43 protein-coding genes and 3 pseudogenes (1 of these 46 only partly in view) are annotated in these 46,142 nt (G+C 69.9%); 28 read left to right on the forward strand and 18 right to left on the reverse strand.

Going from position 1 to position 46,142, the window contains the following annotated elements:
- Positions 1–335 carry the start of a helix-turn-helix transcriptional regulator gene (locus ACBJ32_RS55725; protein ID WP_375133735.1) on the reverse strand. It extends 562 nt beyond the left edge of the window, so the window shows 335 of its 897 coding nt (coding positions 1–335); the start codon lies at positions 333–335; the stop codon falls past the left edge of the window.
- A gap of 114 nt (positions 336–449) precedes the next feature.
- Here ACBJ32_RS55725 and ACBJ32_RS55730 point away from each other — a divergent pair, with 114 nt between their 5' ends.
- Positions 450–1,001 carry a cyclophilin-like fold protein gene (locus ACBJ32_RS55730; protein ID WP_375133736.1) on the forward strand — a complete coding sequence of 184 codons (552 nt, stop codon included), beginning with the start codon at positions 450–452 and terminating at the stop codon, positions 999–1,001.
- Positions 1,002–1,224: 223 nt separating this feature from the next.
- Here the strand turns inward: ACBJ32_RS55730 and ACBJ32_RS55735 are convergent, their stop codons facing one another.
- Together ACBJ32_RS55735 and ACBJ32_RS55740 are read right to left on the reverse strand one after the other, a co-directional pair.
- Positions 1,225–1,581 carry an SDR family oxidoreductase gene (locus ACBJ32_RS55735; protein WP_375133737.1) on the reverse strand — a complete coding sequence of 119 codons (357 nt, stop codon included), beginning with the start codon at positions 1,579–1,581 and terminating at the stop codon, positions 1,225–1,227.
- 320 nt (positions 1,582–1,901) lie between these two features.
- On the reverse strand, positions 1,902–2,669 hold the full coding sequence (locus ACBJ32_RS55740; RefSeq protein WP_375133738.1) for an SDR family NAD(P)-dependent oxidoreductase: 768 nt from the start codon (positions 2,667–2,669) through the stop codon (positions 1,902–1,904).
- Positions 2,670–2,674: 5 nt separating this feature from the next.
- Between ACBJ32_RS55740 and ACBJ32_RS55745 the strand changes: the two genes are divergently transcribed.
- Complete coding sequence (locus ACBJ32_RS55745; RefSeq protein ID WP_375133739.1) at positions 2,675–3,049, forward strand: hypothetical protein; 375 nt, start codon at positions 2,675–2,677, stop codon at positions 3,047–3,049.
- A gap of 41 nt (positions 3,050–3,090) precedes the next feature.
- Here the strand turns inward: ACBJ32_RS55745 and ACBJ32_RS55750 are convergent, their stop codons facing one another.
- Positions 3,091–4,113 carry a zinc-dependent alcohol dehydrogenase family protein gene (locus ACBJ32_RS55750; protein WP_375133740.1) on the reverse strand — a complete coding sequence of 341 codons (1,023 nt, stop codon included), beginning with the start codon at positions 4,111–4,113 and terminating at the stop codon, positions 3,091–3,093.
- 228 nt (positions 4,114–4,341) lie between these two features.
- Positions 4,342–4,668, reverse strand: a complete 327-nt coding sequence (locus tag ACBJ32_RS55755; RefSeq protein ID WP_375133741.1) for a carboxymuconolactone decarboxylase family protein — start codon at positions 4,666–4,668, stop codon at positions 4,342–4,344.
- 225 nt (positions 4,669–4,893) lie between these two features.
- Here ACBJ32_RS55755 and ACBJ32_RS55760 point away from each other — a divergent pair, with 225 nt between their 5' ends.
- On the forward strand, positions 4,894–5,817 hold the full coding sequence (locus tag ACBJ32_RS55760; protein WP_375133742.1) for a helix-turn-helix transcriptional regulator: 924 nt from the start codon (positions 4,894–4,896) through the stop codon (positions 5,815–5,817).
- A 182-nt stretch (positions 5,818–5,999) separates the two neighbouring features.
- Positions 6,000–6,575, forward strand: coding sequence for a cyclophilin-like fold protein (locus tag ACBJ32_RS55765; protein ID WP_375133743.1), 576 nt, complete (start codon positions 6,000–6,002; stop codon positions 6,573–6,575).
- A gap of 232 nt (positions 6,576–6,807) precedes the next feature.
- On the opposite strand, the gene ACBJ32_RS55770 is transcribed toward ACBJ32_RS55765, so the two are convergent.
- The gene (locus ACBJ32_RS55770; protein ID WP_375133744.1) at positions 6,808–8,007 is read right to left on the reverse strand and encodes an MFS transporter; all 1,200 of its coding nucleotides are present in this window, start codon (positions 8,005–8,007) and stop codon (positions 6,808–6,810) included.
- A gap of 72 nt (positions 8,008–8,079) precedes the next feature.
- On the opposite strand from ACBJ32_RS55770, the gene ACBJ32_RS55775 reads away from it, so the two are divergent.
- The 3 genes from ACBJ32_RS55775 (at position 8,080) to ACBJ32_RS55785 (ending at position 10,246) form a co-directional block, all read left to right on the forward strand.
- Positions 8,080–8,922 carry a LysR family transcriptional regulator gene (locus ACBJ32_RS55775; RefSeq protein WP_357895517.1) on the forward strand — a complete coding sequence of 281 codons (843 nt, stop codon included), beginning with the start codon at positions 8,080–8,082 and terminating at the stop codon, positions 8,920–8,922.
- Between the two features lie 57 nt (positions 8,923–8,979).
- Entirely contained in the window at positions 8,980–9,267 is a 288-nt protein-coding gene (locus ACBJ32_RS55780; protein ID WP_375133745.1) for a hypothetical protein, read from the forward strand.
- A 454-nt stretch (positions 9,268–9,721) separates the two neighbouring features.
- On the forward strand, positions 9,722–10,246 hold the full coding sequence (locus ACBJ32_RS55785; RefSeq protein WP_375133746.1) for a TlpA family protein disulfide reductase: 525 nt from the start codon (positions 9,722–9,724) through the stop codon (positions 10,244–10,246).
- Between the two features lie 603 nt (positions 10,247–10,849).
- Here ACBJ32_RS55785 and ACBJ32_RS55790 read toward each other — a convergent pair.
- The gene (locus ACBJ32_RS55790) at positions 10,850–11,029 is read right to left on the reverse strand and encodes a hypothetical protein (protein ID WP_375133747.1); all 180 of its coding nucleotides are present in this window, start codon (positions 11,027–11,029) and stop codon (positions 10,850–10,852) included.
- A 197-nt stretch (positions 11,030–11,226) separates the two neighbouring features.
- Between ACBJ32_RS55790 and ACBJ32_RS55795 the strand changes: the two genes are divergently transcribed.
- Positions 11,227–11,679, forward strand: coding sequence for a hypothetical protein (locus tag ACBJ32_RS55795; protein ID WP_375133748.1), 453 nt, complete (start codon positions 11,227–11,229; stop codon positions 11,677–11,679).
- Positions 11,680–11,751: 72 nt separating this feature from the next.
- Here ACBJ32_RS55795 and ACBJ32_RS55800 read toward each other — a convergent pair whose 3' ends face one another.
- Positions 11,752–11,874 carry a hypothetical protein gene (locus ACBJ32_RS55800; protein ID WP_375133749.1) on the reverse strand — a complete coding sequence of 41 codons (123 nt, stop codon included), beginning with the start codon at positions 11,872–11,874 and terminating at the stop codon, positions 11,752–11,754.
- A gap of 694 nt (positions 11,875–12,568) precedes the next feature.
- Here ACBJ32_RS55800 and ACBJ32_RS55805 point away from each other — a divergent pair.
- Positions 12,569–13,734 (forward strand): IS3 family transposase gene (locus ACBJ32_RS55805; RefSeq protein WP_375133750.1). Its coding sequence is split into 2 segments (ribosomal slippage): positions 12,569–12,830 and positions 12,830–13,734, totalling 1,167 coding nucleotides; the frame shifts between segments, so codons are not numbered across the junction.
- Positions 13,735–13,809: 75 nt separating this feature from the next.
- Entirely contained in the window at positions 13,810–14,127 is a 318-nt protein-coding gene (locus tag ACBJ32_RS55810; protein WP_375133751.1) for a hypothetical protein, read from the forward strand.
- Positions 14,128–14,797: 670 nt separating this feature from the next.
- On the opposite strand, the gene ACBJ32_RS55815 is transcribed toward ACBJ32_RS55810, so the two are convergent.
- The 4 genes from ACBJ32_RS55815 to ACBJ32_RS55830 all read right to left on the reverse strand — a co-directional run bounded on the left by ACBJ32_RS55815 (position 14,798) and on the right by ACBJ32_RS55830 (position 17,907).
- The gene (locus ACBJ32_RS55815) at positions 14,798–15,883 is read right to left on the reverse strand and encodes an FAD-dependent oxidoreductase (RefSeq protein WP_375133752.1); all 1,086 of its coding nucleotides are present in this window, start codon (positions 15,881–15,883) and stop codon (positions 14,798–14,800) included.
- Between the two features lie 93 nt (positions 15,884–15,976).
- Positions 15,977–16,417 carry a MarR family winged helix-turn-helix transcriptional regulator gene (locus tag ACBJ32_RS55820; protein WP_375133753.1) on the reverse strand — a complete coding sequence of 147 codons (441 nt, stop codon included), beginning with the start codon at positions 16,415–16,417 and terminating at the stop codon, positions 15,977–15,979.
- 25 nt (positions 16,418–16,442) lie between these two features.
- Complete coding sequence (locus tag ACBJ32_RS55825) at positions 16,443–16,937, reverse strand: NUDIX domain-containing protein (RefSeq protein WP_375133754.1); 495 nt, start codon at positions 16,935–16,937, stop codon at positions 16,443–16,445.
- A gap of 538 nt (positions 16,938–17,475) precedes the next feature.
- Positions 17,476–17,907 (reverse strand): hypothetical protein, encoded by a 432-nt coding sequence (locus ACBJ32_RS55830; RefSeq protein ID WP_375133755.1) that lies wholly within the window; start codon positions 17,905–17,907, stop codon positions 17,476–17,478.
- On the opposite strand from ACBJ32_RS55830, the gene ACBJ32_RS55835 reads away from it, so the two are divergent.
- Together ACBJ32_RS55835 and ACBJ32_RS55840 are read left to right on the forward strand one after the other, a co-directional pair.
- Complete coding sequence (locus ACBJ32_RS55835) at positions 17,893–18,126, forward strand: hypothetical protein (protein WP_375133756.1); 234 nt, start codon at positions 17,893–17,895, stop codon at positions 18,124–18,126. The two genes, ACBJ32_RS55830 and ACBJ32_RS55835, sit on opposite strands and share 15 nt — an antisense overlap.
- A gap of 119 nt (positions 18,127–18,245) precedes the next feature.
- Complete coding sequence (locus ACBJ32_RS55840) at positions 18,246–19,346, forward strand: hypothetical protein (protein ID WP_375133757.1); 1,101 nt, start codon at positions 18,246–18,248, stop codon at positions 19,344–19,346.
- A gap of 323 nt (positions 19,347–19,669) precedes the next feature.
- On the opposite strand, the gene ACBJ32_RS55845 is transcribed toward ACBJ32_RS55840, so the two are convergent.
- A complete protein-coding gene (locus ACBJ32_RS55845) occupies positions 19,670–20,389 on the reverse strand; it encodes a TetR/AcrR family transcriptional regulator (protein WP_375133779.1) in 720 nt (239 codons plus the stop codon).
- 12 nt (positions 20,390–20,401) lie between these two features.
- Here ACBJ32_RS55845 and ACBJ32_RS55850 point away from each other — a divergent pair, with 12 nt between their 5' ends.
- Positions 20,402–21,202, forward strand: coding sequence for an enoyl-CoA hydratase/isomerase family protein (locus tag ACBJ32_RS55850; protein ID WP_375133758.1), 801 nt, complete (start codon positions 20,402–20,404; stop codon positions 21,200–21,202).
- Positions 21,203–21,669: 467 nt separating this feature from the next.
- On the opposite strand, the gene ACBJ32_RS55855 is transcribed toward ACBJ32_RS55850, so the two are convergent.
- Positions 21,670–22,278: a hypothetical protein gene (locus tag ACBJ32_RS55855; protein ID WP_375133759.1), complete on the reverse strand. Its 609-nt coding sequence runs from the start codon at positions 22,276–22,278 to the stop codon at positions 21,670–21,672.
- A gap of 380 nt (positions 22,279–22,658) precedes the next feature.
- Here ACBJ32_RS55855 and ACBJ32_RS55860 point away from each other — a divergent pair, with 380 nt between their 5' ends.
- Positions 22,659–23,858, forward strand: coding sequence for a hypothetical protein (locus ACBJ32_RS55860; protein ID WP_375133760.1), 1,200 nt, complete (start codon positions 22,659–22,661; stop codon positions 23,856–23,858).
- A 306-nt stretch (positions 23,859–24,164) separates the two neighbouring features.
- Positions 24,165–24,911, forward strand: a complete 747-nt coding sequence (locus ACBJ32_RS55865) for a class I SAM-dependent methyltransferase (protein WP_375133761.1) — start codon at positions 24,165–24,167, stop codon at positions 24,909–24,911.
- 759 nt (positions 24,912–25,670) lie between these two features.
- Here the strand turns inward: ACBJ32_RS55865 and ACBJ32_RS55870 are convergent.
- A pseudogene (locus ACBJ32_RS55870) lies at positions 25,671–25,764 on the reverse strand (hypothetical protein); the annotation flags it as partial.
- Between the two features lie 133 nt (positions 25,765–25,897).
- On the opposite strand from ACBJ32_RS55870, the gene ACBJ32_RS55875 reads away from it, so the two are divergent.
- From ACBJ32_RS55875 to ACBJ32_RS55895, 5 genes are all read left to right on the forward strand, one after another.
- Complete coding sequence (locus tag ACBJ32_RS55875; protein WP_375133762.1) at positions 25,898–26,119, forward strand: hypothetical protein; 222 nt, start codon at positions 25,898–25,900, stop codon at positions 26,117–26,119.
- 292 nt (positions 26,120–26,411) lie between these two features.
- The gene (locus ACBJ32_RS55880; RefSeq protein ID WP_375133763.1) at positions 26,412–27,224 is read left to right on the forward strand and encodes a papain-like cysteine protease family protein; all 813 of its coding nucleotides are present in this window, start codon (positions 26,412–26,414) and stop codon (positions 27,222–27,224) included.
- Between the two features lie 12 nt (positions 27,225–27,236).
- Positions 27,237–27,839 carry a hypothetical protein gene (locus tag ACBJ32_RS55885; protein WP_375133764.1) on the forward strand — a complete coding sequence of 201 codons (603 nt, stop codon included), beginning with the start codon at positions 27,237–27,239 and terminating at the stop codon, positions 27,837–27,839.
- A 623-nt stretch (positions 27,840–28,462) separates the two neighbouring features.
- Positions 28,463–28,957: a CAP domain-containing protein gene (locus ACBJ32_RS55890; RefSeq protein WP_375133765.1), complete on the forward strand. Its 495-nt coding sequence runs from the start codon at positions 28,463–28,465 to the stop codon at positions 28,955–28,957.
- A gap of 439 nt (positions 28,958–29,396) precedes the next feature.
- On the forward strand, positions 29,397–31,259 hold the full coding sequence (locus ACBJ32_RS55895) for a beta-propeller fold lactonase family protein (protein ID WP_375133766.1): 1,863 nt from the start codon (positions 29,397–29,399) through the stop codon (positions 31,257–31,259).
- 487 nt (positions 31,260–31,746) lie between these two features.
- Here ACBJ32_RS55895 and ACBJ32_RS55900 read toward each other — a convergent pair whose 3' ends face one another.
- The gene (locus tag ACBJ32_RS55900; protein ID WP_375133767.1) at positions 31,747–32,640 is read right to left on the reverse strand and encodes a LysR family transcriptional regulator; all 894 of its coding nucleotides are present in this window, start codon (positions 32,638–32,640) and stop codon (positions 31,747–31,749) included.
- A gap of 118 nt (positions 32,641–32,758) precedes the next feature.
- On the opposite strand from ACBJ32_RS55900, the gene ACBJ32_RS55905 reads away from it, so the two are divergent.
- From ACBJ32_RS55905 to ACBJ32_RS55920, 4 genes are all read left to right on the forward strand, one after another.
- Positions 32,759–33,865 carry an FAD-dependent oxidoreductase gene (locus ACBJ32_RS55905; protein ID WP_375133768.1) on the forward strand — a complete coding sequence of 369 codons (1,107 nt, stop codon included), beginning with the start codon at positions 32,759–32,761 and terminating at the stop codon, positions 33,863–33,865.
- Positions 33,866–34,043: 178 nt separating this feature from the next.
- Positions 34,044–35,267 (forward strand): serine hydrolase domain-containing protein, encoded by a 1,224-nt coding sequence (locus ACBJ32_RS55910; protein WP_375133769.1) that lies wholly within the window; start codon positions 34,044–34,046, stop codon positions 35,265–35,267.
- A gap of 63 nt (positions 35,268–35,330) precedes the next feature.
- Positions 35,331–35,738: a hypothetical protein gene (locus ACBJ32_RS55915; protein WP_375133770.1), complete on the forward strand. Its 408-nt coding sequence runs from the start codon at positions 35,331–35,333 to the stop codon at positions 35,736–35,738.
- Between the two features lie 56 nt (positions 35,739–35,794).
- On the forward strand, positions 35,795–37,660 hold the full coding sequence (locus tag ACBJ32_RS55920; protein ID WP_375133771.1) for a CocE/NonD family hydrolase: 1,866 nt from the start codon (positions 35,795–35,797) through the stop codon (positions 37,658–37,660).
- Here ACBJ32_RS55920 and ACBJ32_RS55925 read toward each other — a convergent pair.
- Positions 37,616–37,900: a DUF4158 domain-containing protein gene (locus tag ACBJ32_RS55925; protein ID WP_375133772.1), complete on the reverse strand. Its 285-nt coding sequence runs from the start codon at positions 37,898–37,900 to the stop codon at positions 37,616–37,618. The genes ACBJ32_RS55920 and ACBJ32_RS55925 overlap by 45 nt on opposite strands.
- Before the next feature lie 271 nt (positions 37,901–38,171).
- On the opposite strand from ACBJ32_RS55925, the pseudogene ACBJ32_RS55930 reads away from it, so the two are divergent.
- Positions 38,172–38,645 (forward strand): annotated as a pseudogene (locus ACBJ32_RS55930) (helix-turn-helix domain-containing protein); the annotation flags it as partial.
- Positions 38,646–39,792: 1,147 nt separating this feature from the next.
- Positions 39,793–40,035: pseudogene (locus ACBJ32_RS55935) on the forward strand (transposase); the annotation flags it as partial.
- A 130-nt stretch (positions 40,036–40,165) separates the two neighbouring features.
- On the opposite strand, the gene ACBJ32_RS55940 reads toward ACBJ32_RS55935, so the two are convergent.
- Entirely contained in the window at positions 40,166–41,680 is a 1,515-nt protein-coding gene (locus ACBJ32_RS55940; protein WP_375133773.1) for an MFS transporter, read from the reverse strand.
- 151 nt (positions 41,681–41,831) lie between these two features.
- Between ACBJ32_RS55940 and ACBJ32_RS55945 the strand changes: the two genes are divergently transcribed.
- Positions 41,832–42,914: a hypothetical protein gene (locus ACBJ32_RS55945; RefSeq protein ID WP_375133774.1), complete on the forward strand. Its 1,083-nt coding sequence runs from the start codon at positions 41,832–41,834 to the stop codon at positions 42,912–42,914.
- An 80-nt stretch (positions 42,915–42,994) separates the two neighbouring features.
- Positions 42,995–45,727: an AAA family ATPase gene (locus ACBJ32_RS55950; RefSeq protein ID WP_375133775.1), complete on the forward strand. Its 2,733-nt coding sequence runs from the start codon at positions 42,995–42,997 to the stop codon at positions 45,725–45,727.
- Positions 45,728–46,142: the final 415 nt, after the last annotated feature.

Below are 46,142 nucleotides of genomic sequence, written 5' to 3' on the forward strand. Positions count from 1 at the left end.
CCGGGCCGGGCGGTCGGCGGGTTGAGGCGGCGCCGGCGCAGGATGGCGTTGCTGCCGTCGGCCTCGTGCGCGAGGCGCAGCAGGTGGGCGCGTTCGGCGTCGTCCAGCTGCAGGGCGCGGGCGATCGCGTCGAGCATGCCGGCCGAGACACCGGCCAGAACGCCGCGTTCGAGCTTGGCGTAGTACTCCACGCTCATCCCGGCCAGGGCCGCGACCTCGCTGCGCCGTAGCCCGGGGACGCGGCGCAGCCCGGCGACGGGCAGGCCCGCCTGCTCGGGGGTGATCTTGGCGCGTCGTGAGGTGAGGAATGCGCGTACTTCGGACCGGTTGTCCATGCCACGACGGTACGCCAAGCTCCCCGGCATGTGGGATGTACTGGTAGTACACCCATCAGCAGAGACTTCCTCCCGCGGGCCGGCCCGGATGTGCTGGATGCCATGACCGAGGTTGTGATCGTGACCGCCACCGCTTGGACCCGCCGCCTGGCCGCCTGCCTGCTGACCGCCGCGCTGGCCGGCCTGCTGGCCGGGTGCTCACTGCCGGCAGACCCGCAGGGCGCCGGGCCCGTGACACGGCTGGTGTCATCTCCGGTGTCATCTCCGGGCGCGGTGAGCGCCGCATCGGGGATGCCGGTGGTGCTGCGGTTCGGCGATCATGCCGTCGCCGCGACGTTGACCGACACGATGATGTCGCGGCAGTTCACCGCGATGCTGCCGTTGACCGTGCGGCTGACGGACGCGTGGGGGCAGGCGAAGGCGGGGCCGATACCGCGCCTGCTCACCGCCGAGGGCGGCACGCCGGTCCACGACCCCGCCGCGGGCGGCATCTATGTCTGGCCCGTGAACGGGATGATCGCCGTCTACTACGACGACCTCGGCCAGACCGTGCCCGAACCGGGCCTGATCCGCCTCGGCGCGGTCGAGGCCGGACTGGACAGGCTCGCGGATGTGGGCAAGCGGGTCACGGTCCGGATCGAGTTGGCCGCCGCAACCAGTTCCTGACCGGCCTCCGCGTCACCTTCAACTCCGATTCTGCTCATGCGTGTTGCTGTCATGACCGCCGCCGGACAGGTCCGCGGGCTGAGCCATCCGGACGGCTCCGCCTGAGATCTCTCCGCCCAGGGGCACGCTGTGACGGGCGGCGGCGCGGCCGCACAGCGTTGAGGCGGCCACCTCGAAGGGGGAGTAGTGGCTGTCGTCGGCCCGTCCGGCTGTACGGGCCGGGTCAGGTGGTCTGGCCGCCGTCCATGACCGGAGCGTGGCCGATGGTGAAGGCGGCAGGCTCTGAGCACAGCCACAGCACGGCGGAGGCCTCGAGGTGGCCGAACTCGCCGATCAGCGCGTCCAGGGCCGCCCGCACGTCCTGGTCGCTGGTGACGTCGCAGGTGACGGCCAGCGCGCGTCCGTCCTGCTCGCGGATCAGCTGGGCGGTCTGCTCGTTCTGGCCGGCCGTCACGTCGGCGGCCACCACGGCCGCGCCTTCCCGGGCGAACGCCGGCGCGGTGGCGCGGCCGATCCCGCCAGCCGCGCCGGTCACCAGCGCGGTCTTGCCCTCGAAGCGGCGGTGCACAGGCTCGGTCATCGATGGCCCTTGGCTCTTTTCTCGCCTGCCCTTGCCGGGCAGGAGCTGTTCGGTGGTCGCGGGGTGTTCCCCGTTCGCGAGCGGCGGCATGCCGCCGCTGGTTATGGGACCGTCCAGGAATCCGGTCCTCATCGGTCGACGACGTCGTCGGTACGTCCGCGTCCTGGCGGCGAATGAGCTGTTCGAGCGGCGCGTTCGCCGGTGCCGATGTGGTGATCTGATCGCAGTGGCCGACCCGGCGGTGTCGCAGGACCCGGAGAACTCCTCGACGGCGAGGGCCGGCATCGCATGGCTTCGGGATCTTCGAGGCCGTCAGGGTGTCAGCGGGCGACGTAACCGCCGTCGACGGGCAGGGCGACTCCCACGACGAAGCTCGCTCCGGGGCTGCACAGCCACAGGACCGCCGAGGCGATCTCATCGGCGGTCCCGAGACGGTTGATGGGCTGGTCGGCCATGGCCTGGCCGCGGTCGAGCTCACCCTTGGCGATCATGTCGCTGACCATGGGGGTGTCGATGGTTCCGGGGCAGACGGTGTTGACGCGGATGCCGCGCGGCGCGTATTCGAGGGCGGCGCTCTTGGTGAGGCCGATGACGCCGTGCTTGGTGGCGTGGTAGGAGGCGCGGCCGGGGATGCCGACCAGGCCGCCCAGGGACGAGCAGTTGACGATGGCGCCGCTGCCTTGGGCCCGCATGTGCCGGAGTTCGTGCTTCATGCACGCCCACACGCCGCGCAGGTTGATGGCGTTGACGCGGTCGAAGACCTCGATGGACTCGTCGGCGGCGTCACAGGGCGGAATCTGGATGCCGGCGTTGTTGAAGGCCATGTCCAGACGGCCGAAGGTCTCGACCGTGCGGTCGACGGCGGCGGCGACCTCGTCCTCGTCGCTGACGTCGCAGGTGAGGGCCAGAACCTGGTGGCCGGCGCCGGTGAGGTCCTTGGCGGCGGCGTCCAGGGCCTCGGTGTTGATGTCGGTGAGCGCGACGGCGGCCCCGGACTCGGCGAACGCGCGGGCAGTGGCCAGTCCCATCCCGGAACCGGCTCCGGTGACGAAGGCGACCTGGCCGGTGAAGTCGTAGGCAGGGTTCATCTCGTGTGCTCTCCTGGCTGGTGGTGTTCTTTGTTCGGGTGCCGACCGGTCTGCGCGTGGAGCGCCGTCCCGGGTCCGTGCCGGTCGGGCGGCGGCTACTCGATCACCTCGACGGTGACCTGGCCTTGTTCGAGACGGTCGAGCTGTCGCACGCCCAACTCGACGTTGCCGATCGTGATGACGCCGTCGTCGTGGCCGTCGTCGTCCGGTCGTCGATCGTCACCTGGTGGCGGCGCCCGTTCACCGTCACCGACAGCGTGCTGCTGTGCTCGTCGCCTGCCCCGGCCAGCCCGGCCGCCGGTTCGGCCGGCCCGGCGGGGACAGCGCAAGACAGGACGCCGGCTGCCGCGCCGCCGAGTGTGGTCGTCGAGCGGACATGAAGCCTCGCTTCTCCTTCATCAGCAGGAGGAACAGACGGATGTCAGGGCTGCAGGAGGACCTTGATCGCGCGGCGTTCGTCCATGGCCTGGTATCCCTCGGCCGCCTGGTCAAGCGGAAGGGTGAGGTCGAAGACCTTGCCGGGGTCGATCTTCCGTTCCCAGATCAGCTCGATCAGCTCGGGCAGGAACCGGCGCACAGGGGCCGGGCCGCCGAGCAGGCTGACCTGGGCGAAGAAGAGCTCGTCGCCGCTGAGGGCGACGCCGTGGTTGACGCCCACGAAGCCGACGTGCCCGCCGGGCCGGGCGGAACCGATGGCCTGCCGCATCGACTCCTGGGTGCCGACCGCCTCCACGACCGAGTGAGCGCCCAACCCGCCGGTCAGGTCCTTGATCCGCGCCACACCGTCGTCGCCGCGCTCGGTGACGAGGTCGGTGGCGCCGAACTCGCGCGCGAGCCTCTGGCGCGTCTCGTGGCGGCTCATCGCGATGATCCGTTCGGCGCCGAGCTGCTTGGCGGCCAGCACCGCCATCAGGCCGACCGCGCCGTCGCCGACGACCGCGACCGTCTTGCCGGGGCCGGCCTGCGCGGCCACCGCGCCGAACCAGCCGGTGCCCAGCACGTCGGAGGCGGCCAGCAGGCTGGGGATCAGCTCCGCGCCGGGCATACCGGGGGTGGCCACGAGGGTGCCGTCAGCGTACGGGACGCGGGCGCGCTGGGACTGGGTGCCGACCTCGTTCATGAACACCCGGTGCACGCACGAGGAGGGGTAGCCGGAGCGGCAGATCTCGCAGGTGCCGTCGGCGGCGACGAACGAGCCGACGACGAACTGGCCGGGTCTGACGGTGGTGACCTCGCTGCCGACCTCTTCCACGACGCCGACGTACTCGTGCCCCATCACGGCCGGCCCGCCGAGCTTCTCCACGCCTCGGTAGGGCCACAGGTCCGAGCCGCAGATACACGTCGCCGACAGACGGATGATCGCGTCGGTCGGCTCGATGATCGCCGGGTCCTGGCGGTCCTCGACGCGCACGTCGCCAGGGGCGTACAACACTGCTCCACGCATGGTGGATCTCCTCAATCCGAATCAGATGTGTCGTGATGACGATGTGGAGGGTCTGGCCGAGCCCGTGAGAATGCCACGCGGTACGCGCCCGGCGCGAAGCGCACGATGTTCGCCCGCGCCCGGGACGGCTCCTGGCCCTGGTAGATGACATCCCACCAGGCGTCCCCGGTGAACATCTCAGCCGGAGCCTTGCTGGTCGGCGGCTGCGTGATCAGCTCCATCCTCAGGTCAGCTCCCCGCTTCGACGATCTTCTTCAGCTCGGTCATGGCGGTCATCGCGTTCGGCCAGCCGGCGTAGAACGCCAGATGCGTGATCGCCTGCTTCAGCTCCTCGGCGCTCAACCCGTTGTCCATGGCCGTCTTGAGGTGGAAGGGCAGTTCGTTGCCGCGATACAGGGCCACCAGGGCCGCCACGGTCACCAGGCTGCGGTCGCGCCGTGACAGGGCCTGATCCGGCCACACCTCGCCGAAGAGCACGTCATCGGTCAGGTGCACCAGTTGTGGAGCGAAATCCCCGAACATGGCCTGGGCGCCGGACGGCTTGTCACTCGGCATCCGCATCGCCTCCTTCAGTCGCCCCGTATCCGTGAACCGGTCGAATCATCTGTGCCCGAGGAGAAGATGACCTCCTCCACGGCGTTCCTTTGCCGGGACGACGATCGCCCTCCCGCCGTCGGCAATGTCCAGCCAACCAGCCGCGATTCACGGGCGGGAGGTCGCGTTCATCGGGGGGACAACCTCTACCCCCTTCCGCTTCCGGCCGCTTCATACAGTGAAGACGTGCACGACAACCGAGACGAGATCCGCGACTTCCTGATCACCCGGCGCGCCAGGATCACCCCGCAGCAGGCCGGGCTGGCCCCCGGCAACCGCCGCCGGGTGCCCGGCCTGCGGCGCGAGGAGGTCGCCGTGCTGGCCGGCGTGAGCACCGACTGGTACACCCGTCTCGAAAAGGGCCACATCAGCGGCGTCTCCACCGACGTCCTGGACGCCGTCGCCCGCGCGCTGCAGCTCGACGAGGCCGAACGCGCCCACCTGTTCGACCTGGCCCGCGCCGCGGCCCCCGGCCCCCGCCGCCCCGCCCGCCGCCCGGCGGTCAAGGTCCGGCCCGGGCTGCAGCGGATGCTGGACGCCATGAGCGACGCCCCGGCCATCATCCGCAACGGCCGCATGGACCTGCTGGCCGCCAACCGGCTCGGTCGCGCCATGTACTGGCCGGTCTACCAGAGCGCATCCGCCTCTCCCGCGCAGGCCGCGGCCGGCAGCCGCCCGGCCAACATCGCGCGCTTCCAGTTCCTCGACCCGGCCGGGCCGGACTTCTTCCCCGGCTGGGACGTCGCCGCCGACGTCACCGTCGCCCTGCTGCGCACCGAAGCCGGCCGCGACCCCTACAACAAGGACCTCACCGACCTGATCGGCGAGCTGTCCACCCGCAGCGACGACTTCCGCACCCGCTGGGCCGCTCACAACGTCCGCCTGCACCACGCCGGCACCAAGACCTTCCACCACCCGGCCGTCGGCGACCTCACCCTCGACTACGAATCCATCGACCTGCACGCCGACCACGGCCTGAACCTGACCGTCTACACCGCCGCCCCCGGCACCCCGTCCCACGACGCCCTGCGCCTGCTCGCGAGCTGGGCCGCCACCCTCGACGCCGCTTCCCTCCCGCACAAGGACCAACCGCACCACCAGGGCCAGTAGCCCAACCTGCCGGCCAGGAGACCGCGAAGACCGTCCGCGCCGCCACGAGAACCCCCTCACCCGGATCGTGCGTCCGGCAGGCCGGTCCAGCCATGCGTCCAGCCGCGCAGGAAAACACAGATCAGCGGCCCGGCGAGAGCGACCCGGCCGCCTCCGTCGACCACCTACAAAGGACCATTCCCGTGCTGTCGAAAACTCTCATCGTCGGGTCGCTCGCGATACTGCTCACCCTCACCGCATGCGCCGCCACCGGCCCGGCCCCTGCGGCTTCCGGGCCGAACGCTTCGGCATCCACGCCGCCGGCCTCCTCGCCCGCGACTGCCGGCACGACGGCCACCCCGAACGCCACCCCGGCCCGTACGTCTTCGGCCACCGCCTCCCTCCCCCGCCAGGTCGAAGGCAGCATCGTGCGCTTCACCGCGCGCGGCGTCTCCGTGGACGTGGTCATCGGCGCCGGCAACGCCACCAGCCGGGACTTCCTCTCGATGCTCCCGCTGACCCTCACCTTGGAGGAATTCAGCGGCCGCGAGAAGATCGGCTACCTCCCGCGCAAGCTGGACACCACCGGCTCACCCGGATCAGACCCCGAGGACGGCGACCTCATCTACTTCGTGCCCTGGGGTAACCTCGGCTTCTACTACAACACCGCCGGCATCGGCCACTCCGACCAAGTGATCCACCTCGGCACCTACAAAGCCACTGCCGGACAGCTCGAGAAGCTTCAGGGCGGCGACGTGACCGTCACCCTGGCCAGGTGAAACCCGGCCCCGCGCCCCATACCCGGCTTCAGACAAACAGCCGGGTCGGTTCAGATCTTCAGTGATCGTCCAGCTGCGGCTGACGCCGATCCTGGTGAGCTGCCGGCGCAGCACCGCCATCCGCGCCCGAGCATCCCGCCCAGCGACCCCGATCGTGATGCGCTCATACGCCGGCGCGCTCGGGAGGCCGGGGGCGACGGCGCGGTATCGCAGCGAGGGTCGCGGTCCCGGGCTACGAGTGGCTGACGGATGAGGAGATCGGAGACCGCGTTCTGGCGGGCGAGCGGCGGGACAGCAGGCATCCGATCAGCGCGGCGGCGAGGCCGGCCAGCCCGGCCGCCGCGAAGCCGCCCGCCGGCACGGAGACGTCGATCGCCATCCCGACGATCGGGGATCCGAGCGCGAAACCCGCGCTCTGCGCCGAGGATTGCAGACCTGTCGCCTCACCCCGCACGCTGGCCGGCGCCAGCCGGCTCACCGCGTCGGCCACCGTGGAAAGGGTCGGCGCGGTGAGAAGCCCGGCGCCGACCATCGCCACGCACAACCAGGGCCAGTCGTGGGCAAGCCCGGCGGGAATCGTCACGAGCCCGAGCAAGCCGAGCAGCAGCCATGTGGGCAGCGGCCGGGGCAGCGCGCCGTAAATCAGCCCGCCGGCGACGGAGGCCACGCCGAACACGGCTACGACCACGGCGGCCCAGGACACCTGACCTGCTTCTTCGAGCGTGGCGACGATGGCGAGGTCGACGCCGCTGAGCAGCGTCGTGGTGCCGAACGCCATCGTCAGTACGGCGATCATGCCGGCGCCCAGCCACTCCCGGCGCGGGGGCCGTCCGGTCGCGCCGGCATCCGCCTCGTCCTCGGCACGCAGCGGAGGGTTGAGCAAGGCGATCCCGGCTCCGCCGGCCGCGATCGCGGCGCCGACCCCCCACGCCACCACATCGGGGGACATCTTCGCCGCGCACAGGATCACTATCGCCGGGCCCACGATGTACGACAGCTCGCCCTGCACCGATTCCAGCGCGAACGCGGCCCGGCGTTGTCCCGCCGTCGTCATCGCGGCGATCGCCTGCCTGGTCACCGGCTGGGCCGGCACCATCAGCAGGCCCGCCGCGAAGGCGGCGCCCAGCAGGATCCCGTACGGCAGGATCGGCACGCTCAGCCAGAACACGACCTGCGCCATGACGGTTACCAGCAGCACGGTGCGCAGGCCCCGCCGGTCGATCATGCGGCCAAGCAGCGGCCCTCCCAGCGCCACCCCGGCGGTCAGAGCCGCCGCGACACCACCCGCTGCCACGTAGCTCATGTCCAGGCCCAGCACGACGTACATCGTCAGCGCCATCACGTCAGCCGTGATCGCGGCACGGGCGAGCAGCGAAACGCCCAGCAGCGATGCCATCCCTGGCACGGCGAGCACCTGACGGTATCTGGTCACCCGCGTGACGCTAGATCATCCGTCACATCATAGGAAGTGGTTAATTTGTTGGAGCAGACATAATGAATTCTTATGGCCAGAGATCTTGAGACCGCGTTGCTGCGGTCGTTCGTCACCGCCGTGCGGGCGGGCAGCATCAGCCGCGCCGCCACCGCGCTCGGACACACCCAGCCCGCGCTCAGCCAGCAGTTGCGCAAGCTCGAGAGCGTTGTCGGCCGTCCGCTGCTGTACCGGTCGCCGTCCGGCGTCTCGCTGACCCGGGCGGGTGAGGAGCTTCTGCCGTACGCCGAACGCATTCTTTCGCTCTCCGCACAGGCGCTCACCGAAGCCGGGCGCGCGCTTACCGGCCACTGCGGCGTCGGGTTGCTCGAAGACCTCGCCGCGTCCCAGCTTCCGCAGGCCCTCGCCGACCTCGCCCGGCTGCACCCCGGCGCGACGCTGGAGGTGCTCAGCCTTTCCAACGCCGCGATGCGGGAGGCCTACGACGCGGGCCGCGTCCACCTCGTGCTCGACGAGGTACCGGACGTTCCGGGACCGCCGCGCTGGACGGTACGCCGCCCGCTGGTCTGGGCGATCGGACACGGTGTGGACGTGGCTGCCGATCCGCTGCCGGTGGTGCTGTTCTCGAACACGTGCGCCTGGCGTACGTCAGTGCTGGAAACGCTGGAACGTACCGATCGGCCCTGGCGAGTGGCGTTCGAAAGCAACAGCCTGGTCGGTGTGCTCGCCGCGCTACGGGCCGGGCTCGGCGTCGCGGCGCTCATGCCCGCGAACCTCGAACCGGTCATGGCCTGCCACGATCCGGACGCCCTGCCCACCCTGCCGGACGTCGAGCTCGGTCTCGCACGGCACCCGCGGACCGAAGGTGATCCGCTGATCGATGCCGTGGAGACCGCGCTACGACGCATGATCTGAGTCTCGCGGCTGGTCAGCGCGCCGGTTCCCGTCCACCCCACAACAGGACCTGGCCAGGTGCCCGCCGAGCTCTTCGAGTCCCTCACCCGGTCACTCGCCCATCCGGGCATCACCGACCCAGCCGAACTCGAGGCACGCGGCGGGTGGACGCTGCATCAACTGGGCCACTTCGCGCTGACGCACGAAGCCGAGGACAGCACCGACACCCCAACCCTGTTGGCCCGCTCCCGGCACGCCTCCGTACGCTCCCTGGAGCGCTACGCCCGGCCCAGCGTCGACGCCGTGGCCGCCCACGTCGCCGGCCGCGATCCCCTGCGCCGCCGGAAGCGAGACACCACCGCTTGAGCTCCGGCGTGGTGCGCCACCGCCAATTCCTGCGGACTTCCTCCTCGACCCCGGTACTCGCGGGTGTTGCACGCGCCCTCGTGCCGTGCCCGGAGGGGCTGGAACCGCTCGCGGCTGTAGCCGCGCAGCGACAAGGGCCGGGCGACCTTGAGCTGCGCCAGCATGCGGCGGGCCAGCGCCGCGGCCTGCGCCCGTTCGCGTGACTCGGCCGCCGCCCGCTGGGGGTGAGCGCGGCGGTGACCGGCAGGACCATGAGGACGAGTACGGAGACGCACGCCGCACGCCGCACGCCGGAAGAGGATCAAGGTTCGACCCATGGGAACCGGCATGCCCATCCGCGGCGGGAAATCCACCTGCCGGTCGGCGCCGGAGGCCAGTCGCGCGCTAGGGACGCGCTAGGAGGATCGGGGAGCATCCCTCGTCGTGGGTTCATGCAAACGTCGGGGAGTGTGTGATGTCGTACCTGGTCGCCGCGGTCGTGCTGGTCGGTCTGCTGTGCATGGTGAATCTGCTGCTGACCGTGGGCGTGATCCGGCGGTTGCGCCGTCAGGCCGCACAGGCCGCCGCCCATGCCGACCCGATGCGCGGCGAAGGGCTCGTACCGGGTGACAGGCTCCCGGACTTCGCCGCCACCACCACCGGCGGCGAGCCGATCTCCGGGGAGCTGCTCGGCGGCCCGGCCCTGGTCGGCTTCTTCTCGGTGGGCTGCGAGCCGTGCGAGAAGCTGCTGCCGCGGTTCGTCGAGCACGCCCGCCGGACGCAGGACGCGGTACTCGCCGTGGTCGCCGCCGAGCCGGGCGAACCCTCGGAGGCGTACGTCGACCAGCTCGCCCAGGTGGCGCGGGTCGTCCACGAGACGCCCGGAGGGCCCGTGCAGTCGGCGTTCAAGGTCACCGGCTACCCGACCGTCCTCCGGATCAGCGCGGACGGGACGGTGGTCTCCAGCGACCACGTCATGCCCGTCACCGCAGGCACGTGATCGCAGCCGCTCGCGTCGCGGCGCGGACGGCCATCCGCACGGCCACGGCCTGACACTTCTCTACGTCCTGGTCATGCCGGCCGGGGCGCGCGCTCAACGGGCCGGTCTCCGGCATCGCCGGGCTCCACCAGGACCTCATCATGTTCGGCCACTACGTCACCGTCATCCAGGCCGAGCCCGACCCGCCGGTCCCCGCCGCGCCCGCCCCCATGCCCCGGTTGCGCGACGGCATCCGGCTCACCGACGTCTGCTTCCGTGTTCCGGAGCCGCCGCGACCTCATGATCTTCGACGAGCCCTCCGCCGGGCTGGACCCCGAGGCCGAGGCCGACGTCCACGGCCGCATCCGCCGCCAGGGGGACGGGGCCACGAGCCTGCTCATCTCGCACCGGCTCAACACTGTGAGGGACGCGGACCTGATCACCGTCCTGGAGGACGGCGTCAACGTCGAGTCGGGGACACGAGCAGCTCATGGCGGCGGGACGCGGCTACGCCAGGCTGTTCCGGCTCCAGGCCAGTGGCTACCAGGAGGCGGCTCTCTCCTGACAACGACGGCGCCGCTCCTGCCCGCCCGCATGGGTGGGCAGGAGCGGCGTTCTCGATCGTCAGCAGCCGTTCTCGCTGATGATCACGTACGGGGCGCAGCTGCCGTCACAGCAGCGGGCGCGCAACCTGATCGGGTAGATGCACTTGTAGATGTAGTAACACTCCACGGCGGCCGCGTTCTCCTGCGGGACGATCATCGCCAGCAGCTGGTCGCTCAGCCTTCCAAAGACGGACGTCATGCCCATTCCTCTTCTCCAGGGATCGGCTCCCCGCCCACCGGGCGGAGATCACACGAGGCCAAGGCTTCCTGGCAGCCCTAGCCCGCCGATCGCGTGCCGCTAGCCCCGTTTTCCGCACGTGAGGGTGTTTGAAGATCGTCGGATTGCTGTGGTGATCGTTGTCGCGGTATGACCTGGCCGGTGAGACAGCGTGCGCAGTGGGGCCAGGCCAGTGTCGAGAAGCCGAAGGGCGGCGGCTGGACTTCCTGGACACGGCCTCCATGGGCGCGGCCTACTCCGCGTTCGTGCTGCTGATGCAGCCGTCGCGGGCGGCGATCCAGGCGCTGGCCGACGAGGTCGGCAGGGTGCTGCGCCCCGGCGCGCGGTTCGCGGTCCTGGACATGGACCATTCGCGCTCCACCGTCCTGGCGCGGCGGCCCGCCGCCGAAGGTGAACAGATCACGGTCGAGGTGGGCGACACCGAGATCCACGACTACTACTGGCTGCCCGAGACCTACACCGAGATCCTGGCGAAAGCCGGCTTCGCCGATGTCCGCGTCGAATGGCTGACCTGGGAGGGGACCGCCGATCCCGCGCTGTTCTCCTGGCGTGACCGCGCGCCCGGGCCGGTCACCTGCTCCCTGGTCGTCCTGTCGGGCACCCGCCGCTGAAGGAGCGGCCCTGCCCGGCGTGACGAACGCGCGGCCGGGCGAGGGTCACCGGCCGCCCGCTGCGGGCATCGGTCAGCGGACGGCCCGGTCGGTCCGCTCGAACGCGTAACCGGAGCTGACGTCGGCGGTGAGCCAGGCTCCGCCCAGGCCGGCGGGGGCACCGACGCCGTAGACCGCCTGGCGCCAACGGTTCACATCCCGCCTCGCCACCTTGACGCTCGGGCACGAGGAGCACCTTGGCGACGTCATCGCCGGCAACGGCGCCGACGTCGATCCGGAGGCGATCCGCGCGTAGTGGCCGTTGCGCGGCCTGCCAGCGATCCGCTGGCTGGTCGAGCGGCTTCGACCCGCCCTTGCCGGGCTGCAAGGTCGACGTGCTGAGGTCCCGGATGTGAGGTGCGGCCGGAGGGCGACGCCCACCGGCAGCAGCCGGTGGCACTGCTCACGGTCGCCCGATGAGTGCCGCCCCCGGCCTGGCGGGTGAAAGCCGCAGGCACAGCTCCCACCCTCTCCTCCGGGACTCACCTCATCCATCAGCACGAGACACATCCCCAAGATGGGCGGCCCCGCCCAGCGATGTCCAGCGGCACGCTCAACTCCGAACGTCGCCGAACGCATCCGACACGATCCTGAGAGGGGCTCATGACGACCGCCCTCCCGTCGCCGGCCGACATCTACTCCGGCGCCGCCGACATCCATCGGGCCAGGTATTGGGCCCTGGGCAATTCTTTGGCGCAGGTTCTCCATGAAGGCAAGGGGACCTCGTTTCTTACTCGCGCTGCACCGGCCAGATGGTGCCGGAACCACGGCCAGTTAGCCGCGTGAGGTGCCCCTGATCTTCCGGACACGGTGCCAAGTAGGGTGCTGACTGGTCTGGAAGGAAGGGTTCGTGGCGGGGAAGAACTATTCAGAGGAGTTCAAGGACGAGGTCGTCAAGGCTGTCTTGGACGAGCGGTCGACGATTGGGCAAGCCGCCAAGGATTTCGGTGTATCGCGGGAGACCGTGCGGAACTGGGTGGCCAAGGAGAAGCGCCGCCGGTCGGGGAACACCGAGCCGGCTCGGGATGCCGCGGAGCGCGCAAGGGTACGCGAGATGGAACGTCGGATCGCGGAACTTGAGCAGGAGAACGCCTTCTTGAAAAAATGCGCGGCCTTCTTTGCGAGGGAGCAGTAGCGGGCGAGAAGTTCTCGCTGATCCACGCGGAGGAGGCTAACTTCAGCCTGCCCATGATGTGCCGTCTGCTCGGGGTTTCGAGATCGGGCTATTACGAATGGAGGGATCGGCCGATGTCGGCCGGGAAGCGGCGTCGTGAGGACCTTAAACCGTTGATCGAGGAGGTGTTCGCCGAATCGGGGCGGACGTACGGTTACCGGCGGGTGCATGCGGCGCTGGCGCGGATGGGGATCGAGGTCGACGACGAGCTGGTGCGTGCGTTGATGCGGGACCTGGGCCTGACGCCGGTGCAGGTCAAGCGGCGACGTGGGCTGACCGTCGCGGACAGGGCGGCTGGCCCCATCCCGGACCTGGTGGGCCGCGACTTCACCGCTGAGGAACCCGGAGCCAAGCTGGTCGGCGATATCACTGAGATCAAGACTGGAGAAGGGCCGCTCTATCTGGCTACTGTCATTGATTGTTTTTCGAAGGCGGTGATCGGCTGGGCGTTGGATGTGCGATATCCGGCCGGTTTGGTGTGCGCTGCCCTCGACATGGCCGCGACGCGGGTCGATATTCCCGTTGGAGCGATTTTTCACTCGGACAGGGGCAGTCAATATATGTCTCACGAGTACGCCGTCACGTTGAACCGGCATGGCTTGAGGCAGTCGGTCGGGCGGACTGGGATCTGTTTTGACAACTCAATGGCGGAGTCGTTTTTCGGCAAGCTGAAGACGGAGTTCGTTCATCATCGCAGCTTCACGAGTGTGGCGGAAGCGCGTACGGCTGTGATCAAGTATATAGAGGGCTTCTATAATCGTCGGCGCCTGCATTCTGTGTTGGGATATCGGCCGCCGCTGGAAGTTCTCGAGGAATGGTTCGATAGGCGAGCCGCTGCATGATATAGTTTATTTACTCCGGTGTCCGGAAAACGTGGGGCATGTCAGCGTAACTCACCCCCCAACAATGCGCCGCTGGTGACCGCCGTGCTGGTCACCAACGCCAGCCCAGCCGCTGCGGCGGCAGAAGCCGGCGTCCCGCAAACCCCGGTGTACCTGTGCGACAACATCGCCCAGCAGGCTCCCAAGCTGGAGCAAGGGGTCATCGGCTACGTCTGCGAAGGGCAGAACGGCGCGGTCATGACGGGGCACTTCGACGGTGAATCGATCATTCGCACCCGCAGCGGAACCTTGAAGTTCAAGTGCCGTTACGGCGGTAGCGCCCACGTGCCCTACAAGGTCGAGGCCGTCGGCTGCGTCCCGGACTCGTCAGCCCCACGCGCGGCCGCGAGCTGACCGCCTGACTGCCTACCATGCGAGCCGGGAGGCCGACGAACTAGATCTCGGGCACGAGGCGTGGTCCAGGCCGGTCCGCCGACACCGGCCTGTGGTCCGCGGGCGCGATAGGGAAGTGAGGCGCTGAAGGGCGGGGTGCCACCAGCGCCGCCATCGCCTCCGGAGTTGCTGGTGGTGCCGTCCTTGTGTTGGGCCGCCCCGCCCGTGCAACTGCGCGAACGGGGCGGCCCTGGTGTCGTTCGGGTTTAGGGCAGGTGGCCAGGATGATGGAGATGACGGTGCAGCTGGCCGTGACTTGGACGTGGGCGGGCTTGGGGTCGGCGGGGCGCTGGTGGTGCGCTGCGCTGGTATTCCGGTCTCACACCTGGTCCGGGAGGCCTCCGTTGCCCGGTGATGTCCAAGGGCGCCCAGCCGAAGGTGCCCCGCCGCGGCGCCGTCCGCGCCGGCTACGTACTGGAGAGAGTCTTCTGGGACGCCTGCACCGCCCGGCTGCTGCCGCGCTTGCTCGCGGGACGCCCCGCGGGCCGGTGTTCGTCACCCACCGCCGCTCCGGTCCGGGCAAGATGCTTCCGGCCCGGGACGTCTGCCCGGACACCGGCCGGGCCTGCCTGTCCTACGGCCGAGCCCGACCAGCACACCGCGGCGACGCCGCTTGCCTGGGGTAGCTGCGTCAGTACGGTTTGAAATCGGGATAGTAAGCCGCGGCTGCGGTCGCGGTGTCGATGTTCCGCGGGAACAGCGCGGCTTCGTAGGCGCGGATGGCCGCGTCGACGTCCTCGGGCTGTCCGGCGATGGCGTTGCCGAGCTGGCCGGCGTCGAACAGCGCCCAGTTCGCTCCTTCGCCGTCCGGCGGCGCCAGGTGGGCGGCGTCTCCGACGAGCGTGACCCCGGGTACATGCTCCCAGCGGTGCCCGATCGGCAGCCCGTACAAGGGGCGGAAAACCGGCGGGATGTCGCTGTCGGCGACCAGCGCGACGAGCTCCGGCGCCCACCCCTCGAACATCGCCGCGACCGTGCGGGCGGCCGCGGGGCCGTCGTTGAAGTCGATGCCGTCGAACCAGTCGAGCGGCTGGTCGAACATGGCGTAGGAGTGCAGGGTGTCCGCGCGCTCGCGCTGCACGCCCAGACCGATGCGGGTGGTTTCGTCGTAGGCGGTCATCGACCCGCCGCCGACCAGCGCCAGGGTGGCAGGGTGCCGGGTGTCGCTCTCATACAGGTACGTCTCGACCATCGAGCGTCCGGCGTAGGCGGGCGTGGCATCAGACAGCAGCGGCCGGACCTTCGACCAGGCACCGTCGGCACCGATGAGAATGTCGGTGACGATCGTCGATCCGTTGGCGAAGGTGACTTCGTGACGGCCGTCCTGGAGGGTCCGGACATTCTGCGTCTTGTGGCCCCAGACGACCGTGCCGGCGGGGAGGGATTCCAGCAGCAACTGCCGGAGCTCGCCACGCTGCACCTCGGGGCGGCCTGCGGCGGGGTCGTCGGGCTGGTCCGCCAGGATGGTGCCGTCAGGTGCGACGTCGCGGGATGCCTGGCGGCCTTCGAGGATGAGGGATCGGAAGCCGTCCATCAGGCCTGCGGCGCGGATCCCGCGCTGTCCGTTGTAGTCGTGGATGTCGAGCATGCCGCCTTGGCCGCGGGCCTGCGCAGACGCCTCCGCCTCGTACACCGTGGACGGGATTGCGTGAACCGCCAGGGTCCGGGCCAGCGCCAGTCCCGCAAGACCGGCACCGATGATCGTGATCTGAGTCATGCATGCGTTCCTTACTGCTCTTGGAAGAACCGGCGGCCCTACCCGCAAGGGCTCCTGGCCACCGCGCGGAACAAGCGGAGTAACAGGGCCGGGTCAGGGGAAGCCGGGCGGCTCGATCCGGGAGGCGAGCTGCTCCAGGAGGTCGTGGAGCCGCGCCCGCCCTTCGGCGCCCAGCGGCGCGAGGATCGACTCCTCGACGCGGTCCATGGCCTCTTCGAAACCCTGGATCAGCTCGGAGCCCGCTGGGGTGACATGCACCCGGCGGCTGCGCGTGTCACCCTCCTGCGTCCGGCGTTCCACGAGTCCGCGCCGCTCCAGCCCGGCCAGGAGCCGCGAGACGCCCGGCGCGCTGGTGCGCGTGGCCCGGACGACGTCACGCTGGATGGCATCCGGGTTCTTTGACAGGTACGCCAACACGGCGCTCTGCTCGTGGGTGAGGCCGCGTTCCCGTATCCAGTCATCGGCGATGCGCCGCTGCCCCCACACAACCCACCGCATCAGCTCCAGCGTGCTCTCGCGCTTCAACCCACTCATGGTTAACATGTTAACTGTTGCTTAGTTAACAATCAAAACGGGAAAACCTCTCATCCGGCCGGCGTTGGACGTGCCGAGCATGTCGCCGCGCCAACACCGAGAGTGCTGGGGGAGCCGAGGTGGGATCTGAGCCGTCCGCTCGGGTCGGATCGTGGAGACGCAGGTCGGACAGTGCGAACAGACCGTCGTCGGCGGTGAGAGCGCTGATGAGGAAGGCCGCGATCTGCGGCGGCTGCAGCGTGATCGCGCCGATGCCGGCCTCGGTGAGGGGGATGCGTTCAGGAAGGTACTGGCCGCGGCCGGGTCCGGCGAGTTCCGGTTCGCTCCTGTCGGCGAGGTTGTAGCGCGGCAGCCGGGCGAGGAAGAAGAACTGCCGGTCGCCGGCGGTGGTGAGGACATGGACGAGGGCGTGGAGGGCGGCCTCGGCGCCGACCTCTTCCCTGAGCCTTCTTTTCAGGGCGTCTTCGAGGCTGGTGTCGCTGTCCTCGACGCCGCCGACTGATAGCACCCAGTACGGCATCTTTGTCTTGGCCTGATCTGCTTGATGGTGAGCAGATGGCCTTCGTGGTCGGCCAGGATGGCGCGGACGCGTTCGCGCATGGGAGGCATCCTCCCGTGAGGGAAGGGCGGCGCGCAGGCTAGTGCAGCAACCAGCCGCCGTCGATGTGCAGGCTCTAACTGGTGATGAACGCGGCACCGGGGCAGGCCAGGAAGGTGACCGCCGCGGCGACGTCGGCCTGTTGTGGCGGGATCCTCAGTCGACCGATGACGTCGCGGGTACGTGGCGGGCCCCTCCCGTGCACACCAGCGGGTCGATCAGCGCAGCGGCAGCCCCATGACCGCATGGGGGCGCGAGCGGCAGGCCGGCCCGTCCGGCACGACCTTCATCGCGGCCAGCACCCGCGTTCCCTCGGCGTTGGCCTCGAACGCGATCACCGCGCGGCATGCGGGACACCGGACCGTACGCGTGGCCGGGCGCACCCGGGATTCATCGGGGTGGCGGCCCGCCGCAGCTGTGGGGGGTCCTGGCCGTCACCGCCGCTGGGCCAGGCGGGCTGTCATCGGCGCACCATGACCCAGTGCTGGCCACTGCCGGAACGGCCGCACGTCGCCGCGGAGATCTCCCACGGACGCCGCACATTGTGGTGCAGGCACAGGTTGCGCAGGTGCTTCCATCTGATCTGGATGACCGTGTCCCACACGCCCTCCTTGACCACGGGGAAGGGGAACTGCTGGCGCTTGTCGCTGCTGCATCGCCCCACCTGCACGGCGGTGCCCTTGGGCGCGCCCAGGCAGTACGTGCGCCCGCGGTAGGTGATGGCGAGCTGGGAGCGGGCCGTGCGCTTCCACAGGTAACCGTCGAACTTGGTGGACGGGCAGTAGTTCGCCTGGGCGCGGAAGCCCAGTTTGGCCTGGGTGCGGTCCGCCGCGTAGGTCAGGCAGCGGTCGTCGTTCTTGATCAGGTAGGTCTGGGCGTGGTGCTGCGCCACGAGGGCAAGAATGCGCTCGCCGACCAGGTGACCCTGGAAGCGACCGGTGTCACCCGCGCGCTGGAGCTCGCGGTGTACGGGCAGGTGCTCTGTTCGGCCGCCTACACCGCCGCGCAACACGGCGACCGGGCCCGCGCGCTGAAGCTGGTCCGTGACGCCGTCGCCGCGGCGCGACGGCTGCCCCACCCGCTGCCTGCGGCCCGGAAGAGCAGGGTGTAGCTCCAACGTAGTGAGTCTGTGAGCTGGCTTGTTGTGGACTGGGCTGCTCTTCGTGGTACCGGGGCGCCGATGCCCGAAAGCAACTTGTTTGTCAGATCGGATGTCTAGGATGCTGGCCCATGACCGAAGATCACATGATGCATTGCTTCGCGGGCGACGAACAGCGGTATATCACCGGCGTGGCCGTGACGGAGCTGGACGGTGTCCCACACGTGGTGGGGCTGAACGACCGGGGATTCGTTCAGAAGTGGGCCCTCCCGGACGGGGAAAGTGCCGTGGTCCCGTTGGATTTGCCGGCCGCGGCTCCTGAGGACGAGTGGTACCGCGAGCAGGGCTGGGAGGAGGGCGATGACTTCGGGGACCCGAATGCCAAGGTTCCCGCGGGCCACATCGCCGCGGTCATGACGGTGACGCGACTTGACGGCCGTCCGGTCGTCGTCACCGGTGGCAACGAGCATGACCTGTCCAGTCACACTGGCGACGCCGACATGTACGCGGGCGCGGTACGGGTCTGGGACCTGCGGACGGGCTGCAAGGTCGGGAAAGTGATGGCGGGGGACGACCCCGCCGACGGGGCTGTCGGGGCCGTCTGCTCGCTGGCGGTCGTCTCGTCCAAGGCTGGGCCCATCGCGGTGAGCAGCAGCGAGTCCGGCCTGCTGCAGACCTGGAACCTCCTGACCAATGAACTGGTCGCCTACGCCGTGACCACCGGGGAAAACGGGGTGATGGGAGCCGCGACGATCGGGGGGCGTCCGATCGCCGTGACCGGTGGCGAGAGCCGCACGCTTGAGGCCTGGGACCTTCTAAGTGGTGAACGTTTTGGAGCGCTCATGCAAGGCGTCAGGCCCGCGGCCCAGGCTATCGCCGTCATCGAACTGGAGGGCCGTGCGGTCGCCGTGGTCGGTGGTGACGACCCGACGATCCAGGTCTGGGAGGTTGGCCAGGAGGAGCCCATCGGGCTTGCTCTGGCTGGTCACACCTCCGGAGTCACCGACCTGGCGACCGCCTGGGTGAGGGGACGCGCGATCGTCGTCAGTGGAAGCGACGACGACACCACCCGCGTCTGGGATCTGGCGAGTGGGGAGCAGCTCGGCGAACCGCTGATGTCGGCGATGTCGCTGACAGTGGGGGAGGTCGGTGGCGTGCCCGTCCTGGTGACAGGCCATGCCGACACCACCGTCCGGGTGTGGGATCTATCGTTCGCCGGAGCCCAGAGGTAAGGCTTGGAGCTTGGATGTCGCCTGGCCTGGGAACTTGAACAGGTCGGCCATAGTCGCTGATCGTCGTGGGATGCCTCGCAGACGTCAAGTCGGGGTGCCGGTAAGGCGGCTGTCACCAGCCGCCATTCATGGCTGATCACGGTTTGAGCGTTGGGTGTAGCTCTTCCGTAGCGACTGATTCTCAAGCGCTGAGGGTGCGATGGTTTCGGTGGACTTCTCTGGCAATCGAGCGTTCGTGAGAACCAACGCCGGTAAGCAGAGCCGGCAGCTAGGCAAGATCAACGCCGTTTGGGGCTCATGCTGTGATTCTTACGTCCACCCCGTCATCCGGACCGCACACAGGGAAACCCTTTTGCGCGGTTGAGTCCGTCCATCATCAGCGACAGCAGTTGGTCGGCGTCCTCGGGCGTCTGCTCGGTCACCAGGGCGATCGCGTTCGTGAGCCTGAGTAGCTGGGGCGCACTGATGTCGGGCCGTACGGTCCCGTCCTGCTGTGCCCTGTTGAGCAGAGCGGTACCGGCCGCGCGGATGGATTCCTGGCAGGAGTTCAGCGCCCATCCCGGCCCGGCCGCGACGGACATCAGCCAGGTCGCCAGCCCACGGTAGGTGGCGACATGAACGATAAGGGCGCGGAGCCAGACGGCCAGTGCCTCGCCGGAGGATGGGGCGGTGAGCAGGTCGTCGGCCTGGGCGCACAGCAGTTCGACTCGGTCACGGAAGACGGCGTCCAGCAGCGCCTCCCTGCTGGGGAAATGCCGGTACAGGGTGGCGTTCCCGACGCCGGCGTCCCTGGCGATGTCGTCGAGGGATGCATCCGCTCCGTACTGGGCGAAGGCGTCCTTGGCCGAGGCGAGGAGCCGATCGTAGTTACGGCGTGCGTCGGCGCGGGTCGGGCGCTGAGCCCGGATGGGCGCGCCGCTCTTCGATTGCGTCAGGGCAGGTCCTCGGATCTCCGGTTTGAAAAACGGGGAGCTTCCCCATATTGTACGGGACAGAAACCGGGGACACTCCCCGATTTCTCGTGAACAGAAGGTATGGGGCAGATGTCAGAGAATGTGAACGAGTGGCACGACCGGCTTGGAGGCTTTGTCGCGCGCCCGGCTTTCCAGGAGTACGCCCGCAAGTACTCCGACCACTTCGTCATGGAGCGACGCGAGGGGATCATCGAGCTCCGGATGCACACCGAGGGTGGCCCAGCCGTCTACTCCCTGGGACTTCACAACGCGTGGGGACAGGCCTGGCAGGAGGTGGGAAACGATCCGGAAAACGAGGTCCTGATCCTGTCCGGGACCGGTGACGCCTGGATGACCGGGGTAGATCCGGCCTCCTTCGACCGCCCGTTCCCCGAGTGGTCGGGCGAGGTCGCCTACGAGCTCTACTACGACGGGATGAAACTCCTGGAGAACCTTGTCTTCGGGGTCGACATCCCTACCATCGGGGTGGTCAACGGTCCCGGCTTCCACACCGAACTCGCCCTGTTCTGTGACATCACCCTCGCCGCCGACAGCGCGGTCTTCTCCGACGGTCACTTCCCTGTCGGCCAGGTCCCCGGCGACGGCCTGCAGGTGGCCTTCCAGTCCCTGCTTGGTCCCAAGCGCGCGGCGTACGCCTTCTATACCGGCGAACGGATCGATGCCAAGAAGGCATTGGACCTCGGCCTGGTCAACGAGGTGCTGCCGGCAGACGATCTGCTGCCCCGAGCGCGGGAGATCGCCCAGACCATGATGACCAGGCCCCGGCCCATCCGGCGCCTCACCCACTCCGTCGCTCAGCGCCCCTACCGGCGCCGCCTGATCGAGGACCACGGTTTCGGTCTGGCACACGAACTCTTCGGCGCCTTCAGCAACAGACCATAGGCCGGTGTTGCGTGCCGTTCACTGCTGCAGTTGCCCCGCCTCTTGACCAGGTCAAACTCGTACACCACTCCCGTGGACCCAACCCGTGATCGCGCTCCAGCCACGACTCGAACCCCACGTGCTCACCGAGCGTGACCGACCACCCACAATCCTGGAAAGTTCCGCTGTCCCCGATAGGAGGGAAACGTCCGCACCGGCGGAGCGGACTCGAACCGGGCGTTCCAGCACCGCATGAGCGGTCCCCGCCGCTCGATCGGGCCGTCCTCCCCGATCTCCAGGTAGAGCAAGTCGAAATCGTCTTCGTTCGACGATCTTGCCGCCGCAGCCGATGCAGCACCGCTCACCCCACTACCCGTCCCTGAAGGTCGCCCATGTGGTGATCTGCACTTTAGCGATCATGCCTCAGGTCTGTGAGACGAATGACCAGACATCTCGGTCGCTGGGGACTGGTTACTTGGTGAGCGAAGTCAGCCGAGGGTTTCCTCCACGAGGTCGAGATAAGCGTGTCCGGCGGCGACGCTGTCGGACAGGCCGAGCGCCGCGAATCCGCCGAGTAGCTGACGCAGTGTGGCGAGGTGGTCCTTCCCGGTGGCATCGGGCGCATAGGGACCGCCGATGAACTCGATCATCCGAGCCGTTTCCGGAGAACGGCGGGCGATCCGCTTGCCCGCGATCGGCACGAACGCCAACTGCAACGCTCGGTGATCGGCGGGGCCCTTGGGCGTCGCCTGCTCGTGTTCGCCGGCGTTGAGATGCTCGGAGAAAGTGGCCGCGAGCCGGCCGAAGCCTCGCCGGTCGAAGATGACAGTGCTGTCCGCGACCCAGCTCGCCTGAGAGACCGGGTAGATGTACCAGTCGACCCAGAGCGGAAGCTCGTCAACGAGGTACTGCCCGCTAACCGCCCTGGTGCCACGAGGGCCGTTGTGGCGGGCGTCGAAGGCCACCGCCAGCTTCCCGGGACCGGAGGGAAGACGACCCGGGACCGCGAAGTCGTCGAGGCACGCGTCGTCCACGACGACGAGCAGGTCGATATCACTCCAGTCGTCGGCCTGGCCGGCTCCGAGAGAGCCGACCAAGCCAGCACCGGCTACCACCGGATCGCCGTGGAGACTGCCGGTTACGGCGCTGAGCCAGTGGGACCGAATGCCAGCGAGACGGGGAGCCGGTGGCCCAGTGGCGCTCATCGAAACGGATCATAGTCCGAATCAATGCCTCAACAAGATGAGACGACAGGCCGAGTGCCTCGGATCAGTGAGACTGCCTCAACTCAACGAGACAGGACACCAGAAACACGACAGCGGCCATCTTCGCCTAAGGAGCTGGACACACCAGCACGCCCGCCGGTTACTTGCGGGAATCTCTCCTTCTCGCAAGTTGCTTGCCATCCAGCGGCACGCAACGGATCCAATTTTCTGATTTCTATTTTCTAGAAAATCAAAAATGATACACTGCCGTCGTGACAGCAGAGAGCACCCTGGTGACGCCTTGTAAGCACTGCGGTGCGCCGATCGAGCAGCGGCGCGGGAGAGGGCGGCCGAAGGCGTACTGTCCCGAAAAGGACTGCCAGGCTGCGGCGAAGCGGGAGCGGGAGTTGCGGCGCGCCACCCCCGGGCTGGAAGGGGCGTTGGCCAGGGCCGAGCAGCTGTACGACCGGATGGAGAGCGGGCTGGCCGCGGCGATCGAGCCGCTGGCGCGGGCGCTGGCCGAGGAGCTGAGTCCCGCCGGTGTCGAGGCCAAGCTGAGCGCCGTCCAGGCTGAGGCGCACACGCGGGTCGCGATCGCGCGTACCGAGCGGGAGCAGGCCTTCGAGCAGGTACGGATCGCGCGCGAGGCCACCGAGCACGCCCGCAGGCAGACGGCCGAGATGCGGGTGCGGCTCGAAGAGGCCGAGCAGGAACGCGAGACCGCGCTGGGTGACGCCGAGCGGGCACGGGAGCAGGCGCTGGCCGCGTTGCGCGAGGCCGCGAGCACCGAGCGGCAGGCGTTGCAGGCGGCCGAGGAGGCCAAGCGGCGCGCCGAGCTGGCCGAGCGCCGGGCCGAGGAGGCGGCCCGGCGGGCCGAGCTGGCCGAGCAGGCCAGGGATCAGGCCGTGCAGGAGCTGACCGAACGGGTCCAGCTGGCCGGCCGGCAGGTGGAGGAGGCGCGGGCCGCGGTCGTACAGGCGCAGAAGGACGCCGCGCTGGCCCGCGAGGAACGGGAGCGCGCCCGGGAAGAGACGGCGGCGGCCGTGCGGGCGCGGGAGCAGGCCGAACGTGACGTGATCGCGGCCCGGGCACGTGAGGAGGCGGCGGCGCAGGAACGGGAGCGGGCCGTGGAGCGGGCCGTCAAGGCCGAGCGGGCCGTGGCTGAGGCCGAGCGGGACCGCGCGGTGGCGCTCAAGGACGCCGCGCAGGCGGCGGAGGAGGCGGAACGGCTGGCCGGGAGGGTGGCGGCGCTGGAAGAGGAGGGGGCCGCGGCCGTGGCCCGGGAGCGCAAGGCGGTCGCGCGGGAGAAGTCGCGGGCCGATGCCGCGGTCAAGGAACGTGATCGGGTCCAGGGGGAGTTGCGGCTGGAGCGGATCCGGCTGGAGGATCTGCGGGCGGAGCTGGAGTCCGCACGGGCGGAGGCGGCGCAACTGCGGGAACGCGCGGTGGCGGCGGAGCTGCGTTCGTCGTGATGCCCGCCTCCCGCGCTGGTGGTGGATCGGCTGCCGCGGATCAAGCGGATCAACCGGGCCGAACCCCACCAGGTCGACGATGGAGATCTGGTGGGCTGCCAACCTGGTGCCGGCGGCTGCTTACGGCTGACCCGGGTGGGGCACGCGGGCGTCCTGGCATCGCCGCGGGCAAGGCCGGGGACGAACGATCTTGACCGGGGGATGGGCAGCGGCGATCATCACAAGGCCGGAGGCAGAACACCGGGCACCCGTGACACCGGCCCGCCGGTGTGGCGCGGGGATGGCCCCGGCCGGAGAGGCAGCGACATGTCCAGCGCGCGGTTGTACGACACCATCGGAGCCACCTGCACCGTGACGCGGCGAACCGAGCCGCGGATCGCCGCGAGGATCTGGGCCGCGCTCGGCGATGCGCGGACGGTGCTGAACGTCGGGGCCGGCACCGGCTCCTACGAGCCTCCCGACCGCGACGTCATCGCGGTGGAGCCGTCGGTGCTCATGCGGGCGCAGCGTCCCGCCGGCGCGGCGCCGTGCGTGGCCGCCACCGCGGAGAGCCTCCCGTTCGAGGATCGCTCGTTCGACGCCGCGATGGCTGTCAGCACCGTTCATCACTGGCGGGACCCGATCGCCGGGCTGCGCGAGATGCGGCGCGTGGCTCGCCGGGTGGTGGTGTTCACCTTCGACGGCAACGACCCCGACTGGCGTCACCGGTTCTGGCTCACTCGCGACTACCTGCCCGAGGTCGCCCGCCTGCTGGCCGGCTGGCCCCCGCTGGCCGACCTGACCGGCGCGATCGGAGCCCGCGCGGAGCCGGTGCCCGTTCCGTGGGACTGTGCTGACGGCTTCTTCGAGGCCCACTGGCGCCGGCCCGAGGCGTACCTGGACGAGCGGGTACGTCGCGGGATGTCGGCGTGGGCCGGAGTCGGGCCGGAGGCCGAGCGGCGGGCGGTGCGCGGCCTCCGTGACGACCTCGACTCAGGCCGGTGGGCCGAACGCAACCGCGACCTTCTCACGCTCGACGCGGCGGAGCTCGGTCTGCGCCTGCTCGTCGCCTGACCGCGCCGCGGACGCGTACGCGCTGCCCGCCGGGTGGGTGCGCTGTTCAGGCTCGCCGAGCGCGTACCCGATCGTGATGCTCGCGTACGACGGTGAACCCGGCCGATCGGTAGAGCGCCACAGCGGCCTCGTTCGTGGCCGGTGTCACGACGGCGACCGCGCTCGCACGGGGGTCAGAGAGATTTGGAACGGAATCCGGCGTTAACGGGTTCCTCCCAAGTCAGCGACCCCTGCCCTTGCGGTCCTCCGGACATGGTTAACGCCGGGTCCCGTTCCATCGCACAGAGGGGTGGGCCAGATCATGATCATGGTGCGGGAGGCTGGCCCCGTGGTGAAGGCATGGCGGGCGGCTGGTGCCGGTCTGGGACGATCTGTAGGCCTGGCGCGTGGTGATGGCGGTGGTTAGGAACTGACATCGGCCGGAGCCCCAGCCCCCGGGGTGTTCACGGTCTGCGCCGCCCACCTGCTGATATGCACGGATGGCGGCCGGACTGCTGGAGGGGGCCAGGCCGTGACGGCGGCGTGGGCGTCTGGACGCGCGAGTCACACGGCGTTCTTCCAACGCCCATGCCGCCCCGTCGATCATTCGGCCTGGGGTGCAGGTCGCGGCCGGTGAACAGGGCGATCAAACGGCGGACGGGCAGCCCGGCCTCGGTCCGGTGGCGGAAGGGCTGGTCCAGGCCGAGGGTGCGGCGGTTGCGCCGGCCGATCCGATCCCGGGATCAGATAGCCGGCCTGATGCAGGTCGGCGACGATGGCCTGCACCGCGCCAGCGTTGTCGCGCCTTTGCCCCGGCAGCGGCGAACGGGTAGAAAGTGCCGCGTTTGTACAGGTAGACGAGCGCGAGCCGCCTGCGCGCATCTGATCGGCTGAACCTATCGGCGTGAAGCGGATGCAGGTGGCCGGTTGTGGACATGCGGTGCTTGTTGACGCGCTCCAACGGGCGGGAGAACGTGAGAGCAGCTCAGGTGCCCAAGGGGGCTTTCATGGCGGCTCAAGACGCCCTGCTCAGGATCTACAGTGACCGCGCGTACACGCATACGACGATGGTTGGCCATCAGGGCGCCACGGGGGCGTTCACGATGGACTCGGCCCGTCGGATCGGCGACAACGTTCGGGATCTGGCCGAACAGGACGCCGCCAAGGGCGAACTGGACGCGGCGTGCCGGTCGGCAACCCCGCCGAACTACCGTTCCCGCGTGAGTTAGCCGAGGCCGGCGACGGGATCGCGGGCGCGACGGCCATGCCCACGGCCAAGCGCAGGCCTGCGGATGGACGGCCCCACCGTGGGCAAGGGCGGGGCGAACCGGTCATCTTCACCGTGACTGAGCCCGGGACCTGAGCTCGCGCCGGCGACCTCAACCAGGCCGACGCCATCGCGGACCAACTGCTCGAAACCTTCCGCGGCACGAACGTCCCGCCGCCCGGCCCTGGCCACCATCGCCGAACAAGCCGAAACCTCCCCCACCCAGCTCCACGACCAGGCCGAAAGGATCTGCCATGCCATCAACTGCTCTTCCCGCCAGCACCCTCACCAACGAAGGCACCAGCACGCTCACCCGGGGCACGCCCCTCACGGTGCGCCACTCCACCACGCCGGACCACGTCAGCAGCACGAACTGGATCGGCATCTACCCCAATGACAACGGCGCGACCATCGGAGTGAAGAACTCCTTCACCTGGAAGTACGCGCCCAACGCCTCGGGCAGCGTCACCCTGGACACCGGCGCGGTGCCCGGGCCGGGCCGTTACGCGGCCTGGTACCTCTACAACGACGGCTATACCCGCCTGGGCGAACCGGTCATCTTCACCGTGACCGCGGACACTGCCTCCTTCGTGATGCAGCACCAGCAGCAAACCCAATGGTGCTGGTCGGCCACCACGGTCAGCGTCGCGGCCTTCTTCAACCCGGCCACCGCGTGGACCCAGTGCTCGATGGTCAACGCCGAACGCGGCCTGGCCACCTGCTGCGGCCCGGCCGCCTCTGATGCCGGAAGCTGCAACCAGCCCTGGTTCACCGACCGGGCGCTCACCCGGGCCGGGCACCTGCGCGAGACCGTGGCGGCCGCCCTGACCCTCGACCAGATCCGCGCCGACCTGCTGGCGAGCAGCCCGATCGGGGTACGGATCGGATGGGCCGGCGGCGGCGGCCACGCCGTGGTCGTCCGCGGACGCTACCGCGACGCCGCAGGCGTCGAGTACGTCAGCGTCTGCGATCCCTGGGACGGCGACACCGACGTGCCTTACGACACCTTCCGCAACAACTACCGAGGCGCGGGCACCTGGACCCACACCTACCGGACCAAGCCCTAAGGGAGAAAGCTCATGCCTCTGCACATGCCCGCCCCTCCGTCCGGCGTCCCCGAGACGGTCCGGTCCAAGCTCCACGCCCTGGCCGGCGACTCCCGCTTCTCCACCCCCGCGTTGCGCCTGGCACGGCAGGACGACCTGGAGGTGTCCACCCCGCACCAGGTCTTCACGATCGGGCTCGACGACATCGAATCCGGCGCCGGCCTGGCCGCGGCACGCCCGGTGAGCTGGCGTTACCTGGTCACCGCCGGCAGCGAGGTGATCGCCAGCGCCGAGACCACGCAGGACGCGGACGGCACCCCGCAGGCGGCGGAGTTCACCGAGGGCCGGTTCGTGGCCGCCACCGACAAGGCCGTGCGGTCCGTCCGGGCGCTGCCGCAGGTGGAGAAGGGCCCGTTCGAGCTGCGGCTGCTGCGCATCCCCGCGCTGTACCTGATGGCGCTGTGGCTGCATTCGCCGGCAGCCGATCTGCTGGTGCCGCTGGCACCCTCACCGATCGGCAAGGAGGGCCAGATCGTGGCGCCGGCGCAACTGTTCGGCGACCTCGCCCGGCAGGCCCGGGCCCGCACGGCGGCCACACCTGATCACAACGGAGATGGCGGGCCGCCCACACCCTGACAGACCCGCGCCGGACTCTGCCGTCTACACGGGCGGATCCTCACGCAGGAGGAGAGATGACCGGTGGCAGCGGGGCGCAACAACGGCGCCCCGCTGCCATCGGTCCTGGCCACCATCGTCGAACAAGCCGAAACCATCCGCGCCCACCTCCACGACCACGCCTGACCGCACCTGACCGCCCCCGGCCTGTGCCGCCGGCTCCAGGCAGCACAGGCCAGCCAGGCGACGGCAACCTCGCCGACATCACCCTCCACGACATCACCGTCCACGACGGCGTCGGCGGCGAGAGCGCCGGCAACTGGACTCGGCGCCGGTTCCTGCACCGTCAAACGCGGACGATAACCGCACCAGCCGCCGACCGGGCCCCCACACCCCGTCAGGGCGGGGGCCGCCGGCTTCTCATCCCTTGGCAAGGCAGCGCGCCCTGCGGAGGGTGACAGGCAACCGTGGTGGCAGCCAGGGCGTCCGATGTTGGACAGGCGCTGTATCTGGCGCATCCGTGCAGGCGGCGGAGGATGAGCAGGGCGGCCCCGATGGGGGGCCGCCCGCCGGCCGGTCAGTGGACCGCGACGTGCAGCGATCGCGACTTGGCTCACGTACTACCCCGACCACCCTTGAGAAGGATGTCTCATGACAGCAACCCGCCCCGCGCTGCCCAACGCCACCACTCCCGAGTTTCAGGCCGAGGCGCTCGCCGAGGCCAACGCCTACCGCGCCAAGCACCACGCGCCGGCCATGGTCATGGACCCCGAACTCAACGCCTACGCCTTAGAGCGCGCCTCCTCCCGCTCCGAGAGGAAAGACTCGCAGCCGGACACACCGGCCTGCGCGCGCAGACGGGCGAGAACATCTTCTGGGCCGGTGACGCCGAAGCGCTGCCCGGATCGAGGGCGGTCAACAAGTGGTACAACGAGATCGCCGCCTACGATTTTGCCGCCGCCCAGTTCTCCTCCGCCGCCGGCCACTTCACCCAGCTGGTCTGGAAGGCCAGCACCAAGGTCGGCATCGCGCGTGTCGCGGGGCAGCCGGGTGAGTACTTCGAGACCTACATCGTGTTCGTCTTCGAGGAGCGCGGCAACATGACCGGCGCCTTCGCCGGCAATGTGCTGCCCGCCTGACCGATCCCTGCCGCGCCGCCGCTCGCCTGAAGCGGAGGCGGTCCGGGGCGGGAGCGCTGGCGCGGATCGCCGCGCCAGCCCTTAGCCGCCAGGTCACCGTCCACGACCTCACGACGCGGAGGTGAGGACCTGCCTGCACCTGCGTCTTCGTAGTTCGGTTGCCTCAGCGCCATGACAGGGACGGCAGCCCCCTTTTCCGCCGCCAGATCGGGGCCGGTCTCAACGCGGACCGGAGATGGTCGGTGCATCCCGGGGCGCATCAAGGCGTCTTCCCGCGCAACACTCCTGCTCGTCTTCACCTTTGAGGAAGTGTCATGCATTCCACCACGCACCTGCGCGCACCCTTATGGCGGCGCACGCTGGCAGCCCTGTGCGGGCTGCTGCTGACCACTCTGACCTTGGCCGGTGTGTCGGCCGCACCCGCCCACGCGGCCACCCCATGGCCTACGTCACCAACACCTTCAGCAACAACGTGTCGGTGATCGACACCAGCACCAACACGGTCACCGCCACCATCGCCGTCGGCACCCGGCCTGGGCTCGTGGCGATCACCCCCGACGGCAGCCGCGCCTACGTCGCCAACGGCGGCAGCAACAACGTGTCGGTGATTAGCACCGCCACCAACACCGCCACCAACACCGTCACCACCACCATCGCCGTCGGCACCGACCCGTTCGGGGTGGCGATCACCCCGGACGGCAGCCGCGCCTACATCACCAACACCGGCGCCGGTAGCGTGTCGGTGATCGACACCGCCACCAACACCGTCACGGTCACCATCGCCGTCGGTACCCAACCGCTGGGAGCGGCGATCACCCCGGACGGCAGCCGCGCCTACATCACCAACACCGGCGCCGGTAGCGTGTCGGTGATCGACACCGCCACCAACACCGTCACGGTCACCATCGCCGTCGGTACCCAACCGCTGGGAGCGGCGATCACCCCGGACGGCAGCCGCGCCTACATCCTCAACTACGGCAGCAACAACGTGTCGGTGATCGACACCGCCACCAACACCGTCACCGCCACCATCGCCGTCGGCAGCCGCCCGCAGCGGGTAGCGATCACGCCCAACGGCAACACCGTCTACGTCACCAACCAGAGCAGCAACAACGTGTCGGTGATCGACACCGCCACCAACACCGTGACCACCACGATCGCCGTGGGCGGCTTCGGCCCGTTCGGGGTGGCGATCACCCCGGACGGCGGCCGCGCCTACGTCGCCCACATAGACGGCAGTGGCAATGGCACCCTGTCGGTGATCAGCACCGCCACCAACACCATCACCACCACCATCGCCCTGGCCAGCGGCCCGAACGGTTTGGCGATCACCCCGGACGGCAGCAGCGCCTACGTCACCACCGGCAACGTGACAGTGGTCGACCTTGCCACCAACACCGTGACCACCACCGTCGCCGTGGGCTTCGCTCCGATCGGAGTGGCGATCGCCCCCGGGACGACCAGCACGCCGACCGCCGATCTCGCCGCAGCCGTGGCCGAGTCGGCCGACCCGGCCGCTCTCGGCGGCACCTACACCTACACCGCGACTGTCACCAACAACGGCCCCGACGGCGCGACCGGCGTCAGCGCCGCCACCACCCTGTCCGGAGCGGCCCGCACCATCATCTCGGCCACCCCGTCCCAGGGCTCCTGCGTGATCGCCGCGCCGACCGTCACCTGCACCCTGGGCAGCCTGGCTGACGCCGCGAACGCCACCATCACTGTGGAGCCGAACGCGACCGGCAGCATCACCGCCACCGCAACCGTCACCGGCACCGAGACCGACCCCACCCCGGCCGACAACACCGACGCCGAATCCACCATCGGCAACGCACTCGGCTGCACCATCACCGGCACCAGCGGTAACGACACCCTGAACGGCACCAACGGCGCCGACGTCATCTGCGGTCTGGGCGGTAACGACACCATCGACGGCGGCAACGCAGGCGACACCCTGTACGGCGGCACCGGCAACGACGCCATGGGCGGCGGCAACGGCGACGACTACCTCTACGGTCAAGACGGCGACGACACCAACTACGGCGAAACGCTGCTCGGCAGCCTGCTGTACCTGTTCGACAACGGAGCCGACCACATCTACGGCGGCCCAGGCAACGACGACCTCGACGGACAGAAAGGCAACGACACCCTGTCCGACACCGAAGGCGTCGACACCATGAGCGGCAACGTCGGCAACGACACCATCAACGTCCAAGACGGCGCCGGCGGCGACACCGCCAACGGCGGCCTGGGCACCGACACCTGCACCACCGACGCGGGCGACACCGCCAGCAGCTGCTGACCCCGACGTCCTCTGACCGGTCGAAGGCCCGGCTGCGACCCCTCCGTCGCAGCCGGGTCTTCGGCTGAACCCTCAAGCGCGCAAACGAGCCTGTCGCCCTCGGGAACGCTGCTCGCAGCCGATGATGCCGTCGTGACCACACCACCGCCGCCGCCCACACGGGCCCCCACTCGGGTCCGCGTCTGGTGAGCCCCAAAGTAACGCTCTGTAATGTCGCAGGATCGCCACGTAGCGGTCACAGATGAGCGGTACCGGACCGTAGCGACATCCGTGCGGAATCCTGCGGCGGTGACGAGCATGCCGGTGGTGACTGGCCCGGTTACTGAAGTGGCGGCCGAGCGTGGCGCCAGCCAGGTTGAACGCGGCGGAGGAGGCGGCGAACGGCAGCAACGCCATCCCGGCCTGCAGCACGCCCCTTGGGGACGACGCTGCACCTGATGGCGTCCGATCCGCCGGATGCTTCCGGGCTCACCGTGTTGTTCGGCGGTCAGCTCTCCGGAGCGAGAGGGCCGAGATCGCGGACGATCCGGGCCAGGGCCTGGATGGGCTCGTTCTCCGTCTCGCTGCGCCATACCAGCGCGTACGGCAGCGGTCCCATGTCGGTGACGGGCAGGTAGGTGATGTCCGGCCGTATCCAGTAGCGGGCCATGTGGGCGGGGAAGAGTACGACGATCTCGGCCATGCTGGCGAGGGTGATGGCGTCTTCGGTGTCCTGTACCAACGGGCCGCGCTCGATCGGGCGGCCGCGGCGGGTCTCGCGTGGGATGTAGGCGTTGTACCAGTAGCCGGGCACGGTGCCTGCCTCGGGGTGCTGGAAGTCGGCGGCCATCTCCAGGGAGACCGACGTGCGTGGGGCGAGTTCGTGGTCGGTGGAGACGGCCAGCACCCGGGGTTCGGCGAGCAGGACCGGCCCCACGGTGAGGTCGGGCTCGTCGACGGGCAGCCAGGTGATCAGGACGTCGATGTCGCCGCGGCGCAGTGTGGCGAAGGAGTCGCTGAACTGGGTGCGCTGGATGCGCAGCTTCCACTCCGGGTGCCGGAGGCGGAAGACGTCCCAGTAAGGGCGCAGGTCGTAGGTGTTGGCGGGCAGCATGCCGACGCGCAGGGTGCCGGTGATGCCCTGGCCGGCGAGCTGGGCCCGCTCCATGCTGTGCTTCAGCCCGGCGTAGAGAGGCCGCAGGTCGTCGCGGAGCTGCTGCCCGACCGGCGTCAGCCGTACGCTGCGGTTGGTGCGCTCGAACAGCGGAGCGCCGATCTGCCGCTCCTGCTTCTGGATCGCCTGGGTGACGCGGGCGGGTGACAGGCACAGCCGGGCGGCGGTACGGCCGAAGTGCAGTTCCTCGGCCAGGGTCAGGAAGATCTCGATGTCGCGCAGTTCCACGCCTGACCTGCCCCGTTTACTCCTACTGAAGATGATCTTTCGGAATTCATCGTTGTTCTGGAGGCTAACCGTACTTGATCCTCGGATCGCACGAACTGTTCGTTCGATGGAGCAAGTAATGGACGTCCTTATTTCCGGCGCAGGCGTCGCCGGGACCGCTCTGGCGTACTGGCTGCGCCATCACGGGTTCACCCCCACCGTGGTCGAGCGGGCCCCGCGGATGCGTGCGAGCGGAGGCGTGGTGGGCTTGCGCGGCGAGGCTTTGGACGTGCTGGACCGCATGGCCCTGCTGGAGCGGATTCAGCAGTTGAACACGCGGCTGGGGGCGTGCGGTGACGGCGACCTGGCGGTCCTCAGGGGGGAACTGATCGGCCTGCTGTGCGAGGCCACCCGCCAGGAGGTGGAGTACGTCCTCGGCGACTCGATCGCCTCGGTGGAGCAGGACCCTGCCGGCGTGCGGGTCACCTTCGAACGCGGCCGGCCGCGCCGCTTCGCCCTGGTGGCCGGCGCCGACGGGCTGCACTCGCACACCCGCTCGCTGGCCTTCGGGCCGCGCGAGCGGTTCGTCCGGCACCTGGGCATCTACACGGCGACCTTCAGCCTGCCCGGCCACCTCGGCCTGCCCGGCTCCGACCGGCTTCCCGGCATGCCGGGCAAGGCGGCCGACATCCTCGGCATCCGCGACGACGCCAAGGCGTACGCGGCGCTGCACTTCGCCTCCGGACCGCTGGCCTACGACCGTGACGACGTCGCGCAGCACCAGCGCATCGTGGCCGGGCAGTTCGCCGGCGAAGGCGGGCCCATCCCGCTCCTGCTGGCGGAGATGAGCAGGGCGCAGGACTTCTTCTTCGACGCCAACGCCCAGGTGGAGATGTGCCACTGGTCCTCGGGCCGGGTGGTGCTGCTCGAGGACGCCGGCTACTGCGCGGCGCAGATCTCGGGCCTGGGCGCTTCCCAGGCGCTGATCGGCGCCTACGTCCTGGCCGGCGAACTGGCCGTCGCCGGCGGCGAGCACCCGGCGGCGTTTGCCGCCTACGAGCGGGAGATGCGCGGCTTCGTCGCCGAACACCAGCAGATAGGACGTGAAGGCGCCGACCGGTTCTTCATGGGCATGCCCGCCCAGGCGCCCGACGTGATCGCAACCGGTACACGGGAGACGGCCCGCACGCACCTCGTCAGGCTGAAGGACTACGCGCCCAGCTTCGCCGCACGTTGGCCGCCGTGACCGATGGCAACCATGAAGGCCTGGTCCCCACCGGCGTCAGCGGCGGCGTCAGGACGGCAACAGGCCGGTATCAGAGCGACCGGCGATCGTGGACGTCATGAACGGCCCAGCGCCTGAGAATCCTCAGGCCACGAACGGGCTCAGCAAGATCAGAACAATTCTGTAGAGGAGACTCATCATGGGACACAGCGACTTCACCGCGACGGGGCTGCGCAGGCTGCGTGAGGTGCTGACGCGGCATGTCGATTCCGGGAAGATCCCCGGACTCGTCGCTCTGGTCAGCCGCGGCGGCCGTACGCACGTGGAAGCGATCGGCACGATGCGCCATGACGGTGGCGCGCCGATGCGCCGCGACACGATCTTCCGGATGGCTTCCACGTCCAAGCCGGTCACGATCGCGGCGGCGATGGTGCTGCTGGATGAGTGCCGGTTGCGGCTGGACGACGTGGTGGATGCGTGGCTGCCCGAACTGGCGAACCGCCAGGTGCTCAGGCGCATCGACGCCGAGCTGGACGACACCGTGCCGGCCCGTCGGCCGATCACCGTGCGGGACGTGCTCGCCTCCACGTTCGGCCTCGGCATGGACATGACGGCGCTGGGCACCCCGATCCTGAACGCGATCTTCGAGCGGGGACTGACGCCGAACCTGCCGGTGGAGGTGCCCGAGCAGGACGAGTGGATGCGCCGCCTGGGCGAGCTGCCGCTGATGCACCAGCCCGGCGAGCAGTGGCAGTACCAGATCAGCAGCGACCTCGTCGGCGTGCTCGTCTCCCGGGTCACCGGTCAGTCGTTCGAGGACTTCCTGCGCGAGCGGATCTTCGAGCCCCTCGGCATGAAGGACACGGGCTTCCACGTGCCCGCCGACCAGCTCGACCGGTTGCCGGACCTGTACGCCCCCGACCCGGCCAGCGGCGAGTTCCTCGTCTGGGACGAGGCCAAGGGCGGACGGTGGAGCGAAGCGCCGGCGTTCCAGGGCGGCGGCGGCGGGCTGGTCTCCACCGCTGATGACTACCACGCCTACTTCCGGATGCTGCTCAACGGCGGCACCCACCAGGGCAGGCGCATCCTGTCCCGGCCCGCCGTCGAGCTGATGACCACCAACCGCCTGTCGCCCGAGCAGAACGCCGCCCGCACCGCCCTGGCCGTCAACAACGTCCACATCTCCTTCGGCCAGGGCCAGCAGGGCGGCTGGGGCTACGGAATGGCGGTGCGCACCTACCGCGGCGACTACGCGCCCATCGGCCAGTTCGGCTGGGACGGCGGCGCCGGCACCTCCGCCTACGCCGACCCGGTCAACCAGCTCACCGGCATCCTGCTCACCCAGGTCGGCTACTCCGTCCCGAACCCGGCCCACCTGATGAACGACTTCTGGACCACGCTCTACCAGGCCATCGACGACTAACACCAGCCCCGCCACATCCGCAACCGTTTGCGCGCATCTCCACCCCGCTTCGAAGGAGTCACCATGTCCATCGCCCTTACCGAGCAGGACAAGACCACCCTGCGTACCGCCGCTTACGGCGCCGTCTCGCTGATGTCGGCCGCCGATGCCGCCGGCAAGCCGCACCAGGCCGCCACCGAGGGTTCCATCGCCCTGGCCTCCGCGACCGGCCTGGTCGGGCACGTACTCGCCGCAAAGACCAGGGACATCAACCTGAATGGCAAGACCGTCGCCGCAATCGCCGACCAGGTGCTGCCCGCCCTGACCACAGCCATGAGCCTGCTCAAGCAGCAGGACCCGGCGGAGGCCGACAACTTCCGCCGCGCTGTCATCGTCGCCGTCGAAGCAGCCGCCCGCGCCCACCAGGACCGGCCCAGCCCCACCGTCGCCGACATGAACCGCAAGATCACCGAAGCCCTCGACTCGGCTTGAGAACACCTCGGCCCACGGAGCGACAGCTCGTTCCGCACAGCTCAACAGGAATGCACATGTCAAACGTCCAACGGCGAGCGCTCCTCGCCACCACCGCGCTCGCAACCGTGCTCACGACCGTGCTCGCGAGTGCTCCCGCCGCATCGGCGGCGGTGAAGCCCGCGATCGAGATCAGTGGCGGGGTCACGCAGCCTGTCTTCTCCTACGAGGACGCAATCCGTGAGCACGTCCGGGTGCAGTCGCCGGCCGACAGTGACGGCGATGGCGACAAGGACCTGGTCCGGGTGGACATCATCCGGCCGAAGGAGTCCGGTTCCGGGCTCAAGGTCCCGGTCATCATGCACGAAAGCCCGTATTACGACCAGCCGGGTGCCGGCTTCGAGCTGGATCACAAGACCTACGACGCGGCCGGGAACGTGACGAAGTTCCCGCTGTTCTACGACAACTACTTCGTGCCGCGCGGGTACGCGTTCGTGTCCGTCGACATGGCCGGCACCAGGTTGTCCGACGGCTGCCCGACCACCGGCGGCGCGTCGGACGTGCTGGGCGGCAAGGCGGTCATCGACTGGCTGAACGGCCGGGCGATCGCCTACGACGACAACGGCAACCCGGTCGAAGCCACCTGGACCACCGGGCGTACCGGGATGATCGGCCACTCCTACGAAGGATCCCTCGCCATCGGCGTCGCCGGCACCGGGGTGCGCGGGCTGGAGACCATCGTGCCGCTCGCCGCGCCCAGCAGCTGGTACGACATGTGGCGCGCCAACGGCACCCTCACCGACTTCAAGGGCGGCCAGGAATGGCTGGCCAAAATGGTCGACGAGGACCCGGACGAGAAATGCGCGGCGGTGCACCAGCGCATGAACGAAGGCTCGGACGACGACACCGGCAACTACAACGCCTACTGGCACGAACGCGACTACCGCACGGGACCGATCTCGAACGTCCGCGACGTGCGCGCCAGTGTCTTCCCGGTAGTGGGGACGCACGACCGCAACGTGATGGCCGACCAGTTCTCCCAGTGGTGGTCCAAGCTGCCCCGCCGGGTGGAGCGCAAAGTCTGGGTGACCCAGTACGGGCACCTCGACCCGTTCTGGGCCCGCCGCGACGTGTGGGTCAGCACCTTGCACCAGTGGTTCGACCACGAACTGATGGGCGTCTCCAACAACATCATGCGGCAGCCGCGCGCCGACGTGCAGCTCGGCCCGGACCGCTGGATCACCCAGGCCGACTGGCCGGCGCCGACGCGGACGACAACCCTCAGACCGCAGCAGGACGGCTCACTGGGCCGCAGGCCCTCGACCGGCACCGGCAGCTACCTCGACACCCTGCGGACCGAAGCCGCGATGGCCGGCAACCCCGGCACCGCCAGCCCTGACCGGCTGGCCTTCCTGACCCCGCCGCTGAAAGAGGCGACGCGTCTGTCCGGGACACCGTCGGTGAGCCTGCGCCTCAAGCTGGACAAACCGACCGCCAACCTGGGCGTCCTGCTCGTCGACTACGGCACCGACACCCGCATCCACGGCGTCGACCCGGCCGGCGGGCAGGGCCTCAAGCTCGTGGACGGCAAGGACTGCATCGGCAAGGGCACGGCCGATGACGACGGCTGCTACCGCAGGGCCGCCGACAACACGGTGACCTCCGGCTTCCAGGTAGTCACCCGAGGCATCCTGGACGCGCAGAACCACAGATCGCTGAGCCGGCCGGCACCGCTGACACCGGGCAAGCTCTACGAGATCACTTGGAAGATGCTGCCGCAGGACTACGAGTTCAAGGCCGGACACCGGCTGGGCCTGATCCTGACCGGAACCAACGACGACCTCACCGACGCCGAACCCGGCACCGGGACCAAGGTCACCGTCGACCTGGCCGGCACGTCAGTGTCGCTGCCGCTGGTCGTCGGCGCGTCCAGCGGGCGATAGGCCGATCGATCCTCGCCTGGGCTCGCGGCCGGCGTGGTCGCGTTCCCAGGCTCGCCCGCAGCGTTCGCCGATCCCCAACTGGCCGGCGACGACGTCCAGGACTTTGTTCGGCACCTCCAGCGGGTCGGCCAGGAAGCATCCCAGGTAGCGGATGGTCACGAGCTGCAGGGCGAAGCCGTACCGGATGTGCCGGCCGCGATGTCCCTTGATCAGGGCCATGTCATCGTTCCGCAGACTCACCCCTCACGGCCTTGTGGTGATCAGCAGCGACTCGACACGCCTTCAGCCGGCCATCGGCCGGCGTGGACATGCCTGCCGGCTGGTGCCGCCGTTGTTTCATAAGCGAATACCTATGAAACATCGCCTCCGTGTCGATTCCCGTAGTCGTGTTCACTGGCGAGCTGGGGTTATGGGCTGATTGCAGAGGTCTTCGGGAACTTCTGATTTCTGTAGTCCTGTGCACTACCGTCGGTTCTTGTCTTACTCGTGTTCACTGCACGGTGAGGTCGGCATGGTCGACGGCGTGGCGGGTGTGGCGGAGCTGGGTGTGCTGACGGCTTCGGCGGAGGAGTGGTTGGCGGCTGTCCGGCGGGCCGAGGTGATCGGCCGGTTGGCGCGGGAGCCGCGGGTTCGGATCCCGGAAGCGGATGAGGCGGCGGCGGAGCTGGGGATATCGCGCCGTCAGGTCTATGGGCTGCTGAAGCGGTGGCGGGCGGGGTCGGGAGTGGCCTCTGATCTGCTTCGGCGCCGGTCGAGCGGCGGTCGGGGCCGAGGCCGTATTCCCGAGGAGGTCGAGGCGCTGCTGCTGGAGGTGATCCGTTCGCGGTATTTGACCAAGCAGCGTCGCACGGTCACGGCGGTCTACACGGAGGTAGTCCGGCAGTGCCGTATCCGGGGGCTGCCGGCGCCGTCGCGGGGAACGCTTGAGCGGCGGATCGGGCAGCTTGATCCCGTGGCTTCGGTGACGGCTCGGCAAGGCGCGGACGCGGCCCGGGCGTTGCGGTCGGCGGGTGGGGAGGCGCCGGTGATCGAGGGGCTACTGGAGCAGGTGCAGATCGACCACACGGTGGTGGATCTGGAGATCGTGGATGAACGGCATCGGCTGCCGATCGGCCGCCCGTACGTCACAGCCGCGATCGACGTGGCGTCCCGGAGTGTGGTGGGCCTGGTAGTGACGCTGGAGGCGCCATCAGCGTTGTCGGTGGGGTTGTGCCTGGCGCACATGGCCTGCGACAAGCGACCGTGGCTGGAGCGGCTCGGGGTGAGCGGGGCCTGGCCGATGTCGGGTAAGCCGCGCGAGGTCTTCACCGACAACGCCGCCGAGTTCAAGAGCGAGGCGCTGCGGCGGGGCTGTGACCAGCACGGGATTAAGCAGTCCTACCGACCGCTGGGGGCGCCGCATTTCGGCGGGATCATCGAGCGGCTCATCGGGACGATGATGAAGATGGTGCACGACCTGCCGGGCACCACCTTCTCCAATCCCGCCGAGCGCGGCGACTACGACAGCCAGGCGAGCGCAGTGCTGACGTTGGCCGAGTTGAACAAGTGGCTGGCGCTGGCGGTGATGGTCTACCACGGCGAGGTGCACAGCACGCTGAAGCAGACCCCGGCGGGGCGGTGGGAGCAGGGCGTCGCCGAGACGGGGCGCCCGGCGACGGTCGCGAACGAGACGGCGTTCCTGGTCGACTTCCTGCCGGTGGAGCGGCGGACGCTGACCCGTACAGGGGGGTCGGCCGGAATACGCGAGAAACGGGCCGCGGAGGTTCCCATAGCTGGTCTGACCTGCGGGGCAGCTTCCCTCGCATCTCACGGGACGGTTCCAACCAGCTGCAGTGAGTGGCTCGGGGTTGGGGGTGTTCTACGGATGGCGCGCGCTTGGCCGTGGGCTTTCCCCTACAGTGATCCCGGCTATCGCCCGGTGCGCGTGTCGGCGGCTACTCGGAGGGCCTGCCGGAGCTGGTCCAGGTCGGCTGCGCCGGGCCGTCCGGGTGTGGTAGAGCCGGCAGGACAGCGACGGGGCGGCGCCGGGCTCGGCGAGCGGGTCGCGCCGTCGATCAGGATCGTCGGGGAGCCGGTGAAGCCCGTCCGCTCGGCCGCCGCCTCAGACAGAAAGTCCACCCATGTGAGGCTGCGAGGGCCAGGTCGCCAACCGGCCCATCTACGTGGCGCTGGCGGTCACCGTGGACGGCGAGCGCGACATCCTCGGCCTGTGGGCCGGCGACGGTGGCGAGGGCGCCAAGTTCTGGCTGCACGTGCTGGCCGAGATCAAGAACCGCGGCGGCGCCGATGCGCTGATGGTGGTCTGCGACGGCCTGAAGGGACTGCCGCAGGCCATCGAGAGCGTCTGGCCGCAAGCCGTCGTCCAAACGTGCGTACCCTGGCGCAGGACGCTGAGCGGTATGTCGACTACCCGCGACGATCAGACTGAGCGTGGCAGGCCCGCTCCGGATGCCGGCCTGCCCGCCTCAACAGGGCCGAGTCCAGGCGGTTTCGACCGTACGCGCGTCAGAAATCCTGATCGCGTGCGGTGGACGGGCGGGAACGGAGGGCGTGGAAGGCGGCGATGCCCAGGAAGAGGGCGGCGCTGAGGGCGGCGTTGATGTGCAGGGCGTGGGTCCACGCCTCGCGTGCGACGTGCAGGAGGCGCTCGCCGTCGGGACCGGGCAGGTGCGCGGCCAGGGTGGCGGCGCCGGCGATGCCGCCCAGGACCGTGTCGGTCAGTGCCGCCGGGGCGTCGTAGGGGATGGCGGGATACACCCCGTCGCGGTAGAGGTAGGTGCCCAGGCTGCCCAGTATGGCGACTCCGAGGGCCATTCCGAGTTCTCCCGCGGTCTCTTGGAGCGCCGAGGCGGCGCCCGCCCGTTCGGGCGGGGCGGCGCCGACGATGGTGTCGGAGCTGATCACTATCACCGGTGTCAGCCCGACCCGCAGCAGAACGGTGCCGGCTCCCAGCACGAACGCACCAGAGGGACCGTCGGCCCCGATCATGATCGCACAGCCTGCGGCGGCCAGGAGCAGGCCCGTGCCCAGGACGCGGGCCGGACGGAGTCTGCGCAGCCAGGCAGGGGTGAACGTCGACATCGCGATCCCGGCCAGGGCCGCCGGCAGCAGCCACAGACCCGCCCGCAACGGCGACAGGCCCAGCACACCCTGCAGGTACTGGTAGATCAGGAACGTGGTGCCCGCGACGGTGAACACCGTCAGCGCCATCGTGGCCAGCGCTGTGACGAATGCCCGCTCTCCCAGCAACTCCAGGTCCAGCATCGGTGCGGTCATACGCCGCTGACGCCGTACGAACACCGCTCCCAGCCCCAGCCCGACGGCGATGGCCAAGACTCCCGCGGCGTCACCCGCGGCGGTGTTCTTGGCACCGTAGACGATCACCAGCACGGCCGTCAGCGCCAGCGCCGCGCTGCCCAGGTCGGGGCGCCGCGCGCCGGGGACGCGCTGTTCGGGCAGCAAGAACGGGCCCGCGCCCAGCAGGACCATCATGAGGGGGACGTTGAGCAGGAACACCGAACCCCACCACGACACCTCCAGCAGCAGCCCGCCCACCACAGGCCCGACCACGCTGCCGGACATGAAGCAACTCACCCATACCGGCATCGCCACGGTGCGCTGGGCGGGGACCGGGAACATCGTCCGCAGCAGTGCCAACGTCGAGGGCATCAGCGTGGCGCCCGCCACGCCCATCAACGCCCTCGCCGCGATCAGCAGTTCAGGAGTGCCGGACCAGGCGGCCAGGACTGAGGCGGCGCCGAACGCGGCGGCGCCCCACAGCAGGATCCGGCGGCGGCCCAGCCGGTCGCCCAGCGCGGCCATCGGGACCAGCAGGCCGGCCATCAGGAACCCGTACACATCCATGATCCACAACTGCTGGGGGCCGCTGGGGGCCAGGTCGGCGCTCAACGCCGGCAGCGCCAGATGCAGCACCGAGTTGTTGATCGACAGCAACAGGGTCGGCAACGCCAGCACCGCCAGCCCCCACCACTGGCGGCGGCCCGCCCTCATTTCTTCCATGCCGCGAACGTTAGGAACCTGCCCCCGACCCCGAATCGGTCACGCGACGGGGCCGCGGACGTTCGCCTGAACCTGGTCATTCGACAGAGGCGGCCGCCGTCTCCGCCCGCCTAGCGTCAGGGGGCGAAGACGACGGAAAGGCGGTGGCCCCGTGCCCCGATACGACGACACCTTGAACGAGGCGCTGGAGCGTCTCGACGACCTTGGCTACGAGCGCGGCCAGGGTGAGCTCGCCAACCACGGCCCGATGGGCGCCGAGGCGCTGGCCGTCATGGGACACCTCGACGAGGTGAACGGCTGGGTCGATACCTATCGCAGCGCCCGGCTGCACTACGATCCGCCCGCCGCGCGCAACCCGATCGATCCGGACGAGGAGGCGTCGTGGCGGTCAGCCCTGGGCGACTTCGAGCGGGTCGGCGACTGGGAGCGGCTGTTCCGCGCCGCTCTCGACGGCGAACCGTGGCGTGAGGTCCTGACGCGCTGGTGGCCGCGGTTGATGCCGGGGCTGTTCGCGGGGATGACGCACGGGGTGATCCGCACCGCGCACGCGGTTCGCGGCCTGGCGGCGGTGGACGAGCCCTCGCCGCTCCAGCTCAACGAGCTGGCACGCGGCCTGGCCTACTGGGCCGGACGCTTCGTGCCGCTGCCGGGCAGGGTCCCGTTCAGCGGTGGCGGAGACTTCCAGGACGCGGTCGCGGCCCTGCCCCGCGGTGGGCTGGAAGGGCTGGAGAGCCTAGCCGAGTTCCAGGACGCGTGGGGCAGGATGAACGAGGTCCCCGGCTACGACGAGGCGCTGCTCCGGCTCCACGCCGCCGACGCCCAATGGCTGCTGAGCGAGATGACGGCCGGCTTCGCCGGGGTGTTCCTGACGCACCACGACTTTCGTCCGGCACCGGTACTGCTGCACGCTGTCACCGCGCCCGCCGCCGTCCGGCTCGTGCTGCCCCTTCTGCCCGCCGAGTTCCATCTGCCCTCGGTGGCCGAGCTGTGGAAGATGCACGCTGCCCTGCTCACCACCTTCGCCGTGCCCCGGACCGGTGAGGAGGCGGCGGTCTCGCTGGCCCGCCGCGAGGAGACCGTCCCGTTCCACGAGCTGTCCGCCCGGGCCGCCGAGCACGGGGATGAGCACGTCATCAAGTTCACCGAAGCCTGCATGCGCGAGCACGCCCTGCGTCCCGACCCCCGCTACCCGGCGGCCGTCTCAGCGGCCCACCGGCGGATCCCCCGCCCCTGAGCGCCTGCCGCGCCCACCCAGGCCGCCGGTACCCAGAGGTGCCTGCTCGACCAGGACGAAAGCCCCGATAGTGTCGGTGCGTGCTCCTCGGAAGAACAAGGGAACTGGCGAAACTGGAGGGGCTCCTGCGTGCCGCCAGGTCCGGACGGGGCGGCGGGCTGGTCCTGCGGGGAGAGGCGGGCATCGGCAAGACCACGCTGCTCGATCACCTCGCGACCACCGAGGACCTGTGGATTCTTCGCGCGTACGGCAGCCCGTACGAGTCCGGGCTGCCGTACGCGGGGCTGCACCTGCTGCTGCGGACGATCGTTCACCGCATCGACGCGCTTCCCCCGAGGCAAGGACGGGCGCTCAGCCGGGCGTTCGGGCTGAGCGGCGCCGCGGAGGGCAGCGCAAGGGACGCTGTCAGTGACGGTACGGGCGACGGCCTCTTGGTCGGCCTGGCCGTGCTGACCCTGCTGAGCGGACTGGCCGACGAGCAGCCGGTCCTGTGCCTGGTCGACGACGCCCACTGGCTCGACCCGGCCTCCGCCGAGGCACTGCTGTTCGCGGCCCGCCGGCTGGAGGCCGACCGGGTCGCGATGGTGTTCGCCGTACGGGAACCGCACGCGCCGGAGTTCGCATCCCCCGGACTCGCCGACCTGCCTGTCGGCGGACTCGATGATCGGGCGTCTGCCCAGCTGCTCGGCGAGCTGGACCCCGCTCTGCCCCCGCAGGCCCGCGCGGAGATCCTGCGGGAGGCCCGGGGCAACCCGCTGGCCCTGCGAGAACTGCCGGCGGTACGCGGCACGGGCCTCATCTACGATGCTGCCGCCCCGCCGGCGGTCAACCGCGTGCAGCGGGCGTTCGCCGAACGGATCGCCGCCCTCCCTGCCCGCACCCAGACCGTCCTGCTGGTCGCTGCAGCGGCCGACACCGGCATGCTGTCCGTCGTCCTGGACGCGGCGGCCTGGCTCGGCGCGTCCGTCGAGGATCTCGTCCCTGCCGAGCGCGCGGACCTCGTGCGGCTGGCCGGGGAACGGCTGACGTTCCGGCATCCCCTCATCCAGGCCACCGTCTACCAGCAGGCCGACGCCGCGCGACGGCTGGCGGTGCACCGGGCGCTGGCGGAGGCCCTGATCCGCCACCACGAACCGGGGCGACGGGCATGGCACCTGGCGGCGGCCAGTACCGGGCCGGACGAGGACGTCGCCGCCGCGCTGGAACACAGCGCCGAGGAGGCACGACGCCGCGGGGGGTACCTCGCGGTGGCCCGCACCTACGAACGCGCCGCCGCGCTGACCCCGGACCGGTCCCGTCGCGGCCTCCGGCTGGCCGCCGCCGCGCGGGCCGCCGCCGACGCCGGCCGGCTCCGGCGCGCGGCGTCTCTGCTGGAGGAGGCCGCCGTGCACCTCACCGGCCCGGCCCTGTCCGCCGAGGTCGCCGGGCTGGACGCGCTGCTGGACAGCAGCGACGGCCGGCAGGCGCACCGGCGGCTGATCCACGCGGCGGGCACCGTCGCCGAACGGGATCCGCAGACCGCGGGCCGCCTGCTGTTCAACGCGGTCGAGCGGGCCTGGTCGGCCGGGGATCTGGCCGCCGTCGCCGACGCCGCGCACCGCACCGGGCTCCTGGGGCTCATCGGCGCGGAAGCGGCCGGCGACCTGGCCCGGGCCGCGACCGCGTTCGACCGGCTCGCCGTCGGCGGCACCGCCGCCGACGGCGTCGCGGCGCTGCGGAACCTGGTCGCCACCGTCGAGCGTGACGGACCGCCGCGCCACCGTGCCATGGTCGTCTGGTGGCACGTGCTGCTCGGCGACTTCGCCACGGCCCAGGCGCTGGCGGCCGATCTGGAACGGGATTGCCGGCTGTCGGGGGCGATCGGCGTCCTGCCCGAAGTGCTGGCGCTGACCGCAATCGCGCACCTGCACTTCGGGCGGCACGCCGAGGCGCTCACCACCGCGGGCGAGGGGCTGCGCCTGGCCCGCGACACCGGGCAGCCGCGCCTGGCGGGCGGACCGGCGATCGTCCTGGCGCAGCTCGCGGCGATCGAAGGGGACGCGCGGCTGTGCCACGCACTGCTGGCCGAGGCCGAGGACGTCCCTCACCCGTCCCTTCAGGCGACCCGCGCGAGGAACCTGATCGATCTGGCGCAGGGCCGCCCCGACGCCGTCCTGGACCGGCTGCCCGTGATCGCTGCCGGCCTGCACCGCATGGACGCCCGCGCGGGCCTGTCCGACGTCGTCGAGGCCGCCGTCCGCGCCGGCCGCCCGCAGGAGGCGCGCGAACCGTTCCAGTGGTACCTGAACTGGGCGATCCCGCTCGGCCGCCCGTGGGCCGAGGCCATCGCGGCACGCTGCGCGGCGCTGCTCGACGACGACGCCGAACCGCACTACCTGCGCGCCCTCCGTCTCCACCGGGAACGTGACGCGGCACCATTCGAACGCGCCCGCACCGAGCTCCTCTATGGCGAATGGCTGCGCAGAGCACAACGGCGCGCCGACGCCCGCGCTCCGCTGCGTTCCGCTTCGGAAACATTCGAACGCCTGGCCGCCCACCCCTGGGCCGACCGAGCCCGAGCCGAACTGCGCGCCACCGGCGAAAGCCGTGCCACGCCGGCGCCCGATCCGCTTGCCGAGCTCACCCCGCGCGAGCAGCAGATCGCACGCCTGGCGGCGACCGGCCTGTCCAACCAGGACATCGCCGCGCGCCTGTTCCTGAGCTCGCGGACCGTCGGGTACCACTTGTCCAACACCTACCGGAAACTGGGCCTCGCCTCCCGTACGGAACTGGCCCGCCTCGTACTGGACGACAACCGGACCGGCAGCGTGTGAGGTGCATCGCGGACGCCCAGCGCGGGCCGGCCCGAAGCGGGGATACGGCGGCTCGGTGTGGGAGTATCCGATCCAACCGGGCTGGCCTCAGAAGCAGACCCGACAGTCCACGGCACAGATGATTCCGCCGGTCATTTCGGCCGCTCGCAGGCGCTGGCTGCCCCGCTCGATTGAGTTCTGCCAGGGGGTGTCGGGGCGCGGGAGGTTGGGCACAGTCCGCAGGCCGCGCCCGGGGCCGTAGGCGTCATCACACGGATGCGACGATGTAGCGGTCGCGTTCCTGGCCTTCGGAAGCTGTCAAACCGGCTGAGACATCAGGCTACTTGCGTGGTTTGTGGTGAAGCGTCGGTCTGGGGTGTCGCGAGTGGCTGGTTGATCCACACCTTGGTCGGCAGAGGCGGTGGGTAGGGACGCC

Origin of the sequence: Nonomuraea sp. GTA35 (assembly GCF_041950525.1) — a bacterium.
GTDB lineage: Bacteria > Actinomycetota > Actinomycetes > Streptosporangiales > Streptosporangiaceae > Nonomuraea.

Coding starts and splice junctions, on each gene's coding strand:
- ACBJ32_RS55735 (WP_375133737.1), bottom strand. CDS start 1,581: ATGACCGAGCCTGTGCACCGCCGCTTCGAGGGCAAGACCGCGCTGGTG.
- ACBJ32_RS55740 (WP_375133738.1), bottom strand. CDS start 2,669: ATGAACCCTGCCTACGACTTCACCGGCCAGGTCGCCTTCGTCACCGGA.
- ACBJ32_RS55750 (WP_375133740.1), bottom strand. CDS start 4,113: ATGCGTGGAGCAGTGTTGTACGCCCCTGGCGACGTGCGCGTCGAGGAC.
- ACBJ32_RS55755 (WP_375133741.1), bottom strand. CDS start 4,668: ATGCCGAGTGACAAGCCGTCCGGCGCCCAGGCCATGTTCGGGGATTTC.
- ACBJ32_RS55775 (WP_357895517.1), top strand. CDS start 8,080: ATGGCCAGAGATCTTGAGACCGCGTTGCTGCGGTCGTTCGTCACCGCC.
- ACBJ32_RS55785 (WP_375133746.1), top strand. CDS start 9,722: ATGTCGTACCTGGTCGCCGCGGTCGTGCTGGTCGGTCTGCTGTGCATG.
- ACBJ32_RS55790 (WP_375133747.1), bottom strand. CDS start 11,029: ATGACGTCCGTCTTTGGAAGGCTGAGCGACCAGCTGCTGGCGATGATC.
- ACBJ32_RS55815 (WP_375133752.1), bottom strand. CDS start 15,883: ATGACTCAGATCACGATCATCGGTGCCGGTCTTGCGGGACTGGCGCTG.
- ACBJ32_RS55820 (WP_375133753.1), bottom strand. CDS start 16,417: ATGAGTGGGTTGAAGCGCGAGAGCACGCTGGAGCTGATGCGGTGGGTT.
- ACBJ32_RS55825 (WP_375133754.1), bottom strand. CDS start 16,937: ATGCCGTACTGGGTGCTATCAGTCGGCGGCGTCGAGGACAGCGACACC.
- ACBJ32_RS55840 (WP_375133757.1), top strand. CDS start 18,246: ATGACCGAAGATCACATGATGCATTGCTTCGCGGGCGACGAACAGCGG.
- ACBJ32_RS55865 (WP_375133761.1), top strand. CDS start 24,165: ATGTCCAGCGCGCGGTTGTACGACACCATCGGAGCCACCTGCACCGTG.
- ACBJ32_RS55875 (WP_375133762.1), top strand. CDS start 25,898: ATGGCGGCTCAAGACGCCCTGCTCAGGATCTACAGTGACCGCGCGTAC.
- ACBJ32_RS55880 (WP_375133763.1), top strand. CDS start 26,412: ATGCCATCAACTGCTCTTCCCGCCAGCACCCTCACCAACGAAGGCACC.
- ACBJ32_RS55885 (WP_375133764.1), top strand. CDS start 27,237: ATGCCTCTGCACATGCCCGCCCCTCCGTCCGGCGTCCCCGAGACGGTC.
- ACBJ32_RS55890 (WP_375133765.1), top strand. CDS start 28,463: ATGTCTCATGACAGCAACCCGCCCCGCGCTGCCCAACGCCACCACTCC.
- ACBJ32_RS55895 (WP_375133766.1), top strand. CDS start 29,397: ATGGCCTACGTCACCAACACCTTCAGCAACAACGTGTCGGTGATCGAC.
- ACBJ32_RS55905 (WP_375133768.1), top strand. CDS start 32,759: ATGGACGTCCTTATTTCCGGCGCAGGCGTCGCCGGGACCGCTCTGGCG.
- ACBJ32_RS55910 (WP_375133769.1), top strand. CDS start 34,044: ATGGGACACAGCGACTTCACCGCGACGGGGCTGCGCAGGCTGCGTGAG.
- ACBJ32_RS55915 (WP_375133770.1), top strand. CDS start 35,331: ATGTCCATCGCCCTTACCGAGCAGGACAAGACCACCCTGCGTACCGCC.
- ACBJ32_RS55920 (WP_375133771.1), top strand. CDS start 35,795: ATGTCAAACGTCCAACGGCGAGCGCTCCTCGCCACCACCGCGCTCGCA.
- ACBJ32_RS55940 (WP_375133773.1), bottom strand. CDS start 41,680: ATGGAAGAAATGAGGGCGGGCCGCCGCCAGTGGTGGGGGCTGGCGGTG.